The sequence below is a fragment of the Microcoleus sp. Pol12B5 genome (assembly GCF_036701335.1).
Lineage (GTDB): Bacteria > Cyanobacteriota > Cyanobacteriia > Cyanobacteriales > Microcoleaceae > Microcoleus.
On the sequence record NZ_JAUBQQ010000007.1, the window covers coordinates 57,672 to 115,342 of the forward strand.

At 44.9% G+C, this 57,671-nt stretch carries 50 protein-coding genes (1 of these 50 only partly in view); 23 read left to right on the forward strand and 27 right to left on the reverse strand.

Annotated features, from left to right (window positions below; translation table 11 throughout):
- Positions 1-200: 200 nt before the first annotated feature.
- Positions 201-1,634 (reverse strand): hypothetical protein, encoded by a 1,434-nt coding sequence (locus QUA24_RS06185; protein WP_333228077.1) that lies wholly within the window; start codon positions 1,632-1,634, stop codon positions 201-203.
- A 74-nt stretch (positions 1,635-1,708) separates the two neighbouring features.
- Here QUA24_RS06185 and QUA24_RS06190 point away from each other — a divergent pair, with 74 nt between their 5' ends.
- The gene (locus QUA24_RS06190) at positions 1,709-2,323 is read left to right on the forward strand and encodes a pentapeptide repeat-containing protein (RefSeq protein ID WP_333228079.1); all 615 of its coding nucleotides are present in this window, start codon (positions 1,709-1,711) and stop codon (positions 2,321-2,323) included.
- 304 nt (positions 2,324-2,627) lie between these two features.
- Here QUA24_RS06190 and QUA24_RS06195 read toward each other — a convergent pair whose 3' ends face one another.
- The 3 genes from QUA24_RS06195 to QUA24_RS06205 all read right to left on the reverse strand — a co-directional run bounded on the left by QUA24_RS06195 (position 2,628) and on the right by QUA24_RS06205 (position 4,606).
- Positions 2,628-2,882, reverse strand: coding sequence for a hypothetical protein (locus QUA24_RS06195; RefSeq protein ID WP_333228081.1), 255 nt, complete (start codon positions 2,880-2,882; stop codon positions 2,628-2,630).
- Between the two features lie 99 nt (positions 2,883-2,981).
- A complete protein-coding gene (locus tag QUA24_RS06200; protein ID WP_333228083.1) occupies positions 2,982-3,809 on the reverse strand; it encodes an N-acetylmuramoyl-L-alanine amidase in 828 nt (275 codons plus the stop codon).
- Between the two features lie 206 nt (positions 3,810-4,015).
- Positions 4,016-4,606 (reverse strand): C39 family peptidase, encoded by a 591-nt coding sequence (locus QUA24_RS06205; protein ID WP_333228085.1) that lies wholly within the window; start codon positions 4,604-4,606, stop codon positions 4,016-4,018.
- Between the two features lie 225 nt (positions 4,607-4,831).
- Between QUA24_RS06205 and QUA24_RS06210 the strand changes: the two genes are divergently transcribed.
- The 5 genes from QUA24_RS06210 to QUA24_RS06230 all read left to right on the forward strand — a co-directional run bounded on the left by QUA24_RS06210 (position 4,832) and on the right by QUA24_RS06230 (position 12,424).
- The gene (locus QUA24_RS06210; RefSeq protein ID WP_333228087.1) at positions 4,832-6,445 is read left to right on the forward strand and encodes an NB-ARC domain-containing protein; all 1,614 of its coding nucleotides are present in this window, start codon (positions 4,832-4,834) and stop codon (positions 6,443-6,445) included.
- Positions 6,442-8,046 carry a protein kinase domain-containing protein gene (locus QUA24_RS06215; protein WP_333228089.1) on the forward strand — a complete coding sequence of 535 codons (1,605 nt, stop codon included), beginning with the start codon at positions 6,442-6,444 and terminating at the stop codon, positions 8,044-8,046. The genes QUA24_RS06210 and QUA24_RS06215 overlap by 4 nt, the downstream gene beginning before the upstream one ends.
- A 133-nt stretch (positions 8,047-8,179) precedes the next feature.
- Positions 8,180-9,169 carry a tetratricopeptide repeat protein gene (locus tag QUA24_RS06220; protein ID WP_333228092.1) on the forward strand — a complete coding sequence of 330 codons (990 nt, stop codon included), beginning with the start codon at positions 8,180-8,182 and terminating at the stop codon, positions 9,167-9,169.
- 86 nt (positions 9,170-9,255) lie between these two features.
- Complete coding sequence (locus tag QUA24_RS06225; protein ID WP_333228093.1) at positions 9,256-9,447, forward strand: hypothetical protein; 192 nt, start codon at positions 9,256-9,258, stop codon at positions 9,445-9,447.
- A gap of 76 nt (positions 9,448-9,523) precedes the next feature.
- Positions 9,524-12,424, forward strand: a complete 2,901-nt coding sequence (locus QUA24_RS06230) for a tetratricopeptide repeat protein (RefSeq protein ID WP_333228095.1) — start codon at positions 9,524-9,526, stop codon at positions 12,422-12,424.
- Positions 12,425-12,463: 39 nt separating this feature from the next.
- On the opposite strand, the gene QUA24_RS06235 is transcribed toward QUA24_RS06230, so the two are convergent.
- Both QUA24_RS06235 and QUA24_RS06240 read right to left on the reverse strand, forming a co-directional pair.
- Positions 12,464-12,979, reverse strand: a complete 516-nt coding sequence (locus tag QUA24_RS06235) for an isoprenylcysteine carboxylmethyltransferase family protein (protein ID WP_333228097.1) — start codon at positions 12,977-12,979, stop codon at positions 12,464-12,466.
- 158 nt (positions 12,980-13,137) lie between these two features.
- On the reverse strand, positions 13,138-14,082 hold the full coding sequence (locus QUA24_RS06240; protein ID WP_333228213.1) for an aldo/keto reductase: 945 nt from the start codon (positions 14,080-14,082) through the stop codon (positions 13,138-13,140).
- A gap of 141 nt (positions 14,083-14,223) precedes the next feature.
- Between QUA24_RS06240 and QUA24_RS06245 the strand changes: the two genes are divergently transcribed.
- The 3 genes from QUA24_RS06245 to QUA24_RS06255 all read left to right on the forward strand — a co-directional run bounded on the left by QUA24_RS06245 (position 14,224) and on the right by QUA24_RS06255 (position 16,812).
- The gene (locus QUA24_RS06245) at positions 14,224-15,657 is read left to right on the forward strand and encodes a BCD family MFS transporter (protein WP_333228099.1); all 1,434 of its coding nucleotides are present in this window, start codon (positions 14,224-14,226) and stop codon (positions 15,655-15,657) included.
- Between the two features lie 93 nt (positions 15,658-15,750).
- Complete coding sequence (locus tag QUA24_RS06250) at positions 15,751-16,581, forward strand: inositol monophosphatase family protein (protein ID WP_333228101.1); 831 nt, start codon at positions 15,751-15,753, stop codon at positions 16,579-16,581.
- A gap of 66 nt (positions 16,582-16,647) precedes the next feature.
- Positions 16,648-16,812, forward strand: coding sequence for a hypothetical protein (locus tag QUA24_RS06255; RefSeq protein ID WP_333228103.1), 165 nt, complete (start codon positions 16,648-16,650; stop codon positions 16,810-16,812).
- Positions 16,813-17,274: 462 nt separating this feature from the next.
- On the opposite strand, the gene QUA24_RS06260 is transcribed toward QUA24_RS06255, so the two are convergent.
- From QUA24_RS06260 to QUA24_RS06275, 4 genes are all read right to left on the reverse strand, one after another.
- Positions 17,275-17,856, reverse strand: a complete 582-nt coding sequence (locus QUA24_RS06260; protein ID WP_333228105.1) for an NAD(P)H-dependent oxidoreductase — start codon at positions 17,854-17,856, stop codon at positions 17,275-17,277.
- A gap of 38 nt (positions 17,857-17,894) precedes the next feature.
- Positions 17,895-18,776: a ChaN family lipoprotein gene (locus QUA24_RS06265; RefSeq protein ID WP_333228107.1), complete on the reverse strand. Its 882-nt coding sequence runs from the start codon at positions 18,774-18,776 to the stop codon at positions 17,895-17,897.
- A gap of 548 nt (positions 18,777-19,324) precedes the next feature.
- The gene (locus QUA24_RS06270) at positions 19,325-19,687 is read right to left on the reverse strand and encodes a cupin domain-containing protein (RefSeq protein WP_006632614.1); all 363 of its coding nucleotides are present in this window, start codon (positions 19,685-19,687) and stop codon (positions 19,325-19,327) included.
- Positions 19,688-19,782: 95 nt separating this feature from the next.
- Positions 19,783-20,058, reverse strand: a complete 276-nt coding sequence (locus tag QUA24_RS06275; RefSeq protein ID WP_006632617.1) for a hypothetical protein — start codon at positions 20,056-20,058, stop codon at positions 19,783-19,785.
- A gap of 160 nt (positions 20,059-20,218) precedes the next feature.
- On the opposite strand from QUA24_RS06275, the gene QUA24_RS06280 reads away from it, so the two are divergent.
- From QUA24_RS06280 to QUA24_RS06295, 4 genes are all read left to right on the forward strand, one after another.
- On the forward strand, positions 20,219-20,857 hold the full coding sequence (locus tag QUA24_RS06280) for a peroxiredoxin (protein ID WP_190661218.1): 639 nt from the start codon (positions 20,219-20,221) through the stop codon (positions 20,855-20,857).
- A gap of 195 nt (positions 20,858-21,052) precedes the next feature.
- A complete protein-coding gene (locus QUA24_RS06285) occupies positions 21,053-21,634 on the forward strand; it encodes a Uma2 family endonuclease (protein ID WP_333206102.1) in 582 nt (193 codons plus the stop codon).
- Between the two features lie 65 nt (positions 21,635-21,699).
- On the forward strand, positions 21,700-22,674 hold the full coding sequence (locus QUA24_RS06290) for a cysteine synthase A (protein WP_333228110.1): 975 nt from the start codon (positions 21,700-21,702) through the stop codon (positions 22,672-22,674).
- A gap of 123 nt (positions 22,675-22,797) precedes the next feature.
- Positions 22,798-23,097: a (2Fe-2S) ferredoxin domain-containing protein gene (locus tag QUA24_RS06295; protein ID WP_333228112.1), complete on the forward strand. Its 300-nt coding sequence runs from the start codon at positions 22,798-22,800 to the stop codon at positions 23,095-23,097.
- 14 nt (positions 23,098-23,111) lie between these two features.
- Here QUA24_RS06295 and QUA24_RS06300 read toward each other — a convergent pair whose 3' ends face one another.
- The 7 genes from QUA24_RS06300 to QUA24_RS06330 all read right to left on the reverse strand — a co-directional run bounded on the left by QUA24_RS06300 (position 23,112) and on the right by QUA24_RS06330 (position 30,759).
- Positions 23,112-24,344, reverse strand: coding sequence for a hypothetical protein (locus QUA24_RS06300; RefSeq protein WP_333228114.1), 1,233 nt, complete (start codon positions 24,342-24,344; stop codon positions 23,112-23,114).
- 171 nt (positions 24,345-24,515) lie between these two features.
- The gene (locus tag QUA24_RS06305; protein ID WP_333228116.1) at positions 24,516-24,884 is read right to left on the reverse strand and encodes a hypothetical protein; all 369 of its coding nucleotides are present in this window, start codon (positions 24,882-24,884) and stop codon (positions 24,516-24,518) included.
- A 75-nt stretch (positions 24,885-24,959) separates the two neighbouring features.
- Complete coding sequence (locus QUA24_RS06310; RefSeq protein ID WP_333228118.1) at positions 24,960-25,583, reverse strand: heme-copper oxidase subunit III; 624 nt, start codon at positions 25,581-25,583, stop codon at positions 24,960-24,962.
- A gap of 196 nt (positions 25,584-25,779) precedes the next feature.
- Positions 25,780-27,585 (reverse strand): cytochrome c oxidase subunit I, encoded by a 1,806-nt coding sequence (ctaD, locus tag QUA24_RS06315; RefSeq protein ID WP_333228120.1) that lies wholly within the window; start codon positions 27,583-27,585, stop codon positions 25,780-25,782.
- Positions 27,586-27,663: 78 nt separating this feature from the next.
- Positions 27,664-28,665, reverse strand: a complete 1,002-nt coding sequence (locus tag QUA24_RS06320) for a cytochrome c oxidase subunit II (RefSeq protein ID WP_333228122.1) — start codon at positions 28,663-28,665, stop codon at positions 27,664-27,666.
- Positions 28,666-28,886: 221 nt separating this feature from the next.
- A complete protein-coding gene (locus QUA24_RS06325; protein ID WP_333228215.1) occupies positions 28,887-29,645 on the reverse strand; it encodes a class I SAM-dependent methyltransferase in 759 nt (252 codons plus the stop codon).
- 97 nt (positions 29,646-29,742) lie between these two features.
- A complete protein-coding gene (locus QUA24_RS06330; protein ID WP_333228217.1) occupies positions 29,743-30,759 on the reverse strand; it encodes an LD-carboxypeptidase in 1,017 nt (338 codons plus the stop codon).
- A 73-nt stretch (positions 30,760-30,832) separates the two neighbouring features.
- Here QUA24_RS06330 and QUA24_RS06335 point away from each other — a divergent pair, with 73 nt between their 5' ends.
- Both QUA24_RS06335 and QUA24_RS06340 read left to right on the forward strand, forming a co-directional pair.
- Positions 30,833-32,266, forward strand: coding sequence for a carotenoid oxygenase family protein (locus QUA24_RS06335; protein WP_333228124.1), 1,434 nt, complete (start codon positions 30,833-30,835; stop codon positions 32,264-32,266).
- A gap of 713 nt (positions 32,267-32,979) precedes the next feature.
- Complete coding sequence (locus QUA24_RS06340) at positions 32,980-33,801, forward strand: SDR family NAD(P)-dependent oxidoreductase (protein ID WP_333228126.1); 822 nt, start codon at positions 32,980-32,982, stop codon at positions 33,799-33,801.
- Positions 33,802-34,399: 598 nt separating this feature from the next.
- Here QUA24_RS06340 and QUA24_RS06345 read toward each other — a convergent pair.
- On the reverse strand, positions 34,400-37,579 hold the full coding sequence (locus QUA24_RS06345) for a CHAT domain-containing tetratricopeptide repeat protein (protein ID WP_333228128.1): 3,180 nt from the start codon (positions 37,577-37,579) through the stop codon (positions 34,400-34,402).
- Positions 37,580-37,733: 154 nt separating this feature from the next.
- On the opposite strand from QUA24_RS06345, the gene QUA24_RS06350 reads away from it, so the two are divergent.
- Positions 37,734-37,997, forward strand: a complete 264-nt coding sequence (locus QUA24_RS06350; RefSeq protein WP_333028109.1) for a hypothetical protein — start codon at positions 37,734-37,736, stop codon at positions 37,995-37,997.
- Between the two features lie 43 nt (positions 37,998-38,040).
- On the opposite strand, the gene tsaB is transcribed toward QUA24_RS06350, so the two are convergent.
- From tsaB to QUA24_RS06365, 3 genes are all read right to left on the reverse strand, one after another.
- Entirely contained in the window at positions 38,041-38,700 is a 660-nt protein-coding gene (gene tsaB, locus QUA24_RS06355; RefSeq protein ID WP_333228130.1) for a tRNA (adenosine(37)-N6)-threonylcarbamoyltransferase complex dimerization subunit type 1 TsaB, read from the reverse strand.
- Positions 38,701-38,702: 2 nt separating this feature from the next.
- Positions 38,703-40,415 (reverse strand): serine/threonine-protein kinase, encoded by a 1,713-nt coding sequence (locus QUA24_RS06360; RefSeq protein ID WP_333228132.1) that lies wholly within the window; start codon positions 40,413-40,415, stop codon positions 38,703-38,705.
- A gap of 204 nt (positions 40,416-40,619) precedes the next feature.
- A complete protein-coding gene (locus QUA24_RS06365) occupies positions 40,620-40,868 on the reverse strand; it encodes a Ycf34 family protein (RefSeq protein ID WP_333212613.1) in 249 nt (82 codons plus the stop codon).
- Between the two features lie 108 nt (positions 40,869-40,976).
- On the opposite strand from QUA24_RS06365, the gene QUA24_RS06370 reads away from it, so the two are divergent.
- Complete coding sequence (locus QUA24_RS06370; RefSeq protein ID WP_333228133.1) at positions 40,977-42,227, forward strand: CCA tRNA nucleotidyltransferase; 1,251 nt, start codon at positions 40,977-40,979, stop codon at positions 42,225-42,227.
- Positions 42,228-42,487: 260 nt separating this feature from the next.
- Here QUA24_RS06370 and QUA24_RS06375 read toward each other — a convergent pair whose 3' ends face one another.
- The 4 genes from QUA24_RS06375 to QUA24_RS06390 form a co-directional block, all read right to left on the reverse strand.
- Positions 42,488-42,835: a DUF952 domain-containing protein gene (locus QUA24_RS06375; RefSeq protein WP_333228135.1), complete on the reverse strand. Its 348-nt coding sequence runs from the start codon at positions 42,833-42,835 to the stop codon at positions 42,488-42,490.
- Positions 42,836-42,854: 19 nt separating this feature from the next.
- Entirely contained in the window at positions 42,855-44,447 is a 1,593-nt protein-coding gene (locus QUA24_RS06380) for a CocE/NonD family hydrolase (protein ID WP_333228137.1), read from the reverse strand.
- Positions 44,448-44,717: 270 nt separating this feature from the next.
- On the reverse strand, positions 44,718-45,170 hold the full coding sequence (locus QUA24_RS06385) for a cupin domain-containing protein (RefSeq protein WP_333228139.1): 453 nt from the start codon (positions 45,168-45,170) through the stop codon (positions 44,718-44,720).
- Between the two features lie 212 nt (positions 45,171-45,382).
- Positions 45,383-46,153 (reverse strand): cysteine hydrolase family protein, encoded by a 771-nt coding sequence (locus QUA24_RS06390; RefSeq protein WP_333228141.1) that lies wholly within the window; start codon positions 46,151-46,153, stop codon positions 45,383-45,385.
- A 208-nt stretch (positions 46,154-46,361) separates the two neighbouring features.
- Here QUA24_RS06390 and QUA24_RS06395 point away from each other — a divergent pair, with 208 nt between their 5' ends.
- From QUA24_RS06395 to QUA24_RS06420, 6 genes are all read left to right on the forward strand, one after another.
- Entirely contained in the window at positions 46,362-47,771 is a 1,410-nt protein-coding gene (locus tag QUA24_RS06395) for an amidohydrolase (RefSeq protein WP_333228142.1), read from the forward strand.
- 169 nt (positions 47,772-47,940) lie between these two features.
- A complete protein-coding gene (locus QUA24_RS06400; protein ID WP_333228144.1) occupies positions 47,941-49,209 on the forward strand; it encodes a serpin family protein in 1,269 nt (422 codons plus the stop codon).
- 131 nt (positions 49,210-49,340) lie between these two features.
- Positions 49,341-50,543: a glycoside hydrolase family 10 protein gene (locus tag QUA24_RS06405; RefSeq protein WP_333228145.1), complete on the forward strand. Its 1,203-nt coding sequence runs from the start codon at positions 49,341-49,343 to the stop codon at positions 50,541-50,543.
- Between the two features lie 14 nt (positions 50,544-50,557).
- A complete protein-coding gene (locus tag QUA24_RS06410; protein ID WP_333228147.1) occupies positions 50,558-51,235 on the forward strand; it encodes a TIGR02117 family protein in 678 nt (225 codons plus the stop codon).
- A gap of 137 nt (positions 51,236-51,372) precedes the next feature.
- Positions 51,373-52,146, forward strand: coding sequence for a 1-(5-phosphoribosyl)-5-[(5-phosphoribosylamino)methylideneamino]imidazole-4-carboxamide isomerase (gene hisA, locus QUA24_RS06415; protein ID WP_333228149.1), 774 nt, complete (start codon positions 51,373-51,375; stop codon positions 52,144-52,146).
- A gap of 112 nt (positions 52,147-52,258) precedes the next feature.
- Positions 52,259-53,668 carry a cation:proton antiporter gene (locus tag QUA24_RS06420; RefSeq protein WP_333228151.1) on the forward strand — a complete coding sequence of 470 codons (1,410 nt, stop codon included), beginning with the start codon at positions 52,259-52,261 and terminating at the stop codon, positions 53,666-53,668.
- A 102-nt stretch (positions 53,669-53,770) separates the two neighbouring features.
- Here QUA24_RS06420 and QUA24_RS06425 read toward each other — a convergent pair whose 3' ends face one another.
- Positions 53,771-54,778 (reverse strand): ADP-ribosylglycohydrolase family protein, encoded by a 1,008-nt coding sequence (locus tag QUA24_RS06425; RefSeq protein ID WP_333228152.1) that lies wholly within the window; start codon positions 54,776-54,778, stop codon positions 53,771-53,773.
- 227 nt (positions 54,779-55,005) lie between these two features.
- A protein-coding gene (locus QUA24_RS06430) for a PAS domain S-box protein (protein WP_333228154.1) crosses the window boundary here: on the reverse strand, positions 55,006-57,671 show its 3' portion. The gene runs 166 nt beyond the window's last position; 2,666 of the gene's 2,832 nt are visible here — the last part of the coding sequence; its start codon lies off the right edge, out of view; its stop codon occupies positions 55,006-55,008.

Genomic DNA, 57,671 nt, shown 5'->3' on the forward strand with positions numbered 1-57,671 from the left:
AACTTAGATATACTCTGGCGATAATGCTAATTAACTATATTTATAGTTTTGGTGGTTAGGTCGATCGCATCAGTGAACGGGTCATATCATATAACTCAGTGAAAAACAACTTTCAAATTAAAGAATTGGCGATTGGAGATTTTACCTTACAACCACCAATCTCAAAGCTCCTATTTTAAATCCCTCCATCCCGCATAATATCACATCGGTTGTTGAGTGGGCCGGATTCTTGGTCTGGGTTTGGCGATCGACATTAGCGGATCGCCGATGGTGGCGACTTTCCAGGGAGGGGATTCTAGCTGGCGTGCTGCGATTAAAAAGGGTGCTCCTCGCTTTAGGCGATCGACCATTAATTTAGGTGGAATAAAGGCAGATAAAAAAGGCTCGTTGACGCTGCCGACATAGGCGTAAGCACCATTTTCTAGCCACCTTCCGGCAACGGTGTTTGTGTCATCTGGCGCTGCTGCTGACCAACTGTGGATCATGTGGATTGCTGCGGGAAATTGGAGTTTTGGTATGTCCTCAACTGAAGCGTCGCCGTTGCCGACTTGGAATGATTTTGGATAGCCTTTTGAATTCATTAATATTAAGTCAAATGTCCACGGTTTTGAGGCTAAACTCCGCCACTTTTCCAGGCTAGATTCGGGTTTTTGCACTACCTCGACATTTAAACCTATGCTTTTTAGTCCGCTAGCTGCTTCCTCCATTTCATATTTTGCCCAATTTCCTTCCTTGGGGTAACTGTCATAAAGCATGGCTGTTTGGCTGTCTAGAAATATGGCACACATGGCTTGATAGATCGATCGCACCTCGGAACCGTAAATCCAGCCAACAGCCGCCCAACGTTCGCCGTTGGGGTGTCTTCCCAAACCGTCGGTAACGGCTAGTTGTTCGTCTGGTTTTTCAGGAGATTGATATTTGACTGCTAGTTGGCGTACAATGGTTATTGTGTCGATCGGGTCTGCGAGTTGAGAGTAAAAATATCCGGTTGATTCGACAGCTTTTGTAACTGCTGTTTGCAGAGTTTTCCACTGTGTGTTATTGAGGGTATCGTTGGGTTTTCCGAAGTTGCCTTCTAGAAATACTAAAGGTTGACCGTGAGCGGCTGCTAAGGCAACTGCTGCAGAACGTGCCGGGTCGTTTTCTGATGTGATTACTACTCCTGGGGGTTCCCAGCCGAGTTGCGTCCATTTTGCTTTTAAGGTTTGAGTATCGGTGGCATTCCAGGCTGCTGCTGCGCTGTTGAGCATTAATTGCTGGAGTTTTTGATTTTTTGGCAATTGCTGTTTGAGGCTTGGCAAACGAACTATTTCTTCGGGTTGAAAGCGCTGCAAAAACATGGGCGCATATTTTTTGTCTTCGATGAGAATAGGCCAGTTTCCTTTGAGGTTCCATTTTTGGATTGCTGCTAAGAATGTGGCTTCGTCTGGTACTAAAACTACGCGGTTGACTGTTGGTATGTTGTCGCGAAGGATGGCTGTTCGGAGGCCTGTTTGAATGGGCCAGGGTTCTTGTTTGGCTGAGGCGGGAAGCTGAAAGGGCTTTTTGAAAAGGCGATCACATCCGACACCGATTATTGCTAGGATCGAGATAAGGGCGATCGTCAGGAATTTAAATTTTAACGGTTTTTTCATAGGGGCAGGGGAAGGAAGGAACTAGGTTATAAATACGAACAATTATCGAAATATTTTTAGGGGACTGTAAGCGGATGTTTCGAGGCGCGGGACAAAGAAAGATTGTAAGTGCGATCGGGTTGACAATTTTTAGTATTATTGCCTTAGCAACTACAGGTTTAATAATTTTCGCAGCGAACCGTTCGTCAGTCAAGCATCAAGTCCGGCAATTGCTGACAGCGAGGGAATGTCAAGGTTGCAATCTTTCCGGGGCGAATTTGAGCGAAGTTTTTCTGGAAGGCGTCAATTTAGAAAAAGCCAATCTGAAAGATGCCAATTTGTGGAGCACACATTTGGTAAACGCTAACTTGAAACAGGCAAATTTGGCTGGGGTTTACCTGATAAGCAGCAATTTGGCAGGGGCAAATTTGGAGGGAAGCAATCTAGAAAAGGCGTTTGTAGAGGATGCTTATTTGGGAGGGAGTAATTTGAGAACTGCTAACTTAACAGGTGCTTTTCTGAAAGGTATTTTTCTCGCTAACGCTGATTTGGCAGGGGCGAATTTGGAGGGGGCTAATCTGTGGATGGCTAATCTGGAAAGTGCGAATTTGAAGGGTGCTAATCTGAGAAATGCTTTGCTGTTAGATACTAATTTGGCAGGGGCTAATTTAAAGGGTGCGGTGATGCCTGATGGTACGCGACATGAATGAAAGTCATTAGTCATTAGTCATTAGTCATTAGTCATTAGTCAGAGGAAAGAGCGATCGCACCTGCAATCTTCATTTCCTTTATTTGGTGAGGGAATGAAGAGGTGATGAGGTGCGATCGTCATCCTAATAGAGAAGATTATACAAGCGCGTCGGCTGCTTTAATCATCTATCTAATTCAGCCAGTCTTGGACGCACTCCGACTCCAGAAGCCGGGTTTTTTACCCAATCTGCGGGTCACAACCTTTGTATTTTCGTAAAACAACCCGGTTTCTAAGCCCCTGTGCGTAAGTCATACCAACTTTACTTACGGACGTTCTGCAAATTTTTGCACAGCTTTTGGCGCAAAAGCAGCAACTAAAAAAGTAGTTGTAATGTATCTTCCCTCAGAATCTTTGCTAGTTATTGTGATCGCACCAAAAACAATCGCTGCAATCAGCGCAATAAAACTCATGGCTCGCATTGTCGAGTATTTTCCATTATCCTCCTGAATAATTTCTGCCAGCTCTTTTCCGTGTTCAAAAGCATTGGGTTGAGTCTCAAGGCTAGAAGAATGTGTCATTTGATTAACCTCCTCAAGACATATAGAAGTGAAAAGCAAGTCTTGGGCAGACAGAATGCCTGCCCGCAAGAGTTTTTGAGTTTAAGGATTCAAGAAAAGTTAACTAAGTCCTAACTTAGTTCGAGTGTTGATACCAAATATTCCATCATCTTCAAGTCCAACAGAACGCTGGAAAGCTTTTACAGCCACTTCTGTATTTTCACCAAATAGACCATCAACTGCTCCTGGATTAAATCGCCGATCACGCAATCGCTGTTGGAGTTTTATAACGGCTGAACCTGTTGAACCCAAGCGTAGAGTCACAAATGGCGACTCATTTTCTAGCTGTTGGGGAGTGAATTGCATACCTAGCTTATCAGCAACTTGTTTTCTCAAACTGGGAAGTTGACTGTACAGCAAATCACCCGGACAATCAGTATTGCTGAAATCTCTGTGTCCCTTGATATTGAGCGGAGTAATATTGCAAGAATCGCATAATGACACACAAAGTTCTACAAGGCTCTCCCATTGCTTTTCACTCATTTGGAAAGTCATGAAATTCCCTTCATTTTCAATACCAGGAGATTGATTGCCGTTGGCTAATTTTCCTGGATCTTGCCCTGCATGGGCTGACTGAAGGCAAAACCCTTTTTTCACAGCATCTAGGGAACCGTGCCGACCTTCTAAAATCAACCCTCCGGTTGTATTTAAGAAGTTGTGTCCTGAGTCCGACCAATCATTATCATCCATGTGAAAGTTTTGAATGTTTCGCGCTAACTTAATCGCTCCTTCAAGCGTGCCTCTTGAGGCATCGTTGGGAGGGTTTTGGTTGTTTGTATGATGGACGATGACATAGCGGGGAATAGTCATTTGAAAAGGAAATGTTCCAGGTTTTGGCGGTCTGGCTCCCCACGCTGCTGCGGTTACAACTCTTGCTGTAAATGACATAAAAAATGACTCCGAATTGTTTGATTTTTAGGTGGAAGTTACCTCACGGAGGGGGCAACTTCCCTTGAGGCTAATGTTTGTAGTAAGGACTGAAGTCCTTTGTTGCAGATTTGGTAAAAACGCGGACTAAAGTCCTCACTACAAATCTTTTTTAGGGGTAATGCACTGGAAGCGATATCAATCGCAAACGCAGGAACTATTTAGCGTTATTTAGAAACTCGATGCAGCCACATTGTTGCAGTAGATTCGCTCTTGCTACTGTCCCAAGTGTCATAAAAAGATAAAGCTTCACGCAAACTAAAGGCATTGGCAGTGGCGGATATCAATTTACGACTGTATATCTTGTTTTCGCCCTTGTTATCTGGTGAAAATGAGGAATTTTTCCGATAGCCTGAGTGGAACCATTCTCCGGCTGGGTCATTCACAAAAAAGTCACCGTTGTTGTTATAGCCGCGAATAACTAGAATATGACCCGAATTCGTCCAAAAACCGTGCAATATACATATCTCGCCAGAATCGAGAGAGCGAGTGATGTCTGAAAGACTCCCTTTCAATGTCAAATCATCTCTCAACCCTAAACCCTCTAACAATCTTTTGATGCCATCGGGAGAACCGTGATCGATTCCCAGCCGATCGAAACGTTTTTTAACATCATCTTCGTACTGTGCGAAGGGGCCTAAATCTGCAACTTGAAAGTATTTCAGACACATTGCCGAACTTGTAGCACCGCAAGTGCGCCAGGGTTCAATATCGTTATCTTCTTGACTGAAATACGGAACGTTATGATTAATAGACATAATTTAACTCAAGGTAAGTGTTGTAAACGATTGATTTGGCTTCAGACCATTTGTTTGAGCTGATATTTATACAGTAGCGAGTTGTTATTGTACGGTCGATATAGATAACCTAAGTTGTTAAAGTTCAATCCGAAAACAAAAAAACTGAGGCAACCTCAGTTTAAATAAGTAAACCTCAGTAAACTTCAGGTTATACTCAAGATGTAATTAAAAAATTTTAACATTATGAATTTTGAAGAAGCGCTGAAACTCGCAGATACCGCCGTATTTGCCAAAACAAACAGACACTTAAAAGATATAGAAGTAATAATTCTGAGGGGATCTTGGGAAGGTCATGAGTATCATAAGATTGCAGACGCTTACGGATATGCTGCCGAATACCTGATGCAAGATGTGGGTCCCAAGTTATGGAAGCTGCTTTCGGAAGCTTTAGGGGAAAGAGTCAGTAAAAGAAACTTTCAAACGGCATTGGAAAGGCGATCGCTCTTGCACTCAGAGACAGCCGCACAGCCAATTGCAGTTACAGGCACTCCTTTATGCCAAGATTGGGGTGAAGCGCCGGAAGTCTCAAATTTTTTCGGCCGCGCCGCAGAATTAAATACCCTCAGTAAATGGATACTCCGCGATCGCTGTCGCTTGGTGGCGCTGTTGGGTATGGGAGGTATTGGTAAAACGGCTCTGACTGCTAAACTGGGAGAACAACTTCAGGGTGAATTTGAATATCTAATTTGGCGCAGTCTGGGCCATGCACCTCCCTTACTCACAATTTTGACTGAGTTGAATTCATTTGCAAGCAGTTCCCCAGAAACGCAACTTCCAACCACTGCTGACGAGCAAATTTCTTCCCTGCTCAAGAATTTGCGCGATCGCCGTTGTTTGCTAATCCTAGATGATTGGGAAATGATTTTGCGAAGTGGAGACATTGCTGGGTACTACCGAGACGGTTATCAAGGGTACGGTCAACTACTGCGGCGAATAGGAGAAGAACGGCATAAAAGCTGCTTATTAGTCCTATCGCGAGAAAAACCTGTAGAGGTCGCCTCTTTAGCCGGTGAAACCTTACCTGTGCGTACATTACAAGTTAAAGGATTAAAACAAACAGATGCAAAAATGCTGTTGGCTGCCAAAGGTTTTTCTGACTCAGAAAACGGCTTAGACGAACTGATACAAATATACCGAGGTCATCCGGCTGCCCTGAAAATTACTGCTACCACAATTCAAGAGTTGTTTAATGGAAATATTAGTCAATTTATCGGTCAGAGCTCCTTAGTTATTGGCGATATATTTGCCAATTTACTTAACGAACATTTTCAGCGGTTATCAGATGTAGGAAAAGCTGTGATGTACTGGCTGGCCATTGAACAGCAGCCGATTTCCTTGAGCCAATTGAAAGCAAAATTATCAGCCGGCGTTTCTAGTTCAGAATTACTAACAGTATTAGAATCCTTGGCAAGACGTTCCTTAATCGAAAAAGAGCTTTCCCCTTCTAGTGCTGAATCCAAATTCACTCTCGAACCTGTGATGATGAAATATGTTACTCATAAACTTGTTGAACAAATATGTCAAAATCTTCGAGAAGCAATGCAAGCGGAATCTCTCGAACACCTAGGTTTAATCGGAAGTCATGGTTTAGATGAAAAGCCGGAAATAGACGGTGCTAAAACTACTCAGCAAAACCCGATGTTCAATATAATTATAGAGCGTTTGAAGTTGACACTGGGGAGTCCTTTTCAAAAGCCGCTAGAAGAACTTTTATTAAAAGTGCGTAACTCTCCTTCTCAAGCTGGTAAATACGCTGAAAAAAATATTTTAAAACTGCTGGGAGAAACAGAAATATGACTTCAAGTAGCTTAATTTATCCAGGGTTTTTGCTTCAAGGTCGCTACCGAGTGATCGCTCGGATTGGCGGCGGTGGCTTTGGCGATATTTTTGAAGTAGATGATGGTGGTATTACCAAAGTATTAAAAGTTTTGAATTTAGATAACTTTAATAACCCAGATATTAAGCAAAAAGCCACCATTTTATTTCAGCGAGAAGCAGAGTTCTTAATGAGCCAAAGGCATCCTGGCATTCCTCGTGTAGAAACAGACGGATATTTTACTTGGCCTGAAGGTAGTAGCAAAGCGTTACCATGTCTGGTAATGGAAACAATACCAGGTCAAAATTTACAAGAGTGGATGTTAGCAAGAGCCAATCAACCAATAACTACAGAAACAGCCATTGAGTGGTTAAATCAACTAACAAAAATTCTCAATTTACTGCACGAGCAGCAGTATTTTCACCGAGATATTAAACCGTCCAATATCATGTTAAAACCCGCTGGAGAATTGGTATTAGTTGATTTTGGTGCGGTACGAGAAGTAACAGAAACTTACTTGCGGCAACAAAAAGAAAATTATACAGGCACGGCGATTATTTCCGCTGGTTATACGCCAAGCGAACAAGCAGAGGGTCATGCAGTACCGCAATCGGATTTCTTTGCTCTAGGACGTACTTTTGTTTATTTACTGACAGGAAAAGTGCCGATCGATTTACCTAAAAATCCTGACAATGGTGAATTGATATGGCGAGATAAAGCAACGCAAGTTTCACCGGATCTGGCAAATTTGCTTGACCGAATGATGGCGATTTTTCCCGGAAAGCGACCGCAAACTTGCCAGGAAATATTGCAAATTTTGGCAGGGGTAAACTCGCGATCGCACTTGGAAAGCTTGGCGAAACCGTTGCCAGAAATTAAACCATCGATCGAACCCAGTAAAACGAATCCTATTTTTGATAGAATTCGTTTTAACTGGGTAGGCAAACTAGCTCTAGCTAGCTTTTTTTTGCTAGGCGGTTTGTGGAATTTCTCACCCCAGATAGTATTTTATCTTAACAAAGAAGGTTTTAGTAATTACAAAAATCAACGTTTAAATAATGCGGAATTATATTATATAACAGCTCTATTATTTCAAGGGAATGATGGAAGAGTTAACTATAACTTAGGCGTAATTTATGAAGACAAACAAGAGTATGACAAGGCTCGCGCTGCATATCAAATTGCTATCAAGGCAGGTGTTAATAAAGCTTTAAATAATTTGGCGCGACTAGAAATTTTAGATAAACAATATGCGAAAGCTCTACCGCTGTTAGAAAAAGCTTTACCACTTGCCACAGATATTAAGACAACGTACACTATACACAAAAATTTAGGTTGGGCGCAGTTGGAGTTAGGGCGATATGAAGAGGCTAACAATAACCTGACGAAAGCGATTAATATTGCTAGCGATCGCTCTGTTGCTTACTGTTTGCAAGCTGTTCTTTTAGAACGTCAAGGCAATAAACAAGCATCTCTATCTAATTGGGAAAAATGCTATAATAATTTGCAGTCGGAGTCTTCTGAAGAACAGAGATGGATACGGCAAGAATTCAGCAAAAATTTTCAAAATTTAAAGTTATAGCGTATCCCCGATAGTCCGGCAGGGGTTTAAACCCCTGCCTCAAAGCACAAGTCCTCTAAAAGAGGACTAATGAAGATTTGCAAAGTTTATGCGATCGCTTCGCTATCGCGAACAATGAAAAATAATTTAGCTCATGAAAAATAATCATCCATCCAAGCTGACACCAATCAATCTCAAAGGCAAAACATTTACTTACTTTGCTATTTTTGGGCTGACGCCTTTAATCCAGATCGTCACAGCGTCAAGAGTTTATCCGATAATTAATGGATTGCATCCTCAAGTTTCAGGTATCCATAGACGGGAAATACTAGGGATCGACTGTGAGGATTATACTGCCGATCCTCGCGGGCCTCTTGATGTCTTAATTCCTTATATTATCAGTCCCCGACGCACTTTATTGCTGAACGATCGCCCGAAGTTGCGTTGGAATAAAGTTCCCGGTGTTAATAATTATACTGTGAGTTTAGTGAAGGGCGATCGGGCAATTTGGGAAACAAAAGTTAATGGAAATGAAGTAGTGTATGCGGGAAAACCACAACTGGAACCGGGATTTGTGTATTTACTGGTGGTAAAAGCTGAGAACGGCAGGACATCTGACGAGGAAAAACTGCCCGATCGAAGCTTCCGAATGCTACCAACGACCCCAAAGCAACTGGTGAAAGGGGCGATCGAGCAAATTAACAGTCAAAAAATTGCCGAGAAAACCAAAGCTTTGCAACGTGCTTATTTTTACATTGGTTCGGATTTGAAATCTGAGGCGATCGAGACATTGGAAGCATTGGTAGCAACGGGTTTTCAAGAAGCTATTGCCTATCGCAAGCTCGGCGATTTATACTGGCAAGAAGGGGTGACATTGCTGGCGGAGAGCAATTATCTAAAAGCACAGGAATTAGCTAGTGCAGCCAAAGACATCGGGGAGCAAGCGCAGTTAGAGGAGGCTTTGGGGGAGTTGTACGGGGCGATCGGCGAGAAGCAAGAAGCACTTCGTTGGTTGATGCGGGCCATAAACAGTCACAAAGCTTTAGGAAATACGCCAAGAGTCAAGGAAATTGAAACGCAGATTGCCAAACTCAAGGCAAGTTTGGCAAAACCGCAACGCTTTACCGGAGGATTGGGGAGTTAATTTAGAGAAAATTTTGATTTTTCCCGGAAAAAGTTTTTAGAGGGAGTATGAAATTGGAAATCATGAGGTGAGAGGCAAGAACGAAAATGAGTAATGAAAAATCTGCCAGTCAGGTAGCTGAGGAATTAGTTTCTGTAACAAACGGGTTGAGGCTTGGTGCTGGAGAAACTATTTTAATTTCTCATGTAGCAGATAGCACTCCGATCAAACGACCAATCACAGAGCCTCCTAGTGTCAGACCACCCACTCCCGGTAATATAGTCGATCGTACAGGTTAGGAATTTCTTGTTCTTAAGGCAAATGACCTATTGAGGTAAACTTGTTTAGGGTTAGCTAAAAGTGAGGGAATTATCTTTGATATCAACTTTTATTTTTTGCTACCTGCTTTTGCTCGGCTCCCCCCTGTTACAAAGATCGAATGCTTTAGCGCTGGAAGTGCCAGAACAAGCACAAAATTCCCAAAATACTAAAACTGAAGCAGATAGACTGTTTCAACAGGCGAACGAGCAATTAAATAGCGGCGACCTACAAAAAGCACTGGAAACCTACCAACAAGTTTTGGAGATTAGGAGAAAAATCGGCGATCGCCCAGGTGAGGGGGAAGTTCTTCACAAAATAGGCGTTGTTTACGACCGTCTCAGTCAATATCATCAAGCAGTAGAGTTTTATCAAAAAGCATTAGAAGTGCGTCGAAATTTAGGCAATCGTACTGGGCAAGCAGCTACTCTCCACAATCTTGGAGACGTATATCGATTATTAGGCGAATACCAACCAGCCCTAGAAGTTTTGCAGCAAGCTCTTGCTATTCGTCAGGAGTTTAACGATCTAACAGGAGTTGGTAACACTCTCAATCATCTTGGTGCTGTTTATCAAGAAATGGGGGATTATTATCGTGCTTTAGAGTTCTATCAAAAAGCTCTTACTATTAGTAGAGAAGAGAGAGATCGAGCTGGTGAAGGACGTGCCTTAACCAATCTGGGAATAATTTACGGAAATTTGGGGCAGTATGTTCGTGCTTTAGAGTTTTATCAGCAAGCGTTAGCGATATTTGAAATTTTAAATAATCCTACTGATAAAGCTCATATTCTCGATCGGACTGGTTCAACCTATAGCGAACTGGGTCAATACTCGCAAGCACTAAACTTATATCAACAAGCTTTAGCTACTTATCAAGCAACAAATAATAAAGTAGGCATGGGAACTACTCTTCATAACATTGGTTTCGCCTATGTTAAACTGGGTCAGTATACTGAAGCATTAAACTTTTATCAGCAAGCTTTAATTATTAGTAAAGAGATTGGCGATATTACAGGATTTGGAAATACCCTTAACAATTTAGGCGTAGTTTACCAGCAGTTAGGTCAGTATTCTCAAGCCATAGATGTCCTCAAACAATCATTGTCAATTTTCCAAAATCTTGGCAATCGTAAGGATCTAGGTGATACTTTGGATAGTTTAGGTACAGTTCATCAAAGAATTGGTCAATATTCCCAGGCTTTGCAATTATATCAGGAATCTTTAGCAATCCGTAAAGAAGTAGGCGATCGCCCTGGAGAAAGAATTACTCTCAGTAACATTGCTGACGTAATCTCCAAACAAAATCAACCAGAATTAGCCATAATTTTCTATAAAGAATCTGTCAACGTTACCGAATCAATTCGCAGCCAATTACGCTCTCTCCCCGCCGAACAACAGCGATATTACACAACAAGTGTCGCCGATACCTACCGCCGCCTCGCCGATCTATTACTGCAACAAGATCGAGTTTTAGAAGCACAACAAGTCCTCGATTTACTCAAAATTCAAGAAATCGAAGATTACCTGCATTCCGTGCGGGGAAACGAACAAACAGCACAAGGTATTCCCTTAACTCCTCAAGAACAGCAAATTCGCAACAGGCATAATGAAATTTTAAATCGAGAGATTCAACTAGGCAGAAAGCTTGCTGAATTAGAAAAAATTCCCGTAGCTAACCGCACGCCCCAGCAGCAACAAGAAATTGCCAATCTCAGGCAAATGCAACAGGAAATGCGCGGCACATTCAACGAATTTATTAATTATCCTGAAATTGTTGCCATTATCCAAGAACTCAGTCCTAATGCTAGAGTACAAACTGTGAATCTAGCTCAACTCAATACGATACGGGGAGACCTATTGCAGCGGTTAGAAAAAAAAGCCGTATTGATTCAGCCTTTAATTTTAGAAGACCGTTTAGAATTGGTAATAACAACTGCTGACTCTCCCCCATTCCGACGTACTGTAGCAGTTAAAAAACAAGAACTCAATCAAGCAATTATGGAATTCCGCATGGCTTTTGGAGAACCCAAATCCGATGCCACAATCCCAGCTAAGAAACTTTATAATTGGTTAATCAAACCCCTCGAACACGATCTGAGTGAAGCACAAGCTAAAAGCATTATTTATGCTCCTGACGGACAGTTGCGCTACATTCCTCTAGCCGCTTTATATGATGGTAAACAATGGTTGGGGCAGCGCTTTGCAATTAATAATATTACTGCTACGAGCCTAACCAAATTCACTGAAGAAACGGCTTCTCAACCTCGCATTTTAGCTGGTGCTTTTGCTGCGGGCCGTTATAATTTTGAACGCGGATCTACTCGATTGGGTTTTTCTGGTTTGCCATTTGCGGGGCTAGAAGTGGAAAATTTAGCTGCGATGGTGCCGGGAACTACAAAATTAATCGATCGGGAATTCAATCGTACAACTATGATTCCCCGCTTGCCAGATTATAACATTATTCATTTGGCAACTCATGCTATGTTTGTTACCGGACAACCAGAAGATTCGTTTATTTTGCTAGGTGATGGGGATGTAATTACCCTGCCCGATATTCAAACTTTAAACCTACTAAATGTAGACTTGGTAGTATTGAGTGCTTGCGAGACGGGGAGAGGTGGTAAACTAGGTAATGGAGAAGAAATTTTAGGTTTTGGCTACCAGATACAGGAAACAGGAGCAAAAGCTGCGATCGCTTCTTTATGGAAAGTAGATGATGGCGGCACTCAAGCTTTGATGGTTGCTTTTTATACGGCGTTGCTGTCGGGAAATAAAAAGGCAGAAGCTTTGCAAAAAGCGCAAATAGCCTTAATTACAGGTGATGATTCAGTGTTGGGTCGATCGGCCAATTTATCAATTTTAGCTCAAACTCGCAGCGGTTTGAAACGGTCAGTGGCCAGTCGTTTGCATCATCCATACTACTGGGCACCATTTATTCTGATTGGTAATGGTCTTTAGATAGTTGACTGTTGACAGCGAGGTTTTTAGATCGAACTGTTAATAAATTCCGGGAATTAGTTTTTTTACTCGCTGGCGGTACTCTGAATAGTCTGGATATTTTTTGGTTAACCAGGTTTCTTCTCGGTTGGCTTTGATCTCGAAAAGTATTATTAATAGTGCGCTGGCTATTAAGTGGGATATGCTCATTTGAAAAAGTGTCCAGCCGAGGGCTGCTAAAATTAAGCCGCTGTATAATGGATGCCGCACTATTCCGTAAATGCCTGTTTGGACTAATTCTCCGTCGTCTCTGGGATACGGTAAAGGTGTGAGGTTTTTTCCTAAGTCTATCAATCCTTTGATGATGAAAATTAATCCGGTTAAGCCTAGAATACTGGCCATAAACCAGATAATATAAAGTAAGTGGGTTGATTGAATTTTTAATCCGGGCAGTTGATAAACTGGTAAGATTACAAATCCTGTGAGCAATCCTCCTTGAAGCAAAACTAAATATTCGCCGCGGCTGTTATTGCGCCAGCCTTCGCGCGTGAAGCCCCAGTCAGTTAAGATTTTCATAATAATTGAAGGAAGAAGGAAGAAGGAAGAAGGAAGAGGGAAGAGGGAAGAGGGAATAAGGAAGAGGGGAGAAGAAAGTGAACTGTAGGCTGGGTAGAGTGAAGTAAAACCCAACCTACGGCCAACAGTCAACAGTCAACAGTCAACAATTAACAAATTTATTCTCGCCAAGGACGTGTCATTAGTTCTAATTGATTGACTTCATCTTCGCTCAAATTCCAGCCTAATGCACCTGCATTTTCTTGGGCTTGTTTGGCGGTTTTGGCGCCGGGAATGGGGATGACTCCGTTTTGGCATATCAACCAGTTTAGGGCAACTTGGGCAGGCGTTCGATCGCGCTTTCTGCCCATTTTTCGCAGGGTAGACATGACTAATTCAATTTTTTCTAGGCCGCTTTTGCTGAAGCGGGAGTCCATTTTGCGGGCTCCTGTAGGTGGTTCTTGGGCTGTGTATTTGTCGGTGAGCAATCCTTGGGCTAAGGGGCTGTAAGCTAAAATTGTGACGCCCAATTCGCGCGCTGCACTCACAATTCCTTGTTTTTCTACTTGCCGCGACAGCAAGGAGTACCGGACTTGATTTGTTGCTAGGGGAACGCCTCTTGCTGCTAGTATTTTGTGGGCTTGGCGCATCTGTTCTACTGAATAGTTGCTGACTCCTACTGCTTGAATTCTGCCTTGTTTGACTTCATCGGCTAAGGCGTTCATCAGGGTTTCTTGACTGAGTAAAAAAGTGAACGGCCAGTGCACTTGGTAGAGGGCTATTTGTTCTACTTGCAAGCGTTTTAAGCTGGCACTCAAGGCTTCGGAAACAGATTTTCCTGTAATCCGCCAAGGTACGGGGCCGAATTTGGTGGCTATTTGCACGGGCTGGGTGGTTTTTTTGATAAACTGCCCCAGCAATTCTTCTGACAAGCCGTTACCGTAGACTTCGGCTGTGTCGAAGAAGTTGACTCCGCTGTCTAGGGATGTTTTGAATGCTGCTTCGACTTCGGCGGCGCCGTAGTTGCTGCCGTAGTTCCAAAATAGTTTGTCGCCCCAAGCCCAAGTTCCGACGCACAGGGGAATGACGGCTGGGCCGTTTTGTCCTAGGGTAATGGTTGTCACGGTTGGTAAATCCACAATTCTTTATTCTCTATTATTTTTCTATAAATAGTCGCGATCGAGCTTCTAGCCGAGGGAGGAAAGGCGGCGGGTGGCGATATCTCAGTTACTATAAATGCAAATGATGTGTTTATTTGAGTAGTTATGTCGATCGACCGTTTGCCAGATTCAAGATTAACAGATTCCGCGACTCCTGCTATCAAGAGAGTTACCCTGCTGACTATGTTCCGGTTGGGTTTGTTTCAGATGGGATTGGGCATGATGTCGATTTTGACCCTGGGGGTGCTCAATCGCGTCATGATTAAAGAGTTGGCGATTCCGGCTACTGTGGTGGCTGGTACGCTGGCTATGCACCAGTTTGTCGCCCCGGCTAGGGTGTGGTTCGGGCAAATGTCTGATGCTAAGCCTTTGTTTGGTCATCACCGCACGGGTTATGTGTGGGTAGGAAGCGTTTTGTTTGTGATTTCTGCTTTTTTGGCGGTGCAGGTGATGTGGCGCTTGGGTAGCAGTTTGGAGGCTGTGGGGTGGACTACTCCTACTTACGGTTGGGTGGGTTTGTTGGGTTTGATTTTTGCGCTTTACGGTATTGCTATTTGTTCGAGTTCGACTCCTTTTGCTGCTTTGTTGGTAGATGTTTCCGATGAGGAGGATCGATCGAAGTTGGTGGGTGTGGTGTGGTCGATGCTGATGGTTGGTATTATTATCGGGGCGATTGTTAGCAGCGGTTTGCTGAAGCAAATTGATGGGGATGTGCCACGGGAAGTGTTGCAGGCTTCGATTAATGGTTTGTTTGTGAAGGTGCCGGCGCTGGTTTTGCTGTTGGTGGGGATTGCGACATTTGGGGTTGAGAAAAAGTATTCGCGGTACGGGGCGCGATCAATCGCAGTGAATCGAGAAGATAAAATTACTCTGGGAAGTGCGCTGCGGATTTTGACTGCTAGCCGCCAAACCGGTTTGTTTTTTACTTTCCTGCTGATTATGACAATTTGTTTGTTTATGCAGGATGCGGTTTTGGAACCTTACGGCGGGGAAATTTTTAAGATGTCGATTTCGGAAACTACGCGGTTGAATGCGATTTACGGTACTGGTACTCTGATCGGTTTGGGTACTACTGGTTTTTTTATTGTGCCCCGAATTGGCAAGCAAAATACAATTAGGTTGGGCTGTTTGTCGGTGGCGACTTGTTTAGGTTTGATTATTTTATCGGGATTCACAGGAAATCCAATTGTGTTTAAATCGGCTTTAATGTTGTTTGGTTTAGCTTCGGGTATTACGACGACTGGTGCGCTGAGTTTGATGTTGGATTTGACTGCTGCGGAAACTGCTGGGACTTTTATTGGTGCTTGGGGTTTGTCGCAGGCGATGGCGCGGGGTGTGGCGACGATTAGTGGCGGTGCTATTTTGGATTTGGGCAGAAATTTGTTTGGGGTGCCGATGTTGGCTTATGGGTTGGTGTTTGCTGTACCTGCGGTGGGTATGATTCTGGCTGTTTGGCTGTTGGGTAGGGTGGATGTTCGGGAGTTTCAGGATAATGCTAAAAGTGCGATCGCCACTATTCTTGAAAATGAATTAGACTGAGGTTTTGTCAGTTGGCAGGTGTCAGTCGTCAGTTGGGCTGTGGCAGTTGTTAGTTCCAATATTCAATAACCAATAACTAATAACCAATCACTAATGACTAATTTTTGGGATTCTATTTTAAGTTTTGCACGGGTTACTGTCGAGAGAGTCGGACAGCAGTTGTTGCAAGATTTCGGTTCCGCGCAAGCGGATGAAAAGGATGACGGCAGTTTGGTTACGAAATCCGATAATTGGGCGGATGCAGAGATTAGAAGTGCGATCGCATCTGCTTTTCCTAGTCACGGGATTTTAAGTGAGGAGGGCGAACACGTTTTCCCCGATACTGAATGGTGTTGGGTTGTCGATCCTTTGGATGCTACCACTAATTTTGCTAGGGGAATTCCGATTTGGGGTATTTCTTTGGGTTTGTTGTATCGCGGAACCCCGGTTTTTGGCTGCGTGCATTTGCCGCCAATTAATCAGTCTTTTTACGGTTTTTATGCACCTGATTTTGCGGGCGGCGTGTTTGACAATATGCCTCAAGGTGCTTTTTTAAACGGGCAGCAAATTCGACCGACTGCTGATAAAATGAGCGGCAATCATTTTTTTAATTTGTGTTCGCGGAGTGTGGGAATCGGGCCTCATCTTCCGAGTAAAGTTCGGATGTTGGGCATGGCTAGTTACAATTTTTTGACTGTGGCTTCGGGTGTGGCTATGGGAGGGGTGGAAGCGACTCCCAAAATTTGGGATATTGCGGGGAGTTGGGTAATTGTGAAGGCTGCTGGTGCAGTTTGGTTGCCGCTGGAATCCCCGGCTATTTTTCCGCTGGAAGTGGGGAAGAATTACGGCAGGATTTCTTATCCGACTTTGGTGATGAATCGACAGGAGTTGGTGTCGGTGTTTTTGCCGTTTGTGGAGGCTTGGAAGAAGAAAAAAATGGGGTAATTTACGCGCGAGTGAAGCCATCCCGTAGGAAATCGAACAATTATTAAATAAAACTGCAGGGCAGGCGTGACGGAGGAGTCTCCCACGCCTGCCGTGCTGTTTGGAAGAAATATACCGACCGATGACCGATGGCTCAAGTATGCCTACTCTTGTCTATTTCTGGCAATCTGCGATCGGGTGGTTTTGTTTTACGTCGATCGGGTGATGCGGTTTTGGTACAATTTGTGGTAATTTTTGAACTCGATATTATAGCCGAGAAATAAAATTATAGCCGTTTTCAAGTAGAGGCACAAGGGTAAATAGATTTACTGCGGTGTGGGAAAAAGTAGATGAGTGGTGTGTTGGCTATGTTGAAGAGTTAGCCTGTGGGAAGATACAAGAATAAACCTTGGAAGAAACTCCGAAAATTATGAGGTTTGCGATCGAACTAATCTCCATAGCACAATTTCAGGGATTCACCAGAGGGATGATTTTCTAAGTGCAATTCTCAAGCCTGGCTGCTGGTTTTAGCAGGTGCTGATTTTGGGTATGTGGTGAATGTCATGTTAATTTGGGGGTGAGAATAACAGCCAATCAACTCTGATCGTAGCAATTTTGCGAGGCGATCGCACTTGATGCAGCCAGCGAAATAACAGATACTAGGATTAGGGACACAACATTGCTGTGTCCCTACTGCCAAATGAATTTATTGCTTCAGGCGATTAATTTCGACAGCACATTAGACAACTTAGCACCGAGATTTTCAACAGAGTCCTGCTGTTTGGGATCTTTCATCGTACCGTCAGCATTAAATGCTTCAAAAGCTTGGGGAACTGCTTTCTGATCGGGAAGCACCAATACGTTAATATTCCCCAGGATCGATCGCAAATGAACCAATCCCCGCAAACCTCCAATTCCGCCTGGGGAAGCACTCATAATTACCGCTACTTTGCCAGTAAATGCCACCAATCCCGGTTCACCCGGTGCTGGGCGCGATACCCAATCGATCGCATTTTTCAGCACAGGCGTAATTGAACTGTTATACTCAGGAGAAGCTATCAAAAACCCGTCATGCGCTACCATCAATTCCTTCAATTTGCGGGCATTTTCTGGCATTCCCTCTTTTGCTTCCAAATCTTCGTCAAATAGCGGCATCGGCAAATCGCGCAAATCTACATAAGTAACTTCTGCACCCGCCGCCGTAGCCCCAGCCGCCGCAACTTTTACCAGCAGTTTGTTATAAGATGCTTCGCGGGTACTTCCGGCAAATGCAAGTATTTTTGGTCTGTTTGTCATTGATTTTTTCCTGATTATTGCTTCCGCGTATAATTGTACTATTCCGAGTGATTCCAAACAAAGTCAGCAATGGGTTTATCTGCCGACAAAGCAGGATTGTCACTGGAATTGAATAAAACCGATCGCACTTTGAGATTCCCGACTCCCAAACGCCTCTCGACGCGACTGGGAATGCCGTAACCGTAAATAATGTGTCCTTTACCCGCCAACACCACAACTTGATAGTCGGGGTTTGCTTTGACAAAATCAGCTATTTTTTCCGCCATAGTTTCGTCCCACAAAACTTGGGCTTGCAAAAATCTTTCAAAAGCCGTACTATTTCCCTGTTCTGCCTTTTGGTGTTGCTGGTAAACTTCTAGCAGCAGTTGCCGATATTCGGTGTTGTCGGTGCGAATTTCGGATATTGGCGGAATGTGCTTTTTTTCCTCTGCAGTCAGGCTTTCTAAACCTTGACTGGCAACTTTTCTCGTTACTTCGGATGGTGTATTTAAGGCGAGGACAGGTAGTTGATTTTCTTTGGCAAACCGCAAAATGGGGGCGTAAGATTCCCAGGGAAAGCGCCATCTGCGATCGTACTCTGTTTGCTCGACTAATTGCTGTTCAGTCAGTTTACCTGCTAAGTAATTGTCGATCGCACTTTGAAAGGGACGCTGAAACATTTCCATCGCGATCGCAATTTTCCGATTTTGCCGCTGCATTTCTCGGATAATCCCCAGTTGAGCTTGGTGATCTTCCGCGCTATCGTGGGTTTCTCCCAGATACACAACTTTTGCCTTCAACAACTGTTGCAGAATCTCTTGGTTAGTGTAAGTTTGCCCAGGTTGAGGGTTCGCCATCGTTTGGGCCGTCACTACACTGCTGCACAGCAGAAAGATACTCAGCGATAAGGCGCACAATTTGATGAGTTTGGTTGTTTTCATACAAATATTATGCCGTTTCTCGCAGCAGCAAGCACAGCCGAACTCTACTATTTTAGCTGAGCAGCTAGAAAACTCAATCCTTAATTTAACTTCATAATTATCCGCAGTTACTTCTAAAACTGTAAAGTTTAGTTGCAGGTACTTGCGCTTCTAGAAGAAGGTGATAAATTAATAATATGAAGCGAACAAAAAGCTTCTCCGACAGATACCAAATCTAGATACCGCAGCGAAGTTCACAATAGAATCTAAGGAGTAAAACGCTGTCTAATCTCACATCTGTCTCATCAAAAACCAATAGCAGCACCCACCAACAAAGCTGATACTTCCTCAACTAATTAGAGGGGAGCAATGCAACTGAATCCGAGGATTATTGCAACTCCGCATCGAAGTTGAAAAAAGAGGAAATCACTCGGTACATATGGCTGGGTGCTGTTGTTGTTAAAAAAGATTTTCGGTTGGTGATGTTTTTTGCAGTAGAGGCAGAGCCTCTAGATATGCGTTACCGGGCAGAGCCGGGTAACGAGCATAAAAGGAGAAAAACTAGAAAATTATTGGAAAATTGTCTCGTCTTCCTTCCGCCACGCGGGATCGACGATACAAATAAATATTAGCGGCTCCGTGCCACAGTTGTAAATAAACTGCTTGGCGTTTGGCGGAATGTAAACTGCATCTCCGGCTTCCACAAATTGATTTTCGTCGTCGATGTGCATTTCTCCAACGCCGCTGAGGATGTAGTAAACTTCAGAAGTTGTCAGGGAGTGCAGCGCAGAAGTTTGTCCCGGTGGCAAAGTGGCGTGGGCTAAACTGTAACGCAAATCCACAGCTTGTTTGTCTGGATGCAGCAATTCTCGCAGTTGAGTACCGTCGCCAGCAATAAACTCGTCGCAGGCATTTAGCTTTTGAATTAGCATTCTTTCCACACTCCTTAAAATCTCTTTACCACAAGTTAAGTTTAATTGAAAGAGCCAGAGATGTTAAGAAATATGTAAAGCGGTGGTCGGATTTTTTAACCGTAAATTCCCGAATGCCCTCGATAATCAGGACAGTCGATCGCATCTTCAGATAAAGCTATTGTCGGCTGAACGGGACACTTGAGGTGGTAGTCGCCGGTGAAAAATACGCAGTTAGCACAAGGGATTTGGTGCATCCGCTGAGCTCGGCGCAGGGAGTCGGTGACTGTACGCCCGACACTCAAACACAGCAAAAAAACTAAGCCCCAAGCGGAGACAAAACACAGCGGGACTAAAACAGGCTGTATTGCCTTAAGCAAAAAGTAAAGCATAGCAAGAAAATTCAGCGTTAGAAGCCACACATACATTACAGTAGTGGAATTGCCGATTGAGCGACCAAAAAGTTTAGAATCCTTTACAGCTCGATCGAGAAACCGGGCAATTATGGCATGATAAGGAGCAGTCCTTAAATAAATTTAGAGGAAATCAGTTATGACTCTGCGATTAGGCGATACAGTTCCCAACTTTACTCAAGCTTCGTCTGAAGGGGAAATCAATTTCTACGACTGGGCTGGGGATAGCTGGGTCGTCTTGTTTTCCCACCCGAAAGACTATACTCCAGTGTGCACCACAGAACTCGGTGCAGTGGCCCGTCTAAAGTCTGAATTTGAAAAGCGGGGCGTCAAAACCATTGCCCTCAGCGTCGATGATGTGGATTCTCACATGGGCTGGATTAAAGATATTGAGGAAACTCAAAATGTCACCCTCAATTATCCGATTTTAGCAGATGGCGATCGTAAAGTCTCCGACATTTACGATATGATCCATCCCAACTCGCTGAATAACTTAACAATCCGCACCGTTTTTGTGATTGACCCGCAAAAGAAATTGCGTTTGAGCATTACTTATCCGGCGAGTACAGGTAGGAATTTCAATGAAATTTTGCGAGTAATTGATTCCTTGCAACTTACCGACAAATACAGCGTTGCGACTCCGGTTGATTGGAAAGACGGCGACGATTGCGTAATCGTACCTTCGATTACCGACCCGAAAGAGTTGGAAGAGAAATTTCCTAAAGGTTATACGCCGATTAAGCCTTATTTGCGGATGACTCCTCAGCCGAATAAATAGGTTTAACATTCCTGGACGCAGAACCTAATTATGTAAGGTGTGCACTGCACACCTTACCTCTATAATTCGCCAGTTCAACCAGCTTGTAGTTAGGACTAGAGTCCTTAATCCTGATTTTTTAGGACTAAAGTCCTAACTACAAACAAAGAAATTGTGCAATCTTGTCTGAACAATTTAAAGTGGAGGAAAGGCTAAATGCTGTCATCAACAATTGTGTTGCGAATACCGCCCAAATTGCAAATGACAGAAGACGAGTTTTTCGAGTTCTGTCAAATCAATAGTGAATTACGCATTGAACGCAACAAATCGGGAGAATTGCTAATTATGCCCCCTACTGGTGGAACAACAGGAAATCGCAGCGGTAGCGTCTTTGGAGAGTTGTATATTTGGGCTCGCCAAGATGGAACAGGTATGTGTTTTGACTCCAGTACGGGATTTAAGCTTTCAATGGGTGACAGGTCTCCAGATGCCTCGTGGATTAAACTGGAACGGTGGAATACTTTGTCACCAGAACAGCAAGATAAATTCCCACCTATTTGCCCTGATTTTGTAGTAGAACTCAGGTCTGCTTCTGACAATCTCAAGCCATTGCAAGAAAAAATGCAAGAATATATGAGAGAACCCGGAGTGCAGTTAGGCTGGTTAATTGACCGCAAAAATCGCAGAGTTTATATTTACCGTCCTGGTTTGCCAGAGGAATGTTTGGAGAATCCGGCTACAGTCAGCGGCGACCCCGTTTTGCCCGGATTCGTACTCAATATGAGCAAGATTTGGTAGAACTGCTAGCAATAAATATCAACTTATTGTAAAAATTAATCATAGGATACACACACGCAAAAAATATGGATATTAAAAACGGCTTTGTAGGCACAATCGGCAACACGCCACTAATTCGCTTAAACAGCTTCAGCGATGAAACAGGCTGCGAAATTCTCGGCAAAGCAGAGTTTCTCAATCCCGGCGGTTCCGTTAAAGATAGGGCTGCTTTATACATCATCAAAGATGCAGAAGAAAAAGGCTTGCTGAAACCGGGCGGCACCGTTGTTGAAGGCACTGCGGGCAATACTGGCATCGGTTTGGCACACATTTGCAACGCTAAAGGTTACAAATGTTTGATTGTGATTCCCGATAACCAATCTCAAGAAAAAATCGATGCTTTGAAAACCTTGGGCGCTGAAGTTCGGACTGTTCCCGCTGTTCCTTACAAAGACCCTAATAATTATGTCAAATTGTCGGGAAGATTGGCTTCGGAAATGGAGAATGCAGTCTGGGCAAATCAGTTTGACAATTTAGCCAATCGCCGAGCTCATTACGAGACAACTGGCCCGGAAATTTGGGAACAAACAAACGGTAAAATTGATGCTTGGGTAACAGCTACAGGTACTGGCGGCACTTTTGCAGGCGTAGGAATGTTTTTGAAAGAAAAAAATCCTGCTGTGAGAATTGTCTTGGCAGACCCGATGGGCAGCGGGCTTTACAGTTATTTCAAAACTGGGGAAATTAAGACTGAAGGTAGTTCGATTACTGAGGGAATTGGCACCACTCGCGTGACTGCAAATATGGAGAATGCCCCGGTAGACGACGCCATCCAAATTCACGATACTGAAGCTGTGCGGGTGATTTACCAACTGCTGAGGAAAGAAGGGCTGTTTATGGGCGGTTCTGTGGGGATTAATGTGGGGGCGGCGGTGGCTTTAGCGAAGCAAATGGGGCCTGGACATACGATTGTTACGGTACTCTGCGACGGTGGGGCTCGATATCAGTCGCGTTTGTTCGATCGACAATGGTTGGCTTCCAAAGGCTTGTCACCAGATTAACCGTAGGGTGCGCTGCGGCGCGCCTTAAAATCTGGGTATATATAAAATTTGGGCGTATATGGCCATACCTATTCCCATGATAAAAAAATATCATAGATGTAGCAGATTGTCAAGTAAAAAAACATGAAAATCACAGAATCTTCTAGGCAAGTTCTTGTTTGCCAAAACCGCACTTGTCGTAAGCAAAATTCAGCAAAGGTACTGGCAGCTTTTCAGAAATTGTCGCCCTCAGAAGTTGAAGTTGTTGCTAGCAGTTGTTTGGGACAGTGCGGCAACGGGCCGATGGTGTTGGTGCTGCCAGAAGAGGTTTGGTACAGCGGTGTTTGCCCTGAAGAAGTTGCGGCAATAACTGAGCAACATTTGCGGGGAGGAAAGCCGGTAGAGAGGATGCTTTACCGCAAGTTTCACCGACTTTCTAAGTAGTCGATCGCCCGCGTTTAAAATTCTTCCGCAAACAACCGACGAAGAATTTCTGTGACTTCGGCGCAAAATCTGGCGTCGAGTTCGATCGCCAAACGATCGACACTGGTGGAACCGCCTACAGGTTTTTCGGCCCGCAAACTCATGGCTAAAGTTCTGAGTTTTGCCGGCTTTCCCGCCGCCTTCGGCCGTTCGTCAACAAACCGCACTAAAGCCACATAAACTGTTTCTAGGGTTCCCCTGATCGAGCTCAGCCCGTAACCCAATTTTGAGATAATTACTGGAGAAGTGATAAGGCTATCCATCCCCAAAGTTTTAATTGCTACATCTACATATCGAGCGCTGTCATGTCCCATTGCTCTGACAATGCTTTCTAAGCTGTTCCACTGAGATGCTTTCATGCGCGATCGCTGTTCGATGTGGAAGTGCCATCCTAACATGGAAATGAGCCTGGTTAAATCATAAGCAGATACGGTATTACTTTGTTTGGTACTGTTTAATGCCGCACTTAGCAGCACTTGTTTTTTGGTGAGATCGAAGATTTTGGGGTTGTTGAGATAAGGAATTTCGCCGTAATCGCCGCGAAAAATTAGGTCATTATTGCCAGTAGCGCTCTTCAGCCATTGCTCTAATCCTATGCGAGTATCGAAGCGTTTGAACATTGCAGCTAAGGAGTTTGAACTTGCTATATTTGAGGCATAGCTAATCATGTCTTTTGCTACATCGTAAAAGTAAAAATCGTGTCTTAGACCGTTGCCATCTCTAACAACGCAGTTGTCAATGTCGCAATCAGGATATTTGCTATTTATTTGACTGACGATATTAAGGAGTGCGATAATTTTAGTCGCACTCCACTGCTCAGCATTGGTAAGTGCGTTTTTGCCCAGCCACTGTGCCTGAATTTTGCCGTCTACAAAAGTACCAATGCAAACGCAGGCTTGTTTGATGTCTTCGTGGAGAAAATTTAAAGCTTGATGGTTAATTTGAGGTAGTTCTCCCAGGCTGGGAAAGGCGGTAAGTTTGAGGGGATTATTGGGCCCGGGAAGAGAGCTAATTACTTTTAAGCCGTCGGGTTTCTGTTTGAGATAATCGGGATAGTATTTAATTTGTTGTTGGTAAGGGGACTTTTCAATGCCCCGGTCTAAAAAAGCTAGTTTGTTTATATTAGCTTTGGCATCTATTTCCATTTGGAGATAGTTTTTGAAGATGCGCGCTCGGTCTTTTGCGAGTTCGAGGGAGGTGAGGTTCATGATAATAGTTGGCAGCTTGTTACCAATAAGTAAATCACTATACTAGGATTTAGGCAAACAAACCGGGCTGCGCTGCAAAATTTTGGGTTGGGAAACTAAAAATTTATGAATAAACCGGGCCTCAGACAGTAACTGCGTCCAGGACTATATATATGAGTTGTGGCCCTGCGATCAAGCTTTTTTGCCGCGTACTTGAATGCGTTTGTCGGTTTTTTGTTTCTTAATCCAATAGACAAATTTCTGGAGTTCAGGGTCATTTTTGAGCTTTTCCAGGGTGTTGAGTTCTTGGGCGAGGTGTTTGTTGTCAAATAGAGAGTGAATCTGGCGGTGACAGGCTGAGCAAATGTCGATTGTCGGGCTGGGATCTTCGTTTTTCCGCTTGGTGTTTTGTTTGGGGGTGAGGTGATGGGCGGTTAATGCTTCCATTTGTCGATCGCACAATTCGCACTGCATAATTTTCTCAATGCTGCTGGATAGGAGAATTGCTACTTTTAGTTTAGCGCGATCGGCTTGGAGAGGGTGAATGAAAGTCGATCGCACTCTCCAAACAATAAAAAAACCCCCTGTTGGGGGTCATACAAATCTCTTGTGGCAGAGGTTGAAAAGCCTCTGGGATCACAAAATATACAGTAACAGAAACAAAACAATCCAAATCACATCCACAAAGTGCCAGTAAATCTCAGTCGCTTCGATTCCGAAGTGGTGCTCGCTAGAATAGTGACCTTGCGCGCGCGATCGCCACACCACCCCCGCCATCAGTAGCACTCCAAACGTAACGTGCAAGCCGTGAAAAGCAGTCAAAACGTAAAAGCAACTGGCATACAAATTCGTCGTCAAGCCAAACTCTAAATGAGTGTATTCGTAAACCTGACCTGCCAAGAAAACTGCGCCCATAGCAATAGTTACGAGCAACCAATTTCGCATTCCGGCAGCATCATTTTTTTTGATTGCAGTATCCGCATTGTGAATCACGAAACTGCTAGCAATCAGAATTACCGTATTGATTCCCGGCAGCAATAACTCGCGATCGGGGGTACCTTCAGGAGGCCACGCGGGAGCCATCGCCCGATAAATCAAATACGCGGCAAACATACCGAAAAATATCATGCCTTCAGCGCACAGGAACACAATTACACCTAACATTCGGTGGTCGGGATGCTCGACACCATGTGCTTCTACTTCGCCCTCGTGGTGGTAATTCAGGGCTGTTTTTGCCGGATCGATCGCTGGAATTTGCATAAGAAATTGCTAGTTGGTAAAGGGAGTTTGAAGGAAGAAGGAAGAGGGAAGAGGGGAAAAAATTTATCCCTACATTGCAGGTGTGCTGTTGCTGTCAAAAGTCATTAATCCCAAGTTCTCAATATTGCGACGAGCAATAACTAATAACTCATGACTAATGACTTTTGACTGATGACTGATGACTAATAACTAATAACTATTCGCCATCTTGGCTTTCATCAGCAGGAGAATCAACATCTATCTCTGATTCAGGAGCGACCAAAGTTGCAGTACCGCCAAAGAAAGTTGAAGCTTGAGCCTCAGCAATAGGAATACCTGTTTTCTGGGCGTTGCGAGTGGCATTTTCCCTCAGCTTGAGCCTGAGACGTTCCCCTGTATTCTGAATTTTTTCCATGCCGTAATCGTAAGGCCCTGTTGCCAATACCGGCACTCCTTCAAAATTTTCGATGGGGGGTGGCGAAGTCGTCATCCATTCCAAACTCAAAGCTTGCCAAGGATTGTCACCTGCTTTCGGGCCATACCTCCAGCTCCAAATCACATTAATGATAAACGGGATTGTAGACACTGCCAGCATATAAGCACCGACAGTACAAATGACATTAATTGTGGTAAATTTCGGGTCGTACATTGCTACGCGCCGAGGCATTCCTTGCATCCCCAAAGCGTGCATCGGCAAGAAAGTTACAGTAAAGCCAACATAAGTTAAAACAAAGTGAACTCTACCCCAAAATTCATTAATCATCCGCCCCGTCATTTTGGGGAACCAGTGGTAAAAAGCAGCGTAAATTCCAAACACCGAGCCGCCAAACAGCACGTAGTGTAGGTGAGCGACGACAAAATAAGTGTCGTGAACGTGAATGTCGAAAGGTACGGAAGCTACCATGATCCCGGTGATGCCGCCGAGCACAAATGTTGAGATAAAACCCATCCCAAATAGCATGGCGCTGACAAGCCGGAGTTTTCCTCCCCAAATAGTTGCCAACCAGCTAAATATTTTAATCCCTGTTGGTACGGCGATGATCATAGTGGTGATCATAAAAAACATCCGCAGCCAGCCGGGAGTGCCGCTGGTAAACATATGGTGTGCCCACACGATTAAGCCCAAAAAGCTGATCGCGAGACTAGAATATGCGATCGCCAAATAACCAAAAATTGGCTTGCGGGAATGCACCGGCAAAACTTCTGAAATCACCCCGAAAAAGGGCATAATCATAATGTAAACTGCCGGGTGCGAATAAAACCAGAATAAATGCTGGTAGACGATTGGATCGCCGTTGCCGGTCGGGTTAAAAAATGCCGTTCCCGCTAACAAGTCAAACGACAGCAAAATCAAAGCTGCTGCTAACACTGGAGTAGCAATCAAAGTCAGCGCTGAAGTCGCAATCATCGCCCAGCAAAACAAAGGCATATCATTGAGACCCATGCTCGGAACCCGCATGGTGAAGATGGTAATGGCAAAATTCACCGCCCCCAAAATCGAAGAAGTTCCCAGAATCAAAACGCTGAGAATCCAAATTTCTTCCCCCGCTTGAGCAGTAACTAAGCTCAAAGGCGGATAGGAAGTCCAACCCGCCTGTGGAGCTCCTACCAAAAAACTGCTCAACAGCAACACGCCACCTACGGGAATCATCCAAAAGGCAACGGCATTCAGCCGGGGAAATGCCATGTCTTTTGCCCCGATCATTAAGGGGATCAAAAAGTTAGCAAATCCGGCTCCGGCGGGTACGATCCACAGGAAGATCATCACCGTCGCGTGAACCGTAAATAAACTGTTGTAGAGTTCGGGGGTGACAAAATCGGAGTCGGGGGTGGCGAGTTCTGTTCGCACCAAAGTTGCCATCACGCCGCCGATTAGATAGAAAATAAATGTTGTTACCAGGTATTGAATACCGATGACTTTGTGGTCGGTATTAAAAGTGAAATAGTCGCGCCAATGTCTATCGGCGGGCGCTGTTCCGCGAGCCTCAGTATTGGCAGTTTCTTGGAACTGTGCTTGTGTCATAGTTATTAGTCATTAGTTATTAGTCATTAGTTATTGGCTAAGGATCAAAGACCCCGTGCCAGGAACTAATGACTATTTTTAGTGATGAGTTGGGTGAAGTTGTTCTAGGGTTTCGGAATTAATTTTTATTTCCCTGACGTAGGGAGCCAAAAATTCACCGTCTGACAATTCCCCTGGATTGACTGCAACTGCTTGCTCTAAGTTTTGACTGCTAGCAACTTGCTGGCTTTGCAGCCAACTGTCGAATTCTTCTGGCGTGTGGACGACTGCTAAAGCTTTCATCGCTCCGTGATAAGCGCCGCACAATTCAGCACAAACAACCCGGTATTCGCCAGTTTTAGTTGGTGTAAATCTCAGTTCGCTCGGCCGCCCAGGAATTGCATCTTGTTTGAGGCGAAATTCCGGCAGCCAAAATGCGTGCAGCACGTCTTGGGCTGCGATATTTAGCTGTACGTCGCGGTTGACTGGCATATGCAGTTCGCCAGAACTAACGCCGCTTTCTGGATAGCTAAATATCCAGGCGTACTGCAAACCTGTGACATTTACAACTAAGTCTGCTGGTTTGTCTTCATTTTCTGGGGAAGCGCCTACGCCTAAAGCAACGAGTTTTGGAGACGGAATTTGAGGGGCGTTTTGCGGTGTATCTGAGAGTGTGGCTGCGATCGCACTTCCCCGCATTTTAGAGTGCGCTTGCATCGTGCCGTGGTCATGATTGCCCATCGGATCGAGGCCTCCCATTGAGTTGTAAATCTCAAAACTGTAGACTCCGATTCCTAAAATAATCACCGCTGGCACGGCTGTCCAAAGAATTTCTAAGGGAAAGTTGTCATGCCAAGGCGGCCCGTCTGTGTTGTCTCCTTGACGGCGGCGATATTTAATTGCAGCAACGATGAGAATTCCTTGGACCATGATAAATAGTCCAGTGGAAATGGTCATCATTGTATTGAAAAGTGCGTCTATGTCGGATGCTTCGTCAGAGGCGGCGATCGGCATCAAACCGTGATTCTGCCCGTACCAGAGACTGATCAGAGTCACTCCGATGCCGGCGAGCATGGTGAGGATGGAACTGGGAATGTTCACGCTGGTACTTCTTAATAGCGACACTTCTTCGCTTGAAAAATGAAGGAAGCGCCTCTGGGTTATCAATTTTTAATTGTAAATGGTATTTTTAGTAAAATGTCTCTCTTAAGGGTTACTTAAGGCTTAGTATGTTTGACCGATCGCCCGATCACCTCAAAAGTACGTCTTTTGTACCTTGACAAAAATGAGTAAAAATGGTAAACAATCGCTCTGTTTGGCTGCTAAATTTGAGATTTTTTCTCAAACACCATCAAATGCTGTTGAGGTAACATATCTTTTGTCTCTTTCCATACTAAACCGACGGCTGCCATTTCTTTTTTCACCTGCTTCTGCGTCATTTTGTGCAAACCTTTAATGGGAATCAGCGGGTTTTCGCCTCGATACTCGATCGATACTGTGCGGCCTCCCGGTTTGAGTGCTTTCACAATTCCTTGCATCATTTCTCTGGGATATGCAAATTCGTGATAAGCATCGACCATCACAACTAAATCTACGCTGTTTTCCGGCAAATTCGGATTGTCGATACTTCCCAAAACTGGCTCAAGGTTAGCAATATTTTTTTCTTGTTTATTCAATTTAATAAAATTAATCATTTCCGGCTGCACGTCAACTGCTAAAACCTTTCCTTGTGGAACTAAGGGAGCGATGCGAAAGCTAAAATATCCCGTTCCCGCTCCAATGTCTGCTACAATATCAGTTGGTTTTAAATCGAGATTGTTGACTAATCGAGCTGATTTTTCTTCCATGCCGCGAGACGGTCTTTCCAGCCAACCAGCGCCTTGATATCCCATGACTTGAGCAATTTCTCGACCCATGTAAAATTTGCCGATGCCGTCGGGATTGTGGACGGTTCGCTGCTGATAAATTGGGTCGCCATTTGCGCTTTTACTTGGTGCTGCACAGGCATCGAGCGGCAACAGGCAAATTATTGCTAAGATAATTGCTGCTAGCGGTTTGATGAATTGTCGGTTTTTCACGATCGTCCTAATTGTATGTTTAATTTTTTCATTACCAGGCTCTGCGCGGTCATGCAGAACCGGAGGAAGAGCCGAGGGAATATCGAGAATAGTTTAAGATTTAGCTGACAGCGGATTCTAACAATTTAATTGTACCAGAGTCAGCGTCGATTTCGACTTCTTGGCCGATCGGCAAAGTGAACTGTTCCCGGATGTGTCCCACCATTGAACCATACCACGCGGGAATCTTCAAAGGGCGAATGTGATCGGACAAGACTTGAGCTAAGGTTAGAGACTCTTGGGGTTTTTCCGCTTCGCACTTCGTACACTGTCCAAAAATAAAACCGGATATTTTATCTAGAATTCCCGCTAATTTGAGCTGCGTCAACATTCTATCAATGCGATAAACTTCTTCACCAACTTCCTCAACAAACAAAATACTGTTTTCCCACGGCGGTAAATATGCAGAACCCACCATTGCTGCGATTACTGATAAATTGCCGCCGATTAGTTTTCCCCTAGCTGTGCCCCGCCCGATTGTTTGAACTTGCACGCTTTGGGAGTTTTGCATCGTCACAGAACCTCCTTCAAACAAAACTTTTTTGACGTAATTTACTGTAAAGGGGCTCCAAGTTGACGCACCTAAAGGGCCGTGAAAAGTAACTCTATTAGTTTTAGCATAAATCGCCAATAACAGCGCAGTAATATCGCTGAATCCCATAATAATTTTGGGATTGTTGCGGATAATATTGTAATCCAGGAGTGGCAATATCCGACTACAGCCCCAGCCGCCCATCCCGGTAAAAATAGCTCGCACTGAGTCATCGGCAAAGGCTGCGTTGACATCGGCGGCGCGATCGGCATCCTTGCCTGCTAAATAGCCGTAGCGGTCGTAAAAATGCTCTCCCAATTTAACTTTTAATCCCAGCTTTTCGATAACTTTAAAAAAATCCTCAATTTCTTTTTTGTAGCTGAAAGCAGCAGGATTGATTAAAGCTACTGTGTCGCCGATTTGCAGGCGGCGCGGCTTAACGATCGCACTTTTGGGAGATAGGTTGGTTTGGGCGAGCGGCAAAAGCTGAGTACCAATAGCAGTCAGCCCAAAAGTTGTGAGCAGAGCGCGGCGGCGGAGAGTCATAGCTGTCAGGTAATTTTTGCTATGATTGTATAGCAAAATCTCTGCCATATCAGTTTAAAATTGCGAGTTTAAAATGAAAACCGACACTAAAATCTCAGCTATAAAATCCTGGGCTAAAGCTTTAGCCCGTCCTGCTGCTGAGTTTCCGCTGACTCAGTTATCCGTTAAAAGCGGTAAAATTCCCGGAGGATTGCGCGGCACTCTCTACCGTAACGGGCCCGCACGTTTCCAACGCGGTGGCATGAATACGGGACACTGGTTTGATGGCGATGGTGCAATTTTGGCAGTACATTTTACCGATGTCGGTGCTGCGGCTGTCTATCGCTACGTGAAGACAGCGGGATATCAAGCTGAGGAAAAAGCTGATAAATTTCTCTACAGTAATTATGGCATGACAGCACCGGGCCCGGCGTGGTTGCGGTGGACTAAATCTGTTAAAAATGCTGCCAATACTTCTGTTTTAGCTTTGCCCGATCGCCTTTTAGCTTTGTGGGAAGGCGGCTTGCCTCACAGCCTCGATTTGCAAACCTTGGAAACTCAGGGAACGGACGATTTAGGAAGTTTAGAGAGCGGATCTTCTTATTCAGCTCACTGCAAGCGCGACCCGATTACTGGGAACATTTTTAACTTTGGAATTACACAGGGTGCTAGTACAAAGTTGAATCTCTATAAAAGCGATAGTACAGGCAAAATATTCCAAAAAGCAACAGTTGCTTTAGATGGAATTCCGATGATCCACGATTTTGTTTTTGCAGGGAAGTATCTCATATTTTTTGTGCCACCGATGCGACTAAAACCTTTACCGGTTTTAGCTGGAATTAGCAGTTACAGCGAGTCTTTTGAATGGAAACCCGAGTTAGGAACGCAGATATTAGTTGTTGACTCGGAAACTCTGTCTTTAGTTAGTCGCGGCGAAACCGATTCTTGGTTTCAGTGGCATTTTGCTAACGGTTTTGTCAAGGAAGATGGTTCGGTGGCTGTAGATTTTGTGCGCTTCGCTGACTTTCAAACTAATCAGCGGCTGAAAGAAGTAGCGGCGGGTGAAACTCGCACCGATGCGGAGGGTTCCCTGTGGCGGGTGCATCTCAATCCTCAAACTGGCAAAGTGACAGCAGCCGAAGAATTGCTGGATCAACCTTGCGAATTTCCAATCGTACCTGCGGACGAAGTAGGCCAAGACTCACGATATATTTATCTGGCAATGTATCGGCCTGACGTTGATATTGTACCGGAACGTTATGGTGCGATCGCCCGTTTGGACACGCAAACCCGGAATCTCACAATTGCCGACTTGGGCGAAAATCGCTATCCCACAGAGCCCATCTACGTTCCAGATATTTCGTCGGAGAAAGGTTGGATAGTAACAGTTATTTATGACGGCAATTCTGACAGCAGCGAAGTCTGTATATTTGACAGCGAAGGGCTTGATCGCGCTCCTATTTGTCAGCTAGAATTGCCCGGTGTCATACCTTTGGGCTTTCACGGCACTTGGAAATCGGCCGTATGAGAAAATTGTAAAGAAGTGTTGCGGAAGATTTATTAAAAATTGTTGCCGCTTTAACCTCGAGTTGTTAAGGTGTGTGTAGATAGGAAATTCTCATATCTAGGAGGTGTGGAATTGACAATCTACATTGCTCAATTATCCTGTGCCAATTCGCACCAATCCCCGGCGATTGTAAGTCGCGGTTGCACAGGATCTCGTCTGCCTCTGCGGACTAAAAAAAGAAGGGTAATTAAGCCCTGGCGAATAACTAATCCCGGCGAATATTCCCGGCGAATGAATTCGCGGCTACACAGGCCAAGTTCGCCTCTGCAGACTGAAGGAAACCAATACCCGGCGAATAAATTCGCGGCTACACAGGCAAAGTCCGCCTCTGCAGACTGAAGAAAAAGCGGTAATAAAGCCCGCTTTGACATGATTATCGACTAGGTTTGCCCATCTCAGGTTTGTCTGCTTGAATGAGGTTAAATGACCAGATATTTGACTGATTTCTGGCAAACCCAAAGTTTAGTTCAACTCACGCGCACGTTAGCGATTCAACAGTTTTTGGTTTTGAGTTAACCCCACAAGTAAATGAGGTCTATCGGAACAAGATAGCCTTTCCCAAAATTATGAATTATGAGTTGTTACCGCCAAAACATCCAACTCATAGCTAATAATTCACAACTCACAACTCATAACTCCGTGCCGCAGTGAGCATCTACCAAAAGGTTTAATCTATGCAACTTCAAGGAAAAACAGCTCTTGTTACAGGAGCTTCGCGCGGAATTGGGCGATCGATCGCCCTGGCATTAGCGAGACAAGGAGTCAAACGCTTGTTGATTGTGGCGCGCAACCGCAAGCAATTAATTGAACTGGCAGAGGAAATCGATGTTTTGGGCACAGAAGTAGTGCCGTTAGCTTTGGATTTAACTCAGTCAGTAGCGGTGAATATTGCGATCGCCCAAGCTTGGCGAGATTGCGGCCCGATTCACCTGCTAGTCAACTGTGCAGGCGTCGCCCACCAAGCATCATTCTTGCGTTCTCCGCTGCCATTAATCGAGGAAGAAATCGCCTTAAATTTGCTCGGAACCTATACAATTACCCGCTTGATAGCTCGGCGAATGGCGACTCAAAAAGAGGGAACAATCGTCAATGTTTCGAGCTTAATGGGCAAAATTGCCGCTCCGACAATGGCGACTTATTCTGCTACCAAATTTGCTATTTTGGGATTCACGCAAGCTTTGCGTAGCGAGTTAACTCAGTACAATGTTCGAGTCACAGCTTTGCTGCCCTCCCTAACAGATACTGACATGGTGCGAGACTTGGAACAATTCCGGTGGGTAGTGCCCACAACTCCCGAAAAAGTTGCCCTAGCACTTGTCGCGGGATTGCAGAAAGATGCGCCGGAAATCTTGGTAGGATGGCAAAGTCATCTAGCAGTTTGGTGTCACCGAATTGCGCCTTGGTTGCTGGATTTTGTGTTGCGGATGGCGACTCCCGAACTTCGCGATAAATCGCGGGGCCGCAAATTGCGGGAGGCTTTAGCTAGCGGGCGATAAACTTTTTTATGGGTGGGCTTTCCGGCCAAACCCCTACTCCCCACAAGAAAACTCATTCTTTGTGGAACGGGCATCTTGCCCGTTCCGGGCTCTTGGGCCGTTGGTGTCAACTTAAGCTGTCAGCCCGCCCACCCGGTAGTCCGCCCGCCCACCCGGTAGTCCGCCAGGGATTGAAATCCCTGTCTCATAGCGAAAGTCCTCTGAAAGAGGACTGAGAAGAAGAATTTTTGACGTTGCTGATTCACGGTAGGAATCAACTTTTCGCTTGATGTTACAAAACTCACCATACTTGTCTTATAGCAATTGGGAAATCTGAATTCCTACCTGTATTTAGCAACGCCCAGCAACGCCCAATTTTTAAACTCATTAGTCCTCTTCAGAGGACTTTAGCTATTAGACAGGGAATTCATTCCCTGTCGGATTGTCGGACTGTCGGATTGTCGGACTGTCGGACTATCAGACTGTCGGACTGTCGGACTATCGGACTATCGGACTGTCGGACTGTCGGACTACCGATTTAACGTTAAGTTGGCACCAATGGGTATTGCCGTGTCCCTAGAAGGGCTATGTACTTACTTACCAGCAAAAGTGCTGTATATCATTTCCACTCGCCCTGAAGGGTAAAAGCAGCCCAATAATAGGGAGATTTCCATTTTTCCTCCTGCATCATTTCGATCTGCGCCGCCCTCAAAGCTGCCGCCGGCGCTAACTTTTCTTGCACCATTTTTTGATAAAACTTTTGCATTAACACAGCAGTTCCTTCATCATCCACATTCCACAAACTCACCGCCACCCGCTGCGCCCCCGCATACATAAAACCCCTTGTTAATCCCACCATTCCTTCGCCTTTAACATTCTGTCCCATTCCCGATTGACAAGCACTTAAAACTACTAAATTTGCTGACAGTTTCAAGTTGAAAATATCGGTGAGGCGCAAAAAACCATTGACAAGATTGCCCTTTTCATCTACCATTGACATCACAATTCCTGACAGTTCGGGATTTTTGCTGTTCGCAAGGCCGTGGGTGGCAAAGTGAACGATTTGATAATTGGCTAAACTCCCCTCGGTAGCAGTAGTGCGACTAGCCTCAAAATCAAGTATTTCACTGCTAGAAGCTGAGGGAAATAAGCTGGATATTGTTTGGGCTTCTTGGCGGGTAAATGCGAGGCGTTCGGGCGGCCATTGCCGATTAGAAGCACGAAGTGATTGATTTAAACCGAGGTTATTTGCTTCTAATTTTTCTGTCGTTGCTTGGGTGATTTTTCCTTTAATTCTTTCATCGTCTGGACTGAAAACCGGATCGGCTAAAATTGCTAAATTTCGGCTGGGTGGTTTTCTATCTCCGTAATTTTGCCTGAGAATAGCGAGAGTTGAGGCAGAAGGCAGAGTGATAATTTCATGTTCAACAATTAAGGGAACATTGGTATTTTGCCCAGCAGTTTGGACAAGAGTTAAAGCTTGAAAAGGGGTATAGTGCAGCACGCCGTCGGGAACAATTAATAAGCGTTTGTTTCCTAATTTGGCTGCTGCGGGTTGTAAAATTACTTGACCCAGATTGGCACTCGCTTGGGCAACTTGTTGGGGAATTTCTCTCTGGATTGGGCTAGTTATTGTCTCTAGGAAGTCCTTAGCTGCTGTTTCAATGTCAACCTGTTTTGGCAATTCATAGCTGGTTAGTCCTGTGGATGTCACAACCCACAAATAACTGCGGTTTTTGCCGAGTGAATATTGCAATAAAATCGTGTTTTCATCGAGAATCTGTTTCTGAATTTCTGGCAGTGTTAAAGGTTGGGGCTGGGTAAGGGCAGCGTAGCGGGGGCTGGCGGTACGAATCTTGGTTTGAAGTTGCTGATATTGTTCCAAAAGTGCGAGGCGTTGTTTGTCGATTTCAGCGATTTTAGTGGGATTGGGGTTGGGGAGGCTGATTGTTTCAATGCGCTGCTTTTCAATGGCTTCGAGTTGCTGTTGCAAGCTCTTTTCTTGTTGCAGTAAATTGGGGTCAATGCCTTCCCGAATGTTGGCGTTACTTTCTTGGAGAAGTTCGAGGAGGCTGCGGGCCCTCGAACGTTCGCTGGCTTCTAAGGCTTTTGTATCATAACCGGATTTAGGATTAGTTTTATGCAGTTGCATTAACAAATCGATGTAGAGTTCGTAGTAGTTTTGTACTGTGGCAAAGTATGAGCTGCGGAGTTCAGGGCTGGCTATTTTGGTGCGGAGGTTTTCGATAATTTTGAGAGAGGATTCAATGTGATTGAGGCCTTCGGTAAGATTATTTTGGTCGCGTTTGACAGAAGCTATGTTGTAAAGGGTGAGAGCTTCCCCACCGCGATCACCTACGGCCCGTCTCAGGGGAAGCGACTGGCTGTAATACTCTAGCGCTTTCTGTTTTTCTCCCAAATCTGAGTAGACACCGCCGATATTGCCGAGGGTGTTAGCTTCCCCACCGCGATCGCCTACTGCCCGAAATAGGGGAAGCGACTGGGTGTAATACTCTAGCGCTTTCTGTTTTTCTCCCAATTCTGAGTAGGCTAAGCCGATGTTGTTTAGGGTGCGAGCTTCCCCACTGCGATCGCCTACTGCCCGACTCAGGGGAAGCGACTGGCTGTAATACTCTAGCGCTTTCTGTTTTTCTCCCAATTCTGAGTAGACTAAGCCGATATTGCCGAGGGTGCGAGCTTCCCCACTGCGATCACCTACTGCCCGAATTAGGGGAAGCGACTGACCCAAATACTCTAGCGTTTTCTGTTTCTCTCCCAAATCTGCGTAGACACTGCCGATGTTGTTGAGGGTGATAGCTTCCCCACGGCGATCGCCTATTGCCCGTCTCAGTGTCAGGGACTGGGTGTAATACTCTAGCGCTTTCTGTTTTTCTCCCAAATCATCGTAGACATTGCCGATGTTGTTGAGGGTGGTAGCTTCCCCCCCGCGATTCCCTACTGCCCGCGTCAGGGGAAGCGACTGGCTGTAATACTCTAGCGCTTTCTGTTTTTCTCCCAATTCTGAGTAAATACCGCCGATGTTGTTGAGGCTGCCAGCTTCCCCATCGCGATCGCCTGTTGCCCGTCTCAGTGTCAGGGACTGGGTGTAATACTCTAGCGCTTTCTGTTTTTCTCCCAAATCATCGTAGACAGTGCCGATGTTGTTGAGGGTGAGAGCTTCCCCCCCGCGATTCCCTACTGCCCGAAATAGGGGAAGTGACTGGCTGTAATACTCTAGCGCTTTCTGTTTTTCTCCTAAATTTGAGTAGACAGTGCCGATGTTGTTGAGGGTGAGAGCTTCCCCACGGCGATTGCCTACAGCCCGAAATAAGGGAAGTGACTGACTGTAATACTCTAGCGCTTTCTGTTTTTCTCCCAATTCTGAGTAGACATTGCCAATGTTGGTGAGGGTGACAGCTTCCTCACGGTGATCGCCGGTTGCCCGTGTCAGTGTCAGGGACTGGCTGTAATACTCTAGCGCTTTCTGTTTTTCTCCCAATTCTGAGTAGACTCTGCCGATGCCGGTGAGGGTGGTAGCTTCCCCTCGGCGATCGCCCGCTTCCCAATACAATTTTAATGCTATTTCAAACTGGACGATCGCACCTCTTTTTGATTCCGCTGTTCCTTGATTGTAGAGTTGTACTCCTTCTTTGAAAGCTTTTTCAGCAGCCTCGTTACTGTTACTTTGTGCTGTTTGTACGGTTTTGCCAATGGGTACGGCTGCGACCACTGGCTGACTTAACTGAACCGAAAGTGCGATCGACATACCAGCCAAAAACCATTGAGTGCGATCGAGCATAACCACCCTTTTTGTATTTTTGTCAATTTTACTTACTACTAGCCTGCTTAGTCTTAAGGCAGGAAGAAGTAAGGGCGATCGGCATTTTTGCTAGAGTGAACGAGTAGGTGCGATTCCCTGCGGGATCGCTACGCCGCGCGTACTTTTTCCCAGCATGAACAACATCCTAACTACCCCCGATCCTGTAACAACCCACTGGGATTGCCCCGAATGCGGCGGCACCGGTACTCTCAGCCCAGAAATTTGCCCTGTTTGCCTCGGAGCAAAATACATCGATCTCGCTACAATAACGAACTGGATGCTAGATTTTATGGAATCTCGCGGCTGCGATCGAGCTGAGATCGATCGATTGCGAACCGAAAGCCCAGACCCCCTAACATTAACTTTTTGCCTCGAAGTTTGTATCGCCCTTAAATAAACAATTTACCAATTACCAATTACCAATCCCCAATTCCCAATATTCAGTGTCCCTTAACCGGATGTTGCCCGTAAAAAGGCAAAGCATCCGACCAATCAGGACGACTTCCTTGTTTCCACTCCAAATAAGCCAATTCCAACACACTAGAAACCGACCAACCCAACTCGCTGCCAACTTCAATTAACTGATAGGCACTTTCCAAACTTTCCAACTTTTCATGCCACGATTCCGGTGTCATTACCGTATCAGTAAACACCTCAGTTACACCAAAATCTTTGTTAACTGAATAAAGTGCCCCAAACAATTGTCCCCGCTGTGCAGGCATTTGCAGCGCCATATCCTGATTTGAGATAAATTTTTTACTGCTGCTGCAAGCGACAGCCGCCAAAGTTGAAACCGCAAAAACCGGAATATCCAACTGTTGAGCCAAAGTCCGCGCCGTCACCATACCCATCCGAGTCCCCGTGAAACCTCCGGGCCCCTTCGCCACCGCAATAAAAGCCAAATCCGCCAAAGTTTGCGGCCCAATAAACTCGACTAAATACTGATGCAAATGAGTTGCTAAATCGCGATCCAAATTCCAAGTTTGGCAGCGAGAATCCCCAGCAAAATTGCTGATGGCTAAACCGAGTTCGCGACTAGCTGTGTGCAGGGCTAAGCCGTATTTTTTAACTGATGTTCCGTCTTGGGGATTGCTATTCACGATTACTGATAATTTTCCTTAACAAAAAACAGCGGCAAAGCCACAACTAAGCAACCCAAAAGAATGCCAAATATTCCCGTATTTAAAATCCTGGAATTACCCATACCCCCACTCACCAAAAACAGCACTACTAAACTTGCAAATAAATTTTTATTGGCAAATTCTTTGTGTTGGGAAACTTGATGCTTGACCGTCATAAAACCCGACGTAACTATTAGCGCAAACCAAGAATTAAAAATGACTATTTGAGAGCCAAAGATAAACCAAACTAAGGCAAACATTAGCGCATCTATCCAAAAATCCTGAGTTTTCAACTTCGGCAACCAAAATTCTTGGGTAGCAACAGGGGCGATTTTCTTGACTAATTGATTGTGTTGCAGCCGCACGAGTTTGTTTCTCAATTTAATCTTGGGATCGATTTGCAATATTTGCTTCCACTCCGGGCGGCGAGAATTGTTGACTCTTCCCAACAGCTTCACGGCTGCCACTTTATTTAACTGCAAATCGGTGAGTCTGGTGGCAATTATTTGAGATAAGTGCGGATAGTAAACGGGGTTATCTTCGGTTCTGTTGATGACGATATTGAGCTGTTGCTTGGCTTGACTGACTTGGATTGTAACATTGTACGGGGCGATCGCTTCTTGTAAAGCTTGCTGAATTTCGGCTTGCTGTTGGCGAGTGAAAAGCAACACACCGGGCGCAGGTGTAACCACCCGTTCTGCGGGCGTTTTCGGCGCGTCTAGCACAGGCGGTGCGTCTAAATACACAGGTTTGGGGTTCAAGTGCCGGATAACTGCTGATGCTGAACTGTAGCGCCGATTGGTGGCACTTTGGAGCATGGTGTCGAGGATGCGGCCGAAATCATCGCTAACAGCAGTCTTCAAATAATTTCGCCAAGCCCAAGAATCCTCTGTACTGTCGAACAAATCGAAGGGAGGAATTTCTGTCAGCAAGTGAATGCAGGTAACGCCCAAACTGTAGATATCGCTGGCAAAAACTGCTTTACCCATCAATTGTTCTGGGGCTGTATAAGCAGCACTGCCGATGATTGTACCAGTTGGCTGCAAGCCGTTTGCTGTTACTTTCTTAGCTGCACCAAAGTCTACTAAAACAATATCTTTTTGGAAAGGAGAGGGTTGATAGGAATTTTCTAAGGCGGGTAAAGGGGCAGGAGATAGGCGGCGGCGAATTATATTTTCGGGTTTGATATCGCGGTGAATGACTTTGGATTTGTGGACGAAGTGGAGCACTGGCAATAAATCGTTGAGAATTTGCCGAATTTGAGTTTCCGTGAATGCTCCTTTTTGTTCTAATTCTCTGGCTAGGTTTTTACCGTCTATAAATTCTTGTACTAAATACTGTCTCCCGTCTTGTTCAAAATGCGCGATTAATTCTGGAATCTGGGGATGTTTTCCCAAAGTTTCTAGCTGGGCTGCTTCTTGGTGAAATAGTTGAGCGGCTTTTTCGGCTGCGGTATTTTGCTGCAAAAATTGCTTGATTACGCACTGCGAAAAAATCAGGGGTTTGGTTTCATCAACTGCTAGAAATGTTCGGCCAAAGCCTCCTTGCCCGATCGGCTTTATGGTTCGGTAGCGAGATGCTGATGGTGTTTCTGCGTCAATAGTTAACAACAATTTTGATCCGCAACTTTGGCACAATTCTGCATCACCTAGGTTTTGCGGATTCTGACAAGTTGGGTTTAAGCAATAGCTCATTGGATTTTAGATTTTAGATTTTAGATTTTAGATTTGTAATTGGGAAGTGGGAATGGGGAATTGGGAATGGGGAATGGGGCATCTGGAATTGGTTATTGGTTATTGGTTGTTATCGCCAACCACTCACAAAAAACCTATAAAAAACAACAAATAGCAACCAACAACCAACAAATGACTAATGACTAATGACTAATGACTTCTTCCTTAAGTCGGGACGAGTTCGCCTGGCCGCAATTTTGCCCATTTGCCGGTCTCTTGCTTGAAACTCTGACACCCAACTACATCCCATTCCATTTCAATTTCGTCTTGGCGGGGACGGATGTTGACGTTGATGGTGGGTTCTACGGGGTCGAAATCGGGTGTGTCGGTGAGGTGAAGCTGTTCGTGCTGTTCTTCTACGGCGTGGTAGGTGAAGCAGCGGTCTACATAGTGGCAGTTAATACAAATACACATTCTTGATATCCTCTGTGCATTTCAAAAAGATTGGTGAAATTTGAGCTTTCTGTTAATCTAGCGTAGCAAGAGTTTAATTGTTTGTAAGGAAAGTAGATTTTTGTTGCGATGCCGATTAATTTGCCCTCTTCATTATCTCCTGATACTTGGCCGTTTGATTTGAAACTGCTGACACCGCCTGCTTATCTGGTGGGCGGTGCGGTGCGGGATGCGTTGCTGGGCCGCCGATCGCACTATTTTGATTTAGATTTCGTTATGCTAACACGGGCCGTGAAGACTGCTCGAAAAATTGCCGATCGCACGCAAGGTGGATTTGTCTTGTTGGATGCGGAACGCCAAATTGCGCGGGTGGTGTTTGCGGGCGGTACGGTGGATTTGGCGCAAGCGGAAGGGGGGAATCTGGAGGGGGATTTGCTGCGCCGAGATTTTCGGATAAATGCGATCGCCTACAATCCTTTTACAGAAGAAATCATCGATCCTTTGGACGGTCAAACTGATTTGCGGTTGGGTTTGCTGCGGATGGTTTCGCGGTCAAATTTGGAGGACGATCCGCTAAGGTTATTAAGAGCTTACCGCCAAGCGGCGCAGTTGGGTTTTGCGATCGAACCTGAAACTCAATCGGCGATTCGGGAATTGGCGCCGCTGTTGAGTCGGGTAGCGGTGGAACGGGTGCGGACGGAATTAGGTTATTTGTTGAGCAATCCTAACGGTGTTCCTTGGATTTGTCGCGGTTGCGAAGATGGTTTGTTTTCGATTTGGTTTGAAAGTGCGATCGACCGTTTTGATATTTTGACAAAAATTGATGCGTCTGCTGACAAATTAGCGGCAATTTACCCGGAATTAGGGAAGGAATTCGGGCGTCAGATTAGAGATACAATTAAAACGCCTTTGTTGGCTGTGGCGAAGCTGGCTATTTTGGCAGATTCCGACCCGACAATGGCTGAAACCCAGTTGCTGCGGTTGAAGTACAGCAATGCGGAGGTTAAAAGTGCGCTCGGGCTTTTGAAATACTTGCCCAAATTGCAAGCAAAACCTATCGCGGAAATGTCTTTGCGAGAACAGTATTTTTTGTTTCGGGATGTGGGAATAGTATTTCCTGTTTTAGCGGTTTTGGCGGTGGCGGCGGGAGTGGCGGTTGATGAGATTTCACTGTTAATTAATCGCTATCTGGATGCTGATGATATTATTGCTCATCCCACACAATTAGTTAGCGGCAATGATTTAATGGAATATTTGAAATTGCCCCGAAGTCCGCGCATCGGTCAATTTTTAATGGAGATTCAATTAGCGCGGGTTGAGGGGAGAATTGCGACTCGCGAAGATGCGCTGAAATTGGCGGCAGAGTTGGTTAATCAGTAAGTTTAAATTGATATATTGCAGAAATTAGAACGGGCAAGATGCCCGTTCCACAAGACACTTAATTGTATTGTGGGCAGTTACTCTGAGCAACGCCCTAAAAAGTTAGTATACAATGGTGCAAAATGTGCATATTAACTCGTATGTTGCACCATTGTCAGCAACAGGCAAGATGCCTGTTCCACAAAATATAAATTTTCTTGTGGAACAGGCACCTTGCCTGTTCATAAAAGGCTAAGTGACAATGGTGTAACATATGAGTATTAAACCACATATTTTAATTCTTCTGGTAATTCAAACTTGCCATCGGCGCCCGGTTCAAACTCAACAACTTTCAACACAGCATCAACATTCAGCGGCCCGTAAATGTGCGGGTAATTCTCACCCGCCGCCAATTCATACTTAAGTTCAGCTTCTACTTTGTCCGAGTCAATCCAAAGCAGCAGCAATCCTGTTTGTCCCACAAAAAATTTATTAGCAGATCTAAGAACTTGTGGCAGAGTCGAACAGTGGATAAATCCTTCAGTATCTAGCGTATCGCCGCGATAGGATTGAACTTGTTTTGCTTCTTCCCACTTTTGGCTGCGGGTGATGTGAAAAATAACGCTCATAGTTAGATAGGTTTTAGGTTTAATTGACAATTGGCAGCAAAATTTGAGAGGGACAATTCCCGCCACAACTTACTGTCAGCGTGATAATCTTAGCATCGATAGTCCGCGCTTCACCGCCCGGCGCACCCGTTCCCGGATTCACGTCGTAAGCGGGAAAACAAGCCGCACTCAAACTCAGACGCAACGCATTACCTTTCGCAATTTGCATACAAGTTGCTTGCAACACAATTATTACAGGTGTTTCACCTGAATTTACCCGCACGTAACCTTGAGTGAAATTGTAGACGCTGCCGCTATCTTTGACCTCCGAAAGTATGGCACACAAATCAAAACTCGGCGCATCGGCGGTACAAAATACTTCAACAATTATATCTCCTGCAACGTGCAAATCTGCTGTTAGCGGTGCCGAAGTGTATGTTAACACATCGGTGCGGCAGTCAATAGTCGATCGCTCCATCGCACCCGCAGGAAATGCAGCATGACCTCCCAAGGATGGCACCGGCCGCCAAGGGTCATGTACGAATATATCATCAGTGCAAACATCCGCGCACCTCTCTGTTAAAATACCCGCATCTTCTCTCATCGCGGCAAGTCCGGTACTTGCTAAAAAATAAGATTTATAATTATTATTAGGCCATTTATCAAATTTCCGCCAATCATTCCTCCCCATCTCAAATAGCGAAATCGGTCGCTCGTCTAATATTCCTGTATCAACTCCTTTCAGGAATTGATCGAACCAGCGAATTTGCAACTCATCCACCGGATTTGAAGCTGCAAAACCATAATCCAACGCTCCCACTTTTCGCCCCCAAGGTAAATGCGCCCAAGGGCCAATTATCAAATGCTGCGGATAGGAACTCCGGCTTGCCATTTCCTTGTAAAGATGGATTGTTCCCCGCAAATAAGTATCAAACCAACCACCCACGTGCAGCATTGGCAAGTCTACATCTTTGATGTTTGGCGATAATTTTTTCCAATACTCGCTCGGTCGATTATTATCCAACCAATCGTGATAATATGAGTCTGGTGCAAGCTTTTTAATAATTTCAGGACGCGCCGGCACGGTATCGTATAGCGGGAGATTTCTCGAATCTGCATATAAGGCTTGATAGGCAGAAATATCGCCTTTTAAGCGAGCGGTTTCTGCGGCTAGCTGAATTGCCCAGCCGAGATTTGATTGCAGACAAAACGCGCCGCCTTCATAAGCCCAATCAGTGTATAAATTGCCGCCTACCATTGCCGGACAAATTGTGATTAAAGCGCTCGGTTTAGCACCCGTCGCGTAGAGTTGAGTCATGCCTTGGTAAGAAAAACCGTACATTCCGACTTTGCCGTTACCCCCCGGCAAATTAGCAGCCCAATTGACGCTATCAAAACCGTCTTGTGTTTCGCTAACAAATAGGTTAAATTCGTCTTCGGAAGTGCCGCGTCCCCGCACGTCTTGGATGACAACAATGTAGCCGTGTTTGGCGTACCATGCGGGATGGGAATATACTAATGTAGAGGCGATCGCCCTTCCGTAAGGTTGCCGCATTAACAATACTGGAAATTCGCCTTCCGCATCGGGGCGGTAGATGTCAGCATCTAAACGCACGCCATCTTTAGTTAGCATTGACGCTGTTTCTTTCGGACAAAGTTTCAGCATAAATCCTAAAAAATATCAACTAAAAAAGTTTGTAGTAACTGACATCTTGCACCATTCTCGATAAGCATTTGATGAATAGGCAAGATGCCTGTTCATCAATAAAATTCATCTCTTGTGGAACAGGCATCTTGCCTGTCCGTGAGAATGGTGCAACATCTCAGTAGTAAGGGCTTGAGGTTTTTCTTTAAGGACTCAAGTCCTTACTAGAAACCTAGGAATCAAGTCCTTACTACAAACCTAACATGGTACGAGTACATCCGATCGCCCAAGAACTCTCATATCTTCCTCATCGAGTTCGACTGGTGTACCGCTGCGAATTAGTTCCACAAAATCCTCATTCGGCACCATGATGCACAAAGCGTACAAACGTTCATTGCCCGTATTTTCAATTACGTGAGTACCCGTTGGAGGCACTAACACACTATCTCCCGGTTGAATACTAACTGTTTTGCCGTCGCAGGTTGCTTGCCCTTTTCCTTTGAGTACAAAAAACATTTCTACTGCGAATTGATGGCGGTTGGGAGGAGTTTTGCCCCCCACATCGAAAATCTCCACGCAAACTGTTAATGAAACATTAGCTATTACCGGATCGAAGACGATCGCTAATCTATTAGTATCGCCCGGACTGATGCGAAATGCTTGGTAGTCTTTGGGAGACTTTATAACAGGAATCACGCACTGGTTTGTCATTTTTTTTATTGTTAGTTGTCAGTGGTTATGTTTCTGTTGTCATTAGTGAGAATCCAGAGTCATTAGTCCGCCGCTCAACCTCCAAAGTTTATTAATTTCACAGGAGAGTTCGCTGTCAGAGCAGGAAGCGAGATATAGGCTTTGCTGTGCGGGATTCTCGCACTCCTAAAAAACGCTTTTTATACTCCAGACGGATACTCCCCTGATGGCTGCTATTTAATTGCTTCTAACATAGCCTGAGAATCCGACAAAAAGCCAAAACATTGTTTAACGTTATAAAGAGTAGCTTGCCAGCAATAATCGGGAGATGTCGTAGCTGTACAATCTTTGACTAAAATACAGTCGTAACCGAGGAAATTAGCATCTTGCAGCGTAGCCATGACGCACTGATCGGCGTTTACTCCTCCGAAAAAAAGTGTAGTTCTGCCGAGGTTCCGCAAGATACTATCTAAAGGAGTATCCCAAAAGCCGCTCATCCGATATTTATCAACGCAAATATCCTCCGGTTTGGGTTTTAATTCATCCACAATTTGCGCTGCCCAACTCCCTGCCATCAGTACAGGTGCGTTGTTTTTTGGCAGCGGATCTCCCAAACCTACGCCGGATCCTGTGGGATTGTAAACGTGACGGGAAGCTGCACTAATATTGAGCAAATCGGGGCGGTTTCCCCAGTTTATCCAAATAATGGGTACTGCGTGCGATCGCAATTTTGGCAGTAAATTTGTTAAAGGATTAATTGGAGTTCTGGCGGGCGTTACATCTACGCCAATATGTGCTAGCCAACCGTCGGGATGACAGAAATCGTTTTGCATATCTATCACCAACATTGCTGCTTTTGCTAAGTCCAAACGCAGGGTTTTAGTTTCTGTTTCCAGGGTAACAGGTTGAGGCGCGATCGGCGATCGGGTAATATCGGCAATTTTGGCATCAACTTTCCAAGCATTCGGCGGTACGCCCAAAGTGCGAAGAGAATCAGGATTCATATTGATTTTGACTCAAAAACAATTTCAATCTTATAACTATTTGATTGTCACTAACTTGTCATATCTTAAATCTTGGTTATAATTAAGTATCAGCGGCAACTATTTGAGAGTTTTTATGATTTATTAACTTTATACAGGCGACCGCCAATGTTAGCGCCGTGGGATCATACATTAAAAATTAATATAAATTTACAAAAAGGGTAAATCTATGAGCTTTACAATTCAAAATGCTTTAATTCCGGTTGATAGCGGTTATGAAACCGCAGATGTGCAAGTGGTGGATAATTGCATAAGCGCGATCGCCCTCAATTTAGAGCCTGCGGGAACAGTTATCGATGGCAAAAATAAGCTGCTACTGCCCGGTTTTGTCAACGCGCACACTCACTCTTCAGAAATGTGGCAACGAGGCATCATTCCCCCTTTGCCCCTAGAGTTGTGGATTGCCGAATTGTACGATTTTACACCTCTCGATTCCGAACAAGTTTATTTGAGTGCCTTGGGAACTGCGGTAGAAACATTGCTGTCGGGCGGTACAAGCGTAGTCGATCATTTAGTTTTGATTCCGGGGCAAGAATTAGAAACAATCGCCGCAGCAGTTCGCGCTTATCAAGAAATCGGCATCCGCGCTTTTATCGGGCCGTTAATTCAAGATGAATCCCTGACAGCGGGAATGCCTTCTGGCGATAGCGGCATCGAACACGCGGCTTACATTCGATCGACCAATGCCACTTTGGAATTAATGGAAACAGCCATAAAACAGTTTCAAAATCCCGAAAAAGGTGTTAATATATTATTAGCGCCGACGGGAATTCAACTGTGTTCCGATGCTTTGTTTGAAGGCTGCATCGAATTGAGCGATCGCTACAACCTTTGTCGGCACGCCCACCTCTTGGAAACCGCCGCTCAAAAACAGTTAGCTCACGAAAAATACGGCTGTAGTGCTGTCGAGCACCTGCAAAAAATTGGTTATTTAAGTCCCCGAACTTCCTTAGCACACTGCGTTTGGCTGGACGATTCCGACATTGCGATTATGGCAGAAACGGGAGCGACAGTCGTACACAATCCTCTCAGCAACTTGCGCCTGGGAAGCGGAATTGCACCGATTTTGAAATACCGTCAAGCGGGAGTTAACGTATCTTTTGGCTGCGACGGCGCTGCTAGCAATGACTCTCAAGATTTGCTGGAAGCGCTTAAAATTGGTTCGATTTTGCACAATATCACGGATTTGGATTACCGCCAATGGATTACACCGCGCCAGTCTGTAGAAATGGCATCTATGGGAGGAGCAAAAGGCTTGAATGTCGCCGATGAAATGGGTTCGCTGACAGTCGGTAAAAAAGCAGATTTTGTGCTGTATGATTTAACCAGTTTATCATTGCTGCCGCGCACCGATCCGATCGGCTTACTAATATTAGGACGCCCGACTAATGCGGTAGACAGCGTTTGGGTAAACGGCAAGCAAATTGTCGCCGAAGGTAAGGTGAAAACGATCGATGTTGATGCTTTGAGGCGGGAACTATTCGATTGCAGCGAGTGGACTAGCAAGCGTCAATCGCAAACGGTGAGCGAGATTGAAGCGCACTATCGCCAAGTGATGAAACTGCAAGGTTACTCTTAAAAGCTATCTTTTCTCTTCCTATAAACAGTTAGGTAACTGTTTATAGCAAGGACTAAAGTCCTAACTATATTAAACTCTCAGAAACTTGAGTACTCAGTCGAGAGACTAAAAACAAAGAGGTAAAAATGTGAAACCACACCACCCAAAATATCAACCAAAGATAACAGTTATGTCTTGGAAAACCAGGCTGGCTACTGCAGCAATCATTACATTAGCAGTTTTCGCAGAATTAGCGCCGACGCTTAAATTTAACCCCATCAGCCTCGCAAATCCTAATCACTCAAAAGCTGCAGCCATGACACCCCCTAACAACCAGATCGATGTAGACGCCCGACTTGTTGCAGCTAATACCAAATTTGGTTTTAACTTGTTCAACACCCTCAGTAAACAACAGCCGAATAAAAATATCTTTATTTCCCCTACTTCTGTCGCCCTCGCACTGTCAATGGCATACAACGGAGTTAGCGGAGAAACCAAACAAGAAATGACAAAAGTTCTCGAATTAACGGGAATGACTCCGCAAGAAATCAACGCAGCAAATCAAGCTTTGCAAAATAGTTTTCAGAAAGTTGACCCCAATATCCAAGTATTAATTGCTAACTCGCTTTGGGCGCAACAAGGCTTCTCCTTAAAACCAGAATTTCTGCAAACAAATCAAAAATACTACAATGCTAATGTTACCGAATTAAATTTTATGAATCCGCAAGCTCTTAGCATCATTAACGACTGGGTGAGCCAAAAAACTCAAGGAAAAATAGATAAAATTGTCGATAAAATTAGCCCCGATGGAGTCTTGTTTTTGATTAACGCTATCTATTTCAAAGGCAACTGGAAAACCCCCTTTGATAAATCTCAAACTGCGAACAAAACTTTCTCTTTAATCGACGGCAGTTCCAAACAGCATCCGATGATGTCCCAGAAAGGCATTTATGGGTACTACGAAACAGACACATTTCAAGCAGTCAGTTTACCTTACGGAAAAGAAGGCGCTCTGGCTATGTATATTTTCTTGCCCAACTCCAATAGCAATTTGGCAATTTTCTTGCAGCAATTAACACCAGAAAACTGGAATGAATGGATGCAAGAATTTATAAATATAAATGGTACTATTGAAATACCCCGCTTCCAAATAGAGTATGAAGTTGAACTGGAAAACACACTCACAGCTTTGGGCATGGCAGGAATTTTTGATAGCTTAAAAGCCGATTTTTCTCGGATGACGACTGATAACGACGTAGCAGTAGATTCAGTAACACACAAAACATTTGTCGAAGTGAACGAAGAAGGTACAGAAGCAGCCGCAGTCACTTCCATCCAGTTAACCAGAGCTAGTAGATTGCCTTTTCAAATGAATGTAAACCGTCCATTCTTTTGTGCCATTCAAGACAATACTACAGGAACAATATTATTTATGGGTACCATCGTTGACCCCCAATAATATCAAAAAGAGTAGGTGCGTCAGGAAATGTTCGATCGCCTTTTAATAAAAAAACCCTAGCTGGCGCACCCTAACAAGCTAATTATACGGTAAAATATCAGTCTAAAAATAATCATATTTGCGACAAATTGATGATTAAATTGCACAAATGGCAGCGGATACTGGCTTTAATAGTTGTTTTTACGATCGCCCTTACCTCCTCCGCCATATTATCCCCCCGTCTCTTTGCTCAAACCCCGCCCAAAACCCCAACAACTGAATTGCGCGGCGTCTGGCTGACGAACATTGACAGCGACGTTATTTTCTCCCGCAACAACATCATTGACGCTGTAAATCGACTGGATCAACTCAATTTCAATACCATCTATCCCACAGTTTGGCAAGGAGGCTATACGCTTTATCCGAGTGCTGCCGCCCAACGAGTATTCGGACAGTCGATCGACCCATCGCCCGGATTGAAAGACCGAGACATCCTCAAAGAAATTATAGCACAATCCCGCCAAAAAGGTATAGCAGTAATCCCCTGGTTTGAGTTTGGTTTCATGGCTCCCGCCGAATCAGAATTAGCCACACTTCACCCCGACTGGCTGGCGCAGCGGCGCGACGGTTCAACTATTTGGAAAGAAGGCAAACACGAGCGAGTTTGGCTGAATCCCTTTCATCCCCAAGTGCAGCAATTTATCTTAGATTTAATCCTAGAAATTGTCGATAATTATGATATAGATGGCATTCAATTTGACGACCATTTCGCCTTACCCGTAGAATTTGGCTACGAGCCGTTAACAGTGTCAATGTATCAGGAACAAATCAAAAGCCCTCCCTCCGACGACGCCCGCGAAACCTTCTGGGTGCGCTGGCGCGCTGACAAAATCAACGACTTCGTGGGCCGAGTTTCCCGCGCCATCAAATCCCGCAAAGAAAAATGTATTGTCAGCTTATCTCCGAACCCTTTTCACTTTTCTTTACCCGCCCACTTGCAGGACTGGTTTACCTGGGAAAGACGTGGCTACATCGACGAAATTGTGTTGCAGATTTATCGCAGCGATATCAAGCGTTTTAGTGCCGAACTGGAACGGGAAGAAGTTAAACTAGCTAAACTTAACATTCCAACTGCGATCGGCATTTTGACAGGCCTTAAAAATAATTCCGTGCCCCTCAAACAAATTCAAGAACAAGTGCAAGAAGTGCGAAAAAGAGATTTCGCTGGCGTGTCGTTCTTTTTTTACGAAAGTTTGTCGAATTGGGCTAACGAAACCCCCGAACAGCGCAATTCGGCATTGCAAGAATTCTTTCCCACAAAAATGCAGCGCCCGCCATCCGAAGCCACAATTTGAAACCCACGGTTAAAATGAGAAAAAGCATACAGCGCTTAGGAATTGTCATCTTATCTTTAAGCGCTTTCCTAACAATTGGCTATTTCACTCCCAGAAAGTGGGGAAATTACTCGCAAGCAGATTGCACAATTTCTCTATACATTTCCAACCAAGGCATTCACACCGAAATCATCGTTCCAGTTAAAAATGAATATTTTGACTGGAATCAATTTTTACCGCTAAGAGAAATAGGGCGGGATGCCAATTATGATTATAAATATTTGTCTTTGGGCTGGGGAGATCGAGCTTTTATGCTCGAAACTCCCACATCAGGAAGTATTAACCCAGTTACAGCTTTCAAAGCCCTATTTCTCCTTACTCCGTCTACCCTACACGTTCAAAGTTATCGGGTTGTCCCCCAAAATATAGAAACCAAATGTGTTAAAATCAGTGGAAAGAACTATCTGATGCTGGTAAATTTTATTAAAAATTCATTCCAATTAGACGCAGCAGGTAAGAAAATGAAAATTAGCTACGGCTACGGTAACAGTGACAGTTTTTATGAAGCAAAAGGCAGTTACTATATTTTGAGAACTTGCAACGACTGGACAGCCGAAGCTTTGCAAAAAGCCGAGGTCAATACTCCTTTATGGTCAACGCTTTCTTCGGCGATTATCTTTCATCTTAATAGCGGTTGCGAAGGTCACAAATAAATGGTAGTAGGCAATCGTAAGACTCTCTTTACTTTAGGTTGTAAAATTTATAATGAATGATTATGTATGGGTGGGAATATTGCCTAAAGTTGCATTCTTTTTTTTAGCTGGTATAATTAGCAATTTGAGGAAAAATTATGAACGTAATTCCAGCGATCGACTTATTGGATGGAAAATGCGTCAGATTGTATCAGGGAGACTACGCGAAGTCTCAAACTTTTAACGACAACCCTGTCGAAGTCGCAAGACAGTGGGTAAATGAAGGCGCGACAATGCTGCATTTAGTAGACCTCGATGGCGCCAAAGCAGGTCATCCAGTCAACCAAGCCGCCATTGAGGCGATCGTCCGATCAGTAGACGTTCCCTGTCAAGTAGGTGGTGGAATGCGCGATCGCACTTCTGTTGCTGCTATCCTCAATTTAGGCGTCCGGCGCGTCATTCTCGGCACTGTCGCCGTCGAACAACCGCAATTAGTCGGCGAATTGTGCACCGAATTTCCCGATCAAATTCTGGTTGGAATCGATGCCAGAAATGGTAAAGTTGCCACTAGAGGCTGGCTAGAAACTTCGGAAGTTTTAGCAACTGAATTGGCGCAAAAAATGGCCGAGTTAGGGGCGGCTGAAATTATTTACACCGACATTCACCGCGACGGTACTATGGAAGGGCCGAATTTGGAATCTCTGCGCGAAATTGCTAACGCTATTTCGATTCCGGTGATTGCTTCCGGTGGCGTTAGTTCGATCGCCGATTTGTTGAGTTTGCTGGCTTTAGAACCAATTGGTGTCAAAAGTGCGATCGTCGGTAGGGCAATTTATACCGGCGATATCTTGCTAAAAGAAGCAATTCAAGCAGTCGGACAAGGGCGCTGGCAGGATGTACCGCCAGATTTGGGTTCTTCGAGTTTTGCTTGATAATCATGTCGAGTTAACTGGCTACCCAATATCTAACAGTTATCCATTTTCCCACTCACAATCAACAGTCAACAGTCACCGTAGAATCGTCTTTCTTACCATCATCGTAACCATGTTTTTGAACCATACAATTACAGCTTTAAGTCCTGGGATGGCATCCCTAGTTGCTCCCATACCTTTGTTAGCAACAGTCGAGGCAGAAAATTCGCCGATCGTCCTCAGCGGAGTTTTGCTCACTTTGGTAGTAATTTATATCGCCAGTAAATTAGGCGCGGAAGCAGCTAAAAAGTTCGATTTGCCGCCGGTTTTGGGTGAACTTGTAGCAGGGGTAATTGTTGGCGTATCTGCTTTACATCTGGTCATTTTTCCCGAAGCAGGGCTGTCAGCCTCAGACTCAGGGATTATGACAGTTGTGCAATCGATTAATCATCTGTCTCCTGCCGCCCTCACCAGTGTGTTTGAATCGCAGAGTGAAGTCATTTCAGTGCTAGCGGAATTGGGCGTAATTATTCTGCTGTTTGAAATTGGCTTAGAGTCGGATATCAGACAACTCAAGGAAGTGGGGGTTCAAGCGGTCGTTGTCGCTTGTGTGGGCGTGGCAGTTCCCTTTGCTGCCGGTACTGCGGGTTTGATGATCATTTTCCACACGGCGGCAATTCCGGCGATTTTTGCGGGGGCTGCTTTGACAGCAACCAGCATCGGAATTACCTCCAAAGTTTTGTCGGAATTAGGACAACTCAAATCTAAAGAAGGTCAAATCATTGTTGGTGCAGCGGTGATTGATGATGTGCTAGGAATTATTGTCCTAGCTGTTGTCGCCAGTTTAGCGAAAACCGGTGAAATTGATGTTGTTAATGTCATCTATTTGATTGTCAGTGCAACTGCTTTTCTGTTGGGTTCGATTCTATTGGGCGGCATCTTCAACAAAAGCTTCACTGCGGTCGTGGAGAAACTCAAAACTCGCGGCAATATAGTCATCCCGGCATTTATCTTTGCTTTCTTCATGGCTTTTCTGGGCAACGCAATTCATCTCGAAGCAATTTTGGGTGCGTTTGCGGCTGGTTTGGTGTTGGATGAAAGCGATGCCCGCAACGAGTTGGATGAACTGGTGAAACCCATCGCGGATTTCCTGGTTCCCATCTTTTTTGTGACGGTGGGAGCTCGGGCGGATTTGGGGGTTTTGAATCCAACAGTGCCGGATAATCGGGCTGGTCTTTTGATTGCCGTATTTTTGATTGTGGTTGCGATTTTTGGCAAGCTGGTGACTGGTTGGGTGGTGTTTGGTCTGCCGGGAATCAATCGATTGGCGATCGGAGTGGGGATGATTCCTCGGGGCGAAGTCGGCTTAGTGTTTGCCGGCATCGGTTCGGCGAGTGGGGTTTTGGATAAACCGTTAGAAGTCTCGATTATTATCATGGTGATTCTAACAACATTTTTGGCTCCGCCTTTTCTGCGGGTTGCCTTTGGGGATACGGTAGAGCCTCCTGCTAGTGGCGAACCTTCTAGCGAGCAAATCGTTTGATTGAAGGAATTTGACTCTGGGGCGATCGACAGACTTAGAAACAAATGTCGATCGTCCAAATTTATTTAGCCCTAATCATAAGTCCTAAGTTGTTAGAAGCGGCTACAACTTGACTTTCAACTGATAACAATTGTCAGCGAGTTTAATCAGTTCGCCCAGACGCCAGCTACCCTGATCGTTCAAACATTCCGCTAGTTGATTCGGGATGGCTTCTAAGCCCAGAAATGCCCCGCTGATGGCACAAGCCATTGCTGCGGTGGTATCCACATCGCCACCGACGGCGATGCTAGTGCAGAGAGTTTCCCAGTAATCTTGAGGTGTTCTCAAAAACGCATATAAACTCCACAAGACGCTACCGACTACAAAAGGGGAAATTCCTTGCCAAGAGCGATCGTAGTTTAACGGGAGTCCAGCTCTAGAAATCCACTCTACGGCTGACTCTGGAGGCAATTTAACCCAATCAATCAAATCTTTGAGCAAACCAGCAAACGAAGGATCAACTTCTGCTACCCATTCGCTCAGTTGACCGAGAAATGGCTCAGTTTCAATCATCATCTCAGATTGAAGGGCGATCGCCACAGCCCCGGCGATCGCCACAGCACCGGCAGAACACCGCGAATCTTGATGGGTGATGCGCCCTTGATCGCAAGCAGCTTGTACAAGCTGGGACGGGCGATCGTAGAATATTAAGCCGATCGGTCCTGCCCTCATAGCACTGCCATTACCAGCATTGGGAGCAGGAGTACCAGCTTCTTGCCAAGCAACGCCCCGTATCAGGCGGTTTGCAGCTTCTTCTGTCGATCGACCCCGCCCGACAATGCGCTCTTGAGCGAAAATGTCAGCAATACGGGTGGCGTAGTCGCTGGGGTCGAATTCGCCACAAGCGACGTAGCTTTGGAGGAGTTCGCGGGCGAGTTGGGAGTCGTCGGTGTATTGACCAAAAGGAAAGCCGAAGCGATCGCGATCTTTGATTTTTTTGAGTCTAACTTCGTAGCTGACAAAGTTTTGGCAAACTTCCGGCGGATAGCCTTCTACTCTACAGCCTATAGCGTCGCCGAGACACTGACCGATCAGACAACCTCTAAATTGTTCGAGACGCGGTACTGTCATTTATCTAGCTTTAAGTAGGTCGATCTAATCTTATGTTAAATCCCCGACTTTTTAAAACCTGCTGTGGAGAGTCAGAGCGCCCGCTGCTAGCATTAACTACTTGTATACCCCATTTTTTTCTTGAATTTAAGCTGACCACTTTTCTTTTATTTAAACAAATAATTCAGATACGATATAACAGTTTAAAACCTACTTAATAAATGCTATATAGAAAAATGTGATCGCAGTTATTTACCAACAATTGCTACAGCACCGCTTTGCAAAACAGGAATTTCAATTCGGAACTCTGCTCCTTGATCGGGTTGAGAGAAGCACTGGAGTAAGCCACCGTGCTTATCAACTACAATTTGATAGCTGATAGATAGCCCTAATCCAGTTCCTTTACCAATTGGTTGGGTGGTGAAGAAGGGATTGAACACCTGTTGTCTAACAGTTTCCGTCATCCCCGGTCCATTGTCTTGAACTTGAATCACCACGTTTTTAGAATAACCGCGCTGAGCTTCGTTTGTGATGAGCTTAGTCCGAATAGTGATGCAACTGGGATTCTTTTGAATGTCTTTTAGAGAACGCTGATTGTCGTAGTTTTCTAAAGCATCGATCGCATTTGCCAGAATATTCATAAAGACTTGGTTCAACTGTCCGGCATAGCACTCTACTAGCGGTAAGTCGCCGTACTCCTTGACAATTTCAATAGCAGGATGATCCGGTTTTGCCTTCAGTCGATTTTGCAAAATCATCAATGTGCTGTCAATTCCCTCGTGGATATCAACAGGCTTCATGTCTGCCTCATCCAGCCGTGAGAAGTTTCTTAGAGACAGGACAATTTGACGAATGCGATCGGCTCCTACCTTCATTGAAGTCAGCATTTTGGGCAAATCTTCACTAATGTAGTCCAGCTCGAACTCTTCAATTTTTTCCTGAATTTGGGTATTAGTTGGATAGGTTTGCTGGTAAAGCTGAATCAACTTTAGTAAATTTTGCGTGTAGTCGGCAGTATGGCTTAGGTTTCCATAGATAAAGTTGACTGGATTATTAATTTCGTGAGCAACACCAGCCACCAGTTGCCCCAAACCTGACATTTTCTCTGCCTGAAGGAGTTGTGCCTGAGTTTGCTGTAAGGTTTTGAGTGCAACCTCAGCTTCCTCTTTTGCTTGCCTTAACGCAGCTTCGGCTTGCTTGCGTTCAGTAATATCCAGTGTCAAGGATGCAACCCCAACAATCTTTCCAGCATCCCCTACTAAAGGCGTATTGAACCATTCGCAAATAATGGTTTTGCCGTCTCTGGTAATATTTTCGTTGACACTGTAGATTCCTCCAACCTGACTCAACAACTCGTTCATAACTTGATCGACTACCTTTCTGGCAGACGCAGGTACAATTAATTCTGCGGCATGGTGTCCGATCGCCTCTGTAGGCGTGTAACCAAAAATCTGCTCGGCCGCTGGATTCCAAGCAGTGACTTTAAAGTTTAAATCCCATTCCACAACTGCCAGTGCACTTTGGCGGAATAGAAAAGATAGTCGCTGTTCCGACGCTTTGAGTTCTTGTTCTGCCTGTTTCCGTTGAGTAATGTCAATCCCTGTTTTGATGATGTACTCAATTTCACCTTGATCATCGACTAAAGCAGTATCTGACCAGGCAATGAGTCTAAGTTGTTGATCTTTGCTCACCCAACTGCCTTCATACTGCTGGGGAAAATTACCAGATTGTAAAGACTCAAAAGCAGTTTTGGCTTGTCCAGCTAAGTCTGAGTTCGGGAACAAGTCCCAAATGTAGCGCCCTTTCACTTCACTAAACGAGTAATGAGTCATTTGTTCGCAAGCTCGGTTAAAGCGAACGATTTGTCCCTGCGGGTCGAGCACAACTACCAGGGCACCTGCAATTTCAAGAATGGCTGAAACAAAATTGCGTTCCACTTCAACTGCTGTAATCAGTTCCTCTAACTGGGTTGCCATATTGTTAAAGGCGATCGCCAATGTCCCCAATTCGTTTTGGCTGTGGATGTTGACCCGCGTCTCTAATTCCCCCGCACTGAGTTCAGTAGCTGCCGTGGTTAAGCGTTGTAGCGGCACGACAATTTGCCGAATAAATAGAAAGCCAATGCCAACAGCAACGATCGTCACCACCGCCAATGAGCCTCTCATAACTGAGAGCATTTGGTAAACAGGAGCATACGCCTCAGCCGTTGGCAGTTCTACAACCACATTCCAATTCACGCTCCGAACTAAGGCACTGGCTCCCAATACTTCTACCAGCTTTAAACCCTGATAAACGTTAAGGCGCTTAGTATCTTCGGATGCTTTCAAAAATTGAAAGAAGGGGCGCTTAGAAATATCTTGAAGTTGAAACGTTTCTGGCTTACTACCCTGTTGAGCAATGAGAAAATTACGCTCATCAACTACATAGACATAACCCGTCTTGCCCACCTCCGTTTGGGAAACAATAAACCAGAGAAAGTTGAGATTTAATTGTGCTAATAGTACCCCATCCACCTCATCTCGATCATTCCGAATCGGAACCGCCAGAATGGTGGTTGATTGGTGAGTTGTAGGATTAATTTCTACAGGACTGACATAATCTTCCTGTTGTTTAAAAGCACGAATAAACAGTGGCGAATTAGCTGGATTTTCTAATTTAAGCGGTTTATAGGGTGAAACTGATGCAACAACTTGTCCCTTCCGGTTCAATATGGCAACGGCTTCATAAGCATCATTATGACGAATCAACCCTTCCAACAGGCTCTGCTGCGCTTGAGGTTGAAAGTTGGTGAGTCCTTTGACCCTAGCTAAATAGCTCAGTTTTCGTTTCAAGTCATCTAGATAATTATCAATCTGCCCTCCTGCTGTCTGACTACGCGCTTGTTGGAGCGATCGCGATTGCTGGATCTGCGCCT

Bases quoted from the DNA above. Each gene is read 5' to 3' on its own strand.
- QUA24_RS06185 (WP_333228077.1), bottom strand. From the start codon at position 1,634: ATGAAAAAACCGTTAAAATTTAAATTCCTGACGATCGCCCTTATCTCG.
- QUA24_RS06190 (WP_333228079.1), top strand. From the start codon at position 1,709: ATGTTTCGAGGCGCGGGACAAAGAAAGATTGTAAGTGCGATCGGGTTG.
- QUA24_RS06195 (WP_333228081.1), bottom strand. From the start codon at position 2,882: ATGACACATTCTTCTAGCCTTGAGACTCAACCCAATGCTTTTGAACAC.
- QUA24_RS06200 (WP_333228083.1), bottom strand. From the start codon at position 3,809: ATGTCATTTACAGCAAGAGTTGTAACCGCAGCAGCGTGGGGAGCCAGA.
- QUA24_RS06205 (WP_333228085.1), bottom strand. From the start codon at position 4,606: ATGTCTATTAATCATAACGTTCCGTATTTCAGTCAAGAAGATAACGAT.
- QUA24_RS06210 (WP_333228087.1), top strand. From the start codon at position 4,832: ATGAATTTTGAAGAAGCGCTGAAACTCGCAGATACCGCCGTATTTGCC.
- QUA24_RS06215 (WP_333228089.1), top strand. From the start codon at position 6,442: ATGACTTCAAGTAGCTTAATTTATCCAGGGTTTTTGCTTCAAGGTCGC.
- QUA24_RS06220 (WP_333228092.1), top strand. From the start codon at position 8,180: ATGAAAAATAATCATCCATCCAAGCTGACACCAATCAATCTCAAAGGC.
- QUA24_RS06225 (WP_333228093.1), top strand. From the start codon at position 9,256: ATGAGTAATGAAAAATCTGCCAGTCAGGTAGCTGAGGAATTAGTTTCT.
- QUA24_RS06235 (WP_333228097.1), bottom strand. From the start codon at position 12,979: ATGAAAATCTTAACTGACTGGGGCTTCACGCGCGAAGGCTGGCGCAAT.
- QUA24_RS06245 (WP_333228099.1), top strand. From the start codon at position 14,224: ATGTCGATCGACCGTTTGCCAGATTCAAGATTAACAGATTCCGCGACT.
- QUA24_RS06250 (WP_333228101.1), top strand. From the start codon at position 15,751: ATGACTAATTTTTGGGATTCTATTTTAAGTTTTGCACGGGTTACTGTC.
- QUA24_RS06260 (WP_333228105.1), bottom strand. From the start codon at position 17,856: ATGACAAACAGACCAAAAATACTTGCATTTGCCGGAAGTACCCGCGAA.
- QUA24_RS06265 (WP_333228107.1), bottom strand. From the start codon at position 18,776: ATGAAAACAACCAAACTCATCAAATTGTGCGCCTTATCGCTGAGTATC.
- QUA24_RS06270 (WP_006632614.1), bottom strand. From the start codon at position 19,687: ATGCTAATTCAAAAGCTAAATGCCTGCGACGAGTTTATTGCTGGCGAC.
- QUA24_RS06275 (WP_006632617.1), bottom strand. From the start codon at position 20,058: ATGCTTTACTTTTTGCTTAAGGCAATACAGCCTGTTTTAGTCCCGCTG.
- QUA24_RS06280 (WP_190661218.1), top strand. From the start codon at position 20,219: ATGACTCTGCGATTAGGCGATACAGTTCCCAACTTTACTCAAGCTTCG.
- QUA24_RS06285 (WP_333206102.1), top strand. From the start codon at position 21,053: ATGCTGTCATCAACAATTGTGTTGCGAATACCGCCCAAATTGCAAATG.
- QUA24_RS06290 (WP_333228110.1), top strand. From the start codon at position 21,700: ATGGATATTAAAAACGGCTTTGTAGGCACAATCGGCAACACGCCACTA.
- QUA24_RS06295 (WP_333228112.1), top strand. From the start codon at position 22,798: ATGAAAATCACAGAATCTTCTAGGCAAGTTCTTGTTTGCCAAAACCGC.
- QUA24_RS06300 (WP_333228114.1), bottom strand. From the start codon at position 24,344: ATGAACCTCACCTCCCTCGAACTCGCAAAAGACCGAGCGCGCATCTTC.
- QUA24_RS06310 (WP_333228118.1), bottom strand. From the start codon at position 25,583: ATGCAAATTCCAGCGATCGATCCGGCAAAAACAGCCCTGAATTACCAC.
- ctaD (WP_333228120.1), bottom strand. From the start codon at position 27,585: ATGACACAAGCACAGTTCCAAGAAACTGCCAATACTGAGGCTCGCGGA.
- QUA24_RS06330 (WP_333228217.1), bottom strand. From the start codon at position 30,759: ATGACTCTCCGCCGCCGCGCTCTGCTCACAACTTTTGGGCTGACTGCT.
- QUA24_RS06335 (WP_333228124.1), top strand. From the start codon at position 30,833: ATGAAAACCGACACTAAAATCTCAGCTATAAAATCCTGGGCTAAAGCT.
- QUA24_RS06340 (WP_333228126.1), top strand. From the start codon at position 32,980: ATGCAACTTCAAGGAAAAACAGCTCTTGTTACAGGAGCTTCGCGCGGA.
- QUA24_RS06345 (WP_333228128.1), bottom strand. From the start codon at position 37,579: ATGCTCGATCGCACTCAATGGTTTTTGGCTGGTATGTCGATCGCACTT.
- QUA24_RS06350 (WP_333028109.1), top strand. From the start codon at position 37,734: ATGAACAACATCCTAACTACCCCCGATCCTGTAACAACCCACTGGGAT.
- QUA24_RS06360 (WP_333228132.1), bottom strand. From the start codon at position 40,415: ATGAGCTATTGCTTAAACCCAACTTGTCAGAATCCGCAAAACCTAGGT.
- QUA24_RS06365 (WP_333212613.1), bottom strand. From the start codon at position 40,868: ATGTGTATTTGTATTAACTGCCACTATGTAGACCGCTGCTTCACCTAC.
- QUA24_RS06370 (WP_333228133.1), top strand. From the start codon at position 40,977: ATGCCGATTAATTTGCCCTCTTCATTATCTCCTGATACTTGGCCGTTT.
- QUA24_RS06375 (WP_333228135.1), bottom strand. From the start codon at position 42,835: ATGAGCGTTATTTTTCACATCACCCGCAGCCAAAAGTGGGAAGAAGCA.
- QUA24_RS06380 (WP_333228137.1), bottom strand. From the start codon at position 44,447: ATGCTAACTAAAGATGGCGTGCGTTTAGATGCTGACATCTACCGCCCC.
- QUA24_RS06385 (WP_333228139.1), bottom strand. From the start codon at position 45,170: ATGACAAACCAGTGCGTGATTCCTGTTATAAAGTCTCCCAAAGACTAC.
- QUA24_RS06390 (WP_333228141.1), bottom strand. From the start codon at position 46,153: ATGAATCCTGATTCTCTTCGCACTTTGGGCGTACCGCCGAATGCTTGG.
- QUA24_RS06395 (WP_333228142.1), top strand. From the start codon at position 46,362: ATGAGCTTTACAATTCAAAATGCTTTAATTCCGGTTGATAGCGGTTAT.
- QUA24_RS06400 (WP_333228144.1), top strand. From the start codon at position 47,941: ATGTCTTGGAAAACCAGGCTGGCTACTGCAGCAATCATTACATTAGCA.
- QUA24_RS06405 (WP_333228145.1), top strand. From the start codon at position 49,341: ATGATTAAATTGCACAAATGGCAGCGGATACTGGCTTTAATAGTTGTT.
- QUA24_RS06410 (WP_333228147.1), top strand. From the start codon at position 50,558: ATGAGAAAAAGCATACAGCGCTTAGGAATTGTCATCTTATCTTTAAGC.
- hisA (WP_333228149.1), top strand. From the start codon at position 51,373: ATGAACGTAATTCCAGCGATCGACTTATTGGATGGAAAATGCGTCAGA.
- QUA24_RS06420 (WP_333228151.1), top strand. From the start codon at position 52,259: ATGTTTTTGAACCATACAATTACAGCTTTAAGTCCTGGGATGGCATCC.
- QUA24_RS06425 (WP_333228152.1), bottom strand. From the start codon at position 54,778: ATGACAGTACCGCGTCTCGAACAATTTAGAGGTTGTCTGATCGGTCAG.